The sequence below is a fragment of the Rhodoferax sediminis genome, assembly GCF_006970865.1.
Taxonomy (GTDB): Bacteria; Pseudomonadota; Gammaproteobacteria; order Burkholderiales; family Burkholderiaceae_C; genus Rhodoferax_A; species Rhodoferax_A sediminis.
This window is the reverse complement of record NZ_CP035503.1, coordinates 3,089,724-3,147,394: the sequence shown is the minus strand read 5'-3', so window position 1 is coordinate 3,147,394 and position 57,671 is coordinate 3,089,724. Positions and strand designations below refer to the sequence as shown.

At 62.4% G+C, this 57,671-nt stretch carries 48 protein-coding genes and 1 pseudogene (2 of these 49 cut by a window edge); 32 read left to right on the top strand and 17 right to left on the bottom strand.

Annotation, left to right across the window (positions count from 1 at the left end; genetic code table 11):
- The 16 genes from EUB48_RS15195 to EUB48_RS15120 form a co-directional block, all read left to right on the top strand.
- On the top strand, window positions 1-860 hold the 3' portion of the coding sequence (locus EUB48_RS15195) for an ABC transporter substrate-binding protein (protein ID WP_244618216.1). It extends 130 nt beyond the left edge of the window; only the last 860 of its 990 coding nucleotides appear in the window; its start codon lies beyond the left edge, outside the window; the stop codon is at window positions 858-860.
- A complete protein-coding gene (locus EUB48_RS15190) occupies window positions 857-1,657 on the top strand; it encodes an ABC transporter permease (protein ID WP_142819928.1) in 801 nt (266 codons plus the stop codon). The genes EUB48_RS15195 and EUB48_RS15190 overlap by 4 nt, the downstream gene beginning before the upstream one ends.
- 233 nt (window positions 1,658-1,890) lie before the next feature.
- Complete coding sequence (locus EUB48_RS15185) at window positions 1,891-3,138, top strand: MFS transporter (RefSeq protein ID WP_244618215.1); 1,248 nt, start codon at window positions 1,891-1,893, stop codon at window positions 3,136-3,138.
- A gap of 120 nt (window positions 3,139-3,258) precedes the next feature.
- A complete protein-coding gene (locus EUB48_RS15180; RefSeq protein ID WP_142819927.1) occupies window positions 3,259-4,710 on the top strand; it encodes an NAD-dependent succinate-semialdehyde dehydrogenase in 1,452 nt (483 codons plus the stop codon).
- Between the two features lie 27 nt (window positions 4,711-4,737).
- On the top strand, window positions 4,738-6,189 hold the full coding sequence (locus tag EUB48_RS15175) for a Rieske 2Fe-2S domain-containing protein (RefSeq protein WP_142819926.1): 1,452 nt from the start codon (window positions 4,738-4,740) through the stop codon (window positions 6,187-6,189).
- 17 nt (window positions 6,190-6,206) lie between these two features.
- Window positions 6,207-7,157 carry a PDR/VanB family oxidoreductase gene (locus EUB48_RS15170; RefSeq protein WP_142819925.1) on the top strand — a complete coding sequence of 317 codons (951 nt, stop codon included), beginning with the start codon at window positions 6,207-6,209 and terminating at the stop codon, window positions 7,155-7,157.
- Between the two features lie 12 nt (window positions 7,158-7,169).
- The gene (locus EUB48_RS15165; protein WP_142819924.1) at window positions 7,170-8,780 is read left to right on the top strand and encodes a GMC family oxidoreductase; all 1,611 of its coding nucleotides are present in this window, start codon (window positions 7,170-7,172) and stop codon (window positions 8,778-8,780) included.
- Window positions 8,777-9,568 (top strand): GntR family transcriptional regulator, encoded by a 792-nt coding sequence (locus EUB48_RS15160; protein WP_142819923.1) that lies wholly within the window; start codon window positions 8,777-8,779, stop codon window positions 9,566-9,568. Before EUB48_RS15165 ends, EUB48_RS15160 begins: the two co-directional genes overlap by 4 nt.
- A 44-nt stretch (window positions 9,569-9,612) precedes the next feature.
- A complete protein-coding gene (locus EUB48_RS15155) occupies window positions 9,613-11,067 on the top strand; it encodes a sulfatase family protein (protein WP_142819922.1) in 1,455 nt (484 codons plus the stop codon).
- A gap of 49 nt (window positions 11,068-11,116) precedes the next feature.
- The gene (locus tag EUB48_RS15150; RefSeq protein WP_142819921.1) at window positions 11,117-12,358 is read left to right on the top strand and encodes an aconitase X; all 1,242 of its coding nucleotides are present in this window, start codon (window positions 11,117-11,119) and stop codon (window positions 12,356-12,358) included.
- Complete coding sequence (locus EUB48_RS15145; protein ID WP_142819920.1) at window positions 12,355-12,840, top strand: aconitase X swivel domain-containing protein; 486 nt, start codon at window positions 12,355-12,357, stop codon at window positions 12,838-12,840. Before EUB48_RS15150 ends, EUB48_RS15145 begins: the two co-directional genes overlap by 4 nt.
- Window positions 12,841-12,862: 22 nt before the next feature.
- Window positions 12,863-13,837: a Bug family tripartite tricarboxylate transporter substrate binding protein gene (locus EUB48_RS15140; protein WP_142819919.1), complete on the top strand. Its 975-nt coding sequence runs from the start codon at window positions 12,863-12,865 to the stop codon at window positions 13,835-13,837.
- 34 nt (window positions 13,838-13,871) lie between these two features.
- Window positions 13,872-15,371: an FAD-linked oxidase C-terminal domain-containing protein gene (locus tag EUB48_RS15135; protein WP_142819918.1), complete on the top strand. Its 1,500-nt coding sequence runs from the start codon at window positions 13,872-13,874 to the stop codon at window positions 15,369-15,371.
- 12 nt (window positions 15,372-15,383) lie between these two features.
- Window positions 15,384-16,478: a glycolate oxidase subunit GlcE gene (gene glcE / locus EUB48_RS15130; RefSeq protein ID WP_142819917.1), complete on the top strand. Its 1,095-nt coding sequence runs from the start codon at window positions 15,384-15,386 to the stop codon at window positions 16,476-16,478.
- A 2-nt stretch (window positions 16,479-16,480) separates the two neighbouring features.
- The gene (gene glcF, locus EUB48_RS15125) at window positions 16,481-17,731 is read left to right on the top strand and encodes a glycolate oxidase subunit GlcF (RefSeq protein WP_142819916.1); all 1,251 of its coding nucleotides are present in this window, start codon (window positions 16,481-16,483) and stop codon (window positions 17,729-17,731) included.
- Window positions 17,715-18,989, top strand: coding sequence for an MFS transporter (locus tag EUB48_RS15120; protein ID WP_168226752.1), 1,275 nt, complete (start codon window positions 17,715-17,717; stop codon window positions 18,987-18,989). Before glcF ends, EUB48_RS15120 begins: the two co-directional genes overlap by 17 nt.
- A 45-nt stretch (window positions 18,990-19,034) precedes the next feature.
- Here the strand turns inward: EUB48_RS15120 and EUB48_RS15115 are convergent, their stop codons facing one another.
- The 3 genes from EUB48_RS15115 to EUB48_RS15105 are packed head-to-tail and all read right to left on the bottom strand — an operon-like array spanning window position 19,035 to window position 21,793.
- Window positions 19,035-20,654 (bottom strand): GMC family oxidoreductase, encoded by a 1,620-nt coding sequence (locus tag EUB48_RS15115; RefSeq protein WP_142819914.1) that lies wholly within the window; start codon window positions 20,652-20,654, stop codon window positions 19,035-19,037.
- A 4-nt stretch (window positions 20,655-20,658) separates the two neighbouring features.
- Window positions 20,659-21,252 (bottom strand): thiamine pyrophosphate-dependent enzyme, encoded by a 594-nt coding sequence (locus EUB48_RS15110; protein WP_142819913.1) that lies wholly within the window; start codon window positions 21,250-21,252, stop codon window positions 20,659-20,661.
- Window positions 21,253-21,262: 10 nt separating this feature from the next.
- On the bottom strand, window positions 21,263-21,793 hold the full coding sequence (locus EUB48_RS15105) for a thiamine pyrophosphate-binding protein (protein WP_142819912.1): 531 nt from the start codon (window positions 21,791-21,793) through the stop codon (window positions 21,263-21,265).
- Between the two features lie 65 nt (window positions 21,794-21,858).
- On the opposite strand from EUB48_RS15105, the gene EUB48_RS15100 reads away from it, so the two are divergent.
- From EUB48_RS15100 to EUB48_RS21740, 4 genes are all read left to right on the top strand, one after another.
- Window positions 21,859-22,572, top strand: a complete 714-nt coding sequence (locus EUB48_RS15100) for a Crp/Fnr family transcriptional regulator (RefSeq protein WP_142819911.1) — start codon at window positions 21,859-21,861, stop codon at window positions 22,570-22,572.
- A 160-nt stretch (window positions 22,573-22,732) separates the two neighbouring features.
- On the top strand, window positions 22,733-23,776 hold the full coding sequence (locus tag EUB48_RS15095; RefSeq protein WP_244618214.1) for an ABC transporter substrate-binding protein: 1,044 nt from the start codon (window positions 22,733-22,735) through the stop codon (window positions 23,774-23,776).
- Between the two features lie 343 nt (window positions 23,777-24,119).
- Window positions 24,120-24,545, top strand: a complete 426-nt coding sequence (locus EUB48_RS15090) for a helix-turn-helix domain-containing protein (protein ID WP_168226751.1) — start codon at window positions 24,120-24,122, stop codon at window positions 24,543-24,545.
- 332 nt (window positions 24,546-24,877) lie between these two features.
- Entirely contained in the window at window positions 24,878-25,336 is a 459-nt protein-coding gene (locus EUB48_RS21740) for a hypothetical protein (protein ID WP_338052448.1), read from the top strand.
- 116 nt (window positions 25,337-25,452) lie between these two features.
- Here EUB48_RS21740 and EUB48_RS15080 read toward each other — a convergent pair whose 3' ends face one another.
- The 7 genes from EUB48_RS15080 to EUB48_RS15050 form a co-directional block, all read right to left on the bottom strand.
- Complete coding sequence (locus tag EUB48_RS15080) at window positions 25,453-26,970, bottom strand: AMP-binding protein (RefSeq protein WP_142819908.1); 1,518 nt, start codon at window positions 26,968-26,970, stop codon at window positions 25,453-25,455.
- Window positions 26,967-28,427 carry an acylating sulfoacetaldehyde dehydrogenase gene (gene sauS, locus EUB48_RS15075; protein WP_142819907.1) on the bottom strand — a complete coding sequence of 487 codons (1,461 nt, stop codon included), beginning with the start codon at window positions 28,425-28,427 and terminating at the stop codon, window positions 26,967-26,969. The genes EUB48_RS15080 and sauS overlap by 4 nt, the downstream gene beginning before the upstream one ends.
- Window positions 28,428-28,509: 82 nt before the next feature.
- The gene (locus EUB48_RS15070) at window positions 28,510-29,799 is read right to left on the bottom strand and encodes an MFS transporter (protein ID WP_142819906.1); all 1,290 of its coding nucleotides are present in this window, start codon (window positions 29,797-29,799) and stop codon (window positions 28,510-28,512) included.
- 327 nt (window positions 29,800-30,126) lie between these two features.
- Window positions 30,127-30,939, bottom strand: a complete 813-nt coding sequence (locus EUB48_RS15065) for an IclR family transcriptional regulator (RefSeq protein WP_142819905.1) — start codon at window positions 30,937-30,939, stop codon at window positions 30,127-30,129.
- A gap of 127 nt (window positions 30,940-31,066) precedes the next feature.
- Window positions 31,067-32,788, bottom strand: a complete 1,722-nt coding sequence (locus EUB48_RS15060; RefSeq protein ID WP_142819904.1) for a cobaltochelatase CobT-related protein — start codon at window positions 32,786-32,788, stop codon at window positions 31,067-31,069.
- Window positions 32,789-32,792: 4 nt separating this feature from the next.
- Window positions 32,793-33,773: an AAA family ATPase gene (locus EUB48_RS15055; RefSeq protein WP_142819903.1), complete on the bottom strand. Its 981-nt coding sequence runs from the start codon at window positions 33,771-33,773 to the stop codon at window positions 32,793-32,795.
- A 13-nt stretch (window positions 33,774-33,786) separates the two neighbouring features.
- A complete protein-coding gene (locus EUB48_RS15050; protein ID WP_142819902.1) occupies window positions 33,787-34,581 on the bottom strand; it encodes an IclR family transcriptional regulator in 795 nt (264 codons plus the stop codon).
- Window positions 34,582-34,748: 167 nt separating this feature from the next.
- On the opposite strand from EUB48_RS15050, the gene xsc reads away from it, so the two are divergent.
- From xsc to EUB48_RS14990, 12 genes and pseudogenes are all read left to right on the top strand, one after another.
- On the top strand, window positions 34,749-36,575 hold the full coding sequence (xsc, locus tag EUB48_RS15045) for a sulfoacetaldehyde acetyltransferase (RefSeq protein WP_142819901.1): 1,827 nt from the start codon (window positions 34,749-34,751) through the stop codon (window positions 36,573-36,575).
- 184 nt (window positions 36,576-36,759) lie between these two features.
- Window positions 36,760-38,187, top strand: coding sequence for an amino acid permease (locus EUB48_RS15040; protein WP_142819900.1), 1,428 nt, complete (start codon window positions 36,760-36,762; stop codon window positions 38,185-38,187).
- Window positions 38,168-39,196: a bifunctional enoyl-CoA hydratase/phosphate acetyltransferase gene (locus EUB48_RS15035; RefSeq protein WP_338052400.1), complete on the top strand. Its 1,029-nt coding sequence runs from the start codon at window positions 38,168-38,170 to the stop codon at window positions 39,194-39,196. Before EUB48_RS15040 ends, EUB48_RS15035 begins: the two co-directional genes overlap by 20 nt.
- Before the next feature lie 94 nt (window positions 39,197-39,290).
- Complete coding sequence (locus EUB48_RS15030) at window positions 39,291-42,152, top strand: molybdopterin oxidoreductase family protein (protein ID WP_142821325.1); 2,862 nt, start codon at window positions 39,291-39,293, stop codon at window positions 42,150-42,152.
- Window positions 42,149-42,922, top strand: coding sequence for a 4Fe-4S dicluster domain-containing protein (locus EUB48_RS15025; protein WP_142819898.1), 774 nt, complete (start codon window positions 42,149-42,151; stop codon window positions 42,920-42,922). Before EUB48_RS15030 ends, EUB48_RS15025 begins: the two co-directional genes overlap by 4 nt.
- Window positions 42,919-43,841 (top strand): annotated as a pseudogene (locus EUB48_RS15020) (dimethyl sulfoxide reductase anchor subunit family protein). Before EUB48_RS15025 ends, EUB48_RS15020 begins: the two are co-directional and overlap by 4 nt.
- Window positions 43,842-44,152: 311 nt before the next feature.
- The gene (locus tag EUB48_RS15015) at window positions 44,153-45,232 is read left to right on the top strand and encodes a LuxE/PaaK family acyltransferase (protein ID WP_142819897.1); all 1,080 of its coding nucleotides are present in this window, start codon (window positions 44,153-44,155) and stop codon (window positions 45,230-45,232) included.
- Complete coding sequence (locus EUB48_RS15010) at window positions 45,229-46,683, top strand: acyl-CoA reductase (RefSeq protein WP_420821417.1); 1,455 nt, start codon at window positions 45,229-45,231, stop codon at window positions 46,681-46,683. The genes EUB48_RS15015 and EUB48_RS15010 overlap by 4 nt, the downstream gene beginning before the upstream one ends.
- Before the next feature lie 9 nt (window positions 46,684-46,692).
- Window positions 46,693-47,439 (top strand): ABC transporter ATP-binding protein, encoded by a 747-nt coding sequence (locus EUB48_RS15005; protein WP_142819896.1) that lies wholly within the window; start codon window positions 46,693-46,695, stop codon window positions 47,437-47,439.
- A 2-nt stretch (window positions 47,440-47,441) separates the two neighbouring features.
- Entirely contained in the window at window positions 47,442-48,215 is a 774-nt protein-coding gene (locus tag EUB48_RS15000) for an ABC transporter permease (RefSeq protein ID WP_420821455.1), read from the top strand.
- Window positions 48,216-48,219: 4 nt separating this feature from the next.
- Window positions 48,220-49,218: an ABC transporter substrate-binding protein gene (locus EUB48_RS14995; RefSeq protein WP_142819894.1), complete on the top strand. Its 999-nt coding sequence runs from the start codon at window positions 48,220-48,222 to the stop codon at window positions 49,216-49,218.
- 14 nt (window positions 49,219-49,232) lie between these two features.
- Window positions 49,233-50,000, top strand: coding sequence for a 3-oxoacyl-ACP reductase (locus tag EUB48_RS14990; RefSeq protein ID WP_142819893.1), 768 nt, complete (start codon window positions 49,233-49,235; stop codon window positions 49,998-50,000).
- A gap of 31 nt (window positions 50,001-50,031) precedes the next feature.
- On the opposite strand, the gene EUB48_RS14985 is transcribed toward EUB48_RS14990, so the two are convergent.
- The 7 genes in view from EUB48_RS14985 to EUB48_RS14955 are tightly spaced (at most 27 nt apart) and all read right to left on the bottom strand, a layout consistent with a single transcriptional unit that may run on beyond the window.
- Entirely contained in the window at window positions 50,032-51,033 is a 1,002-nt protein-coding gene (locus EUB48_RS14985) for a CobW family GTP-binding protein (protein ID WP_142819892.1), read from the bottom strand.
- Window positions 51,033-52,691 (bottom strand): amidohydrolase, encoded by a 1,659-nt coding sequence (locus EUB48_RS14980; protein WP_142819891.1) that lies wholly within the window; start codon window positions 52,689-52,691, stop codon window positions 51,033-51,035. The genes EUB48_RS14985 and EUB48_RS14980 overlap by 1 nt, the downstream gene beginning before the upstream one ends.
- Window positions 52,692-52,715: 24 nt before the next feature.
- Window positions 52,716-53,777 (bottom strand): ABC transporter ATP-binding protein, encoded by a 1,062-nt coding sequence (locus EUB48_RS14975; protein WP_142821320.1) that lies wholly within the window; start codon window positions 53,775-53,777, stop codon window positions 52,716-52,718.
- 5 nt (window positions 53,778-53,782) lie between these two features.
- Entirely contained in the window at window positions 53,783-54,817 is a 1,035-nt protein-coding gene (locus tag EUB48_RS14970) for an ABC transporter ATP-binding protein (protein WP_142819890.1), read from the bottom strand.
- Window positions 54,817-55,719 carry an ABC transporter permease gene (locus EUB48_RS14965; protein ID WP_142819889.1) on the bottom strand — a complete coding sequence of 301 codons (903 nt, stop codon included), beginning with the start codon at window positions 55,717-55,719 and terminating at the stop codon, window positions 54,817-54,819. Before EUB48_RS14965 ends, EUB48_RS14970 begins: the two co-directional genes overlap by 1 nt.
- The gene (locus EUB48_RS14960) at window positions 55,716-56,690 is read right to left on the bottom strand and encodes an ABC transporter permease (protein ID WP_142819888.1); all 975 of its coding nucleotides are present in this window, start codon (window positions 56,688-56,690) and stop codon (window positions 55,716-55,718) included. The genes EUB48_RS14965 and EUB48_RS14960 overlap by 4 nt, the downstream gene beginning before the upstream one ends.
- A 27-nt stretch (window positions 56,691-56,717) precedes the next feature.
- Window positions 56,718-57,671, bottom strand: the 3' portion of a protein-coding gene (locus EUB48_RS14955; protein ID WP_142819887.1) for an ABC transporter substrate-binding protein. It continues 639 nt past the right edge of the window; 954 of the gene's 1,593 nt are visible here — the last part of the coding sequence; the start codon falls outside the window, past its right edge; its stop codon occupies window positions 56,718-56,720.

The window sequence follows — 57,671 nt, the reverse complement described above, 5'->3', positions numbered from 1 at the left end:
CGAATTTCTTTTTCTTTCCGTCGGGAGCGCCGCTCCTGGCCGGACTGAAGAGCGAGAGTCTGGATGTCATCACGACGGGCATGGCGACCGTCTTTGCCCTGGGCCAGAACATCCCCCTCAAGGTGATCTACTGGAGTCTTGACCACTCGGCGGCCGAAGGGCTGATCGTCGACCCCAAGAGCGGGATCAAGAGTTTCAAGGACATTGCCAAGGCCAAGGCCATCGCCGCACCCTCGGGCACCTGCGCGCAAGTTTCCATGGTCTTGATGGCGCAGAAGCTGGGGATGAAGTACAGCGACCTCAACGTCGTCAACATTGCTCCGCCGCTCTACAACAACGCATTCAAGAGCGGATCGGTCCAGGCCGGGATCGCCTGGTCGCCCTATTCGAGCGTGCTGCAGGCGGCGGGTTACCCGATTGTGAATTGGGCCGCCGACTACTCGCCCGATGGTGGCGTATGTCCCGGACTGACCAGCGTTCGCGCCAACTTTCTTACGCAGCACCCCGACGTGGGTTTGAAGCTGGTCCAGGTGCACGCAAAGGCGATGGACATGATTGCGAAAAACCCTGAGCTGGCGATCGATGCTCTGGTGAAATACCTGTCGGTTACGCGGGACGTGGCCAAGCATGTCGTCGACCAGGAGCTTTCACGCATCCCGACCCTGGAGCAGCAGGCCGATCCGAAATCTCCGTACTCGCTCTCGGCGAAGGGCGATGCCGGGCTTGCGCACAAGCTTCTCGTCGTCAGCCAGGCGCTTGCCTCCGTCGGCACGATCCCCGCACCCTTGAGCGCGAAGGTCCTCGCCGAGTCGATCGATCCGACACCGATCCAGCGCTACATGAAAGGAGAAGGCAAATGAACCACAGCATTGCAGTCGAAAGAGCAGGTCGGCAACCCGTCCCGTTGGTCGCCTATTCGATCGCGGCCGTCGTCTTCCTGTTCGCGTTATGGGCCGCAGTCACCATGTCCGGCCTGGTTGGTCCCGGACTTTTGCCGACGCCGCAGGCCATGGGCAACGAACTGGTCGGATTGGTGGAAAACGGGTACTCGGGAAAACCTCTGTGGGTGCACATAGAGGCTAGCCTTTTCCGTGCGCTGGCCGGGTTTGTGATCGGCGTGTTGATTGGCGTTCCGTTTGGATTGCTCAGTGGCTACAACAAGGTTGTCGGCGCCATGATGTCGCCTGTGATGGCCTTCATTCGGCCTATTCCACCGATCGCCTTCATTCCCATGGCCGTCCTGTATTTCGGACTCGGTGAAACAGGCAAGGTTGTGCTTATTGTCTTCACCGCGTTCAACTACTCGTTCGTCAGTGCGCACGCCGGCGCGGTTGCGGTCCCGATGTCCTACTATCGGGCGGCCGAGTCGATCGGCCTGACAAAGCTTCAGATATTCTGGCGCGTTGTGCTGCCCTCGGCCATTCCCCATATCTTCACCGGGCTGAAGGTGGCGATGGCGCTGAGCTGGGCTGTCGTCGTGGCGGCCGAACTCGTCGGTGCCCAGTCGGGCCTTGGCTTCATGATTTCTGACGCGGCGCAACTCTTTCGGATTCCGGTGGTCTTCATAGGCATCGTTTTGATCGGCCTTATTGGACTGGTGCTCAATTTTGCCCTGACCGCGACCGAGAACAAGATCGTTCATTGGAAGGGGAGGTAAGCGATGCGCGCCGCGCAGGGTGCGCATTCGTAATCATGGGTAAATCCTATGCAAAACCACTTGATTTTTGAACTATATAGGACTACAGTTCATGCATCGAATTCCGGATCACCTACGCATAGGAAATTGCATGAATGCCCAGGTAAACGCACTGTCTGCCTCACCATCCTCCGTCGGAGTTAAATATGTCGCGCAGTAGCAATTCCAATTTGCGGGGCTGGGTGGTGACCATCATGCTGGCACTGTTCATGATGATCAACTTCATGGACAAGGCGATCCTTGGTATCGTTGCCAAACCGCTGATGGCGGAACTGCACATCCAGCCGGCCGAATTCGGTCTGATTGCCAGTAGCTTCTTTCTGCTGTTCTCCATTTCGGCGATTGGCTTTGGTTTCATTGCCAACCGCGCGTCGTCCAAGGCCGTACTCCTGGTGCTGGCGGCAATTTGGGGGATATCCCAGTTTCCGCTCGCCTTTGTTGCTTCGGTCCCGCTGCTCTTTTTCTCTCGCATCATGCTCGGCGTGGGCGAGGGGCCTGCGTATCCGCTGGCCCTGCATGCCAGCTACAAGTGGTTCCCGAATGACCGGCGCAATCTGCCGTCGGCGATCATCTACCAGGGCGTGACCGTAGGCCTCCTGATTTCCGGTCCGGTGCTGACCTACATCCTGATTCGCCATAGCTGGCATGCGGCATTTATGTTCCTGGGCGTTGCCAGTCTCGTCTGGATGGTGGTGTGGTTCATTCTCGGCGCCGAGGGTCGGGTGACCAGCGACGATGACGCGGCGCGCGTCCACCTTGCGCACACTGCGCACGTGTCGTACCGGACCCTGCTGACGGACTGGACGTTCCTCGTCAATATGGCGTTGTACTGGACCACCTACTGGATCTTCGCAGTAATGTTCACGTGGATACCGTCGTACCTCAGCACGGTGCTGCACTACAGCACGGTCGAGACTGGCTGGATGTTCATGCTCTTTACAGGAATCAACATTCCGATCGTGCTTGGCGGTTCCTGGTTGTCACAGTTCCTGCTCAAGCGCGGGGTGGCTTCGGTGCGCGCACGAGGGTGGCTGAGCTGCGGCTTCGTGTTGCTCGGAGGTGTATTCATCTTGTTGTCGATCTATGCCGTGCAGCAGCCTCTGCTGAAAGTGATACTTCTGGCGATCGGCTTCAATCTTCCGCAGCTCTGCTTTGTCTTGAGTTCGACGATCGTGGCCGAGATCATTCCCGACAGCCAAAGGTCAGGGATGATGTCCGTCAATAGCGCCCTTGCTACCACCGGAGGCCTGATTGCGCCGGCACTGATGGGGGAGTTCATTCAAACCGCTGCCACGCCTGGAGCAGGCTACGACACCGGCTTTGTGGTTGCCGCCATCCTGGCCATCGCTGTGAGCGTGATCGGCTTCCTCGTTATCAATCCGGAAGCGAGCAAGCGTCGTTTTGCTGCGCGAGCCCTGCCCACCATGGTCAAGGCTACATGAGAAGGTCATGCTGCGCCGGCGAATAGCCGCAACGGTGACCACGGTTTTACCTTTTATCCCGACAAGTGAGGTGCAGATGAAGATCGCCAAGCCAAAGTGTGAATTGCCACAGGAGGTCGCATGAAAAGCATATACCCGAGCGAACTCGCATTGTTCGTTGGTGGCGAATGGCGTGGGGCCAAGGGGCGCAGCGTCACTGCGGTCATCAATCCGGCGAATGGGCAGCAGATCGGGCAATTGCCGGTCGCGACCGAAGCCGACATCGCCGACGCCTTGCGCTCAGTCGCAGGGGCCTTCCCGGCTTGGTCGCAGACCAGTGCCTGGGATCGCGATGTGATCCTCAAACGTGCCGCGGCGCTGATTGACGAACGTCGCGACACGCTGGCCACGATCTTGACGCTCGAGAACGGAAAACCGCTGGCCGACTCGCAGGGCGAACTGGACCGCGTTATCGAGGCCATCCTCTACTGCGCGGAAGAAGGAAAGCGCGCCTACGGACGCGTTTTTCCACCTCGGTCGCGCCTGCTGTCACAGATGACATTCAAGCGTCCAGTGGGGCCTGTCGCGGCCTTCGTTCCGTGGAACTTCCCCGCGTTTCTGGCCGCACGCAAGATCGCAGCGGCGCTGGCCGCCGGATGCACCGTCGTTCTCAAGCCGCCGGAGGAGACGCCCGCGATCTGCATCGAGTTGGTACGCGCCTTTGTCGATGCCGGCGTTCCGGCCGGCGCACTCAACGTGTTGTTTGGCGTGCCAGCACAAATCTCCGAGCGCCTGATTGCCTCGCCCGTGATCCGCAAGATCTCGTTCACCGGCTCGGTGGCCGTCGGCCGGTTGCTTGCCACCATGGCGTCGCAGCATCTGAAGCCGGTCACGATGGAGCTTGGAGGGCACGCGCCGGTGGTGGTGTTCGACGACGTCGACGTCGAGCGCGTCGCGCGCGCCTGCGTCGGCTTCAAGTTCCGCAACGCCGGCCAGGTCTGCATGTCGCCCAGCCGTTTCTACGTGCATGCGGGCATCGCGGCGAAATTCACCGAGTGCTTCGCCGCGATGGCCAAATCGCTGCGCGTCGGCGATGGCATGGCGTCCGATACTCAGATGGGTCCGCTGAACAACGAGCGGCGCCTGCGCGCAGCCCAGAGCTTCGTCGAAGACGCTCGTCAGCGGGGTGCCCGCATAGAGACCGGCGGGGAGCGGATTGGTCGCGAGGGCTATTTCTTCGCGCCAACGGTGCTGACTCAGGTCGCCGAGTCCTCGCGCATCCTGTCCGAGGAACCGTTCTGTCCGGTCGCGCCGATCATGCTGTTCGAATCGTTCGACGAGGTGATCGCGCGCGCCAACAGTGTCAATCTCGGCCTCTCCTCCTACGCGTTTACCAACCGGCTGGAGCGCGCCGCGGAATTTGCCGAACGCATCGAGGCCGCGTGGGTCGGCATCAACAACTTCACGCCGCAACTGGCCGATGTACCGATTGAAGGCGGCAAGGACAGCGGCCTCGGATCCGAAGGCGGCCCTGAAGGACTCGACGCCTATCTGCATACCCGTTTTGTCAGTCAATTGAACACCGCAGTTTGAAACACCCCACTCAGCCAGGAGATATCAATGAGTACCGCAAGCCCCAACACCAGTTCCTCTGCCAAAACCCAGCCGATCCGCTTCAACGGCTACAACAAGCGAGACGTTCCTGCCCACGACGCGGAACTTACGAGTTCCAACGCGGGCACGCCGATGGGTGAATACATGCGGCAGTTCTGGCAGCCGGTATGCCTGTCGGTGGAGCTGACCGACGTGCCGAAGGCGATCCGCATCATGGGTGAAGACCTGGTCGCGTTCCGCGACAAGAGCGGCGACGTCGGTGTGCTGCATCGCCACTGCTCTCATCGCGGCGCCTCGCTTGAATTCGGCGTGATCGCCGAGCACGGCATCCGCTGCTGCTACCACGGCTGGCACTATGCGGTTGACGGTGAGTTGCTCGACGCGCCGTGCGAGGCCGATGCCACGCGTCTCAAGCAGACGGTCTGCCATGGCGCCTATCCGGCGTTCGAGCGCGACGGCCTGGTGTTCGCCTATATGGGCCCACCCGACAAGAAGCCGCCGTTCCCCGAATACGATACCTATACCTTGCCCAAGGGCACGAAGATGGTGCCGTTCTCGAACATCTACCCCTGCAACTGGCTCCAGGTGTTCGAAAATATCATGGACCATATGCACACCGCCGTGCTGCACAACAAGATGGTGGTCGAAGGCGTCGACGCGGCGACCGCCGACGGCGTCTCGCTCGAGGGCTTCGGCGACATGCCGGTCATGCAATGGGAGGCCACGCGCAGTGGCAACGGCATTGTCTTCATCGCCGGCCGCCGCCTGCCGGATGACAAGGTCTGGGTGCGTATCACCGAGATGGTCTTCCCCAACTACCTGCAGATCGGCTCGCTCGTTCCCACTGCCGCTACCGAGCGCCATGGGACCTCGGGCTGCACGCGCTGGAACGTTCCGGTGGACGATACGCACATGATCATCTTCGGCTTTCGCCATTTCAACAGCGAGGTCGACCCGGCCGGCATCGGCTGTGAAGCCGACTGCGGCGTGGACAAGATTGACTTCCTGGTAGGACAAACCGGCAACCGCAGCTATGACGAAGGTCAGCGCGCACCCGGTGACTGGGAGGCACTCGTCAGCCAGCGACCCATCGCGATTCACGCGCTCGAGCATCCTGGCTCATCGGATATTGGGGTCTATATGTGTCGCAAGCTGCTGCGGGAGGCGGTGCGCGGCAAAACACCGCCGGACGCGCTGTATGAGCGGCTAACCGCCGCCGGAAGCTCGCTGCCGTTGTACGCGCAGGACTCGGTGTTGCACGTCCCTGAACTGCCTTCCGCGGAGGACCGCAAGCTGATTCTCAGCCTGGGCAAGCGTGTGTTCGAGATCATGCGCTCGGCCGACGATCTTCCCGCGGAGCAGCGCGATGCGCACGTGCGCCAGCAACTCGATGAACTCGACGGTGGCGCCAGCGCGCGCAGCGTCATGCGCCGCGAGATGCGCGGCGCAACGGCCTGAGGCACAAGGGGAAGGATATGTTGACGCTGCGCGTTCGTTCGACCACTTTCGAGGCCGAAGGCATTCTCTCCTTCGAGCTCGTCGACCCCGCTGGAGCCGAGCTCCCTGCGTTCGAGCCGGGCGCGCACATCGACGTCCATGTGCCCGGCGGCCTGACGCGGCGGTATTCGCTGTGCGATCCGCCGTGGCAGCGCTACCACTACCGTATTGCCGTGCTCGACGTGCCGGGTGGGCGGGGCGGCTCGCGTGCCATGCATGAGCATGTTCACGCCGGCGACCTGATCGAGGTTTCCGAGCCTCGCAACTTTTTCCCGCTCGCATCGGAATCCGGCCATGCCGTGCTGCTCGCGGGCGGCATTGGCATCACGCCGATCCTGGCCATGATGGAGCAACTCAAGCGGCTCGACCACAGCTTCGAGTTGCACTACTGTACCCAGACTCCCGAGCGCACTGCGTTTGCGGGCCGCATGGGGCAGGACACTGCCGCAGGCCGGGCACATCTGCACCACGATGGCGGCGACTGGCGCAAGGGACTGGACATGGCGAGCCTGCTGCGCGAATACCGACCCGGCACCCACCTGTATTTTTGCGGCCCGGCCGGGTTCATGAAGGCGGTGAAGGATGCCTCCGGGCACTGGCCGCCCGATACCGTGCATTTCGAATACTTCGGAGCCGATCCGGACGTCCCGACTCGGGCCATGCCGGCGAGCGGCTGTGATGTCGTACTCAAGCGTTCGGGGAACACGATCCACGTAGACCCGTCGCAGTCTATTTTGCAGGCGGTGCGCGACGCCGGCGTTGCCTGCGAATCGTCGTGCGAGGCCGGGATGTGCGGCACCTGCAAGGTGCGCTACCTCAGCGGCAGTCCCGAGCACACCGATTTCGTGCTGAGCGACGAAGAGCGCCGAGAGTTCGTCCTGATCTGCTGCGCCCGCGTAGCGGAAGGACCGTTGGTGCTCGATCTTTAGAACTAAAAAGGTTTGACTATGCGTAACTTTGACTACATCGTCGTCGGCGCCGGCTCGGCGGGCTGTGCTCTCGCGGGCCGTTTGGCGGAAGACGGTCGCACCAGCGTACTGCTGCTGGAGGCCGGTCCGAAGGACCGCAATATCTGGATCCACATCCCGATCGGCTACGGCAAGACGATGTTCGACCCGAAAAACAACTGGCAGTTCTACTCCGAGCCCGAACCCCACCTGAATGGTCGCAAGATTTATCAGCCGCGTGGGCGCACGCTCGGCGGCTCCAGCTCGATCAACGGGCTGGTCTACATCCGCGGCCAGGCCGAAGACTTCGACGCTTGGGCCGCGCTCGGCAACACCGGCTGGGGCTGGTCCGACATCCTTCCGTACTTCAAGCGCTCGGAACGCAACGAGCGCGGGGCCAGCGAATACCATGGGGGCGACGGCCCGTTGAGCGTGTCCAACATCCGCGGCAAGAACGAACTGGTCGAGGCCTTCATCAATGGCGCCGGCGAACTTGGTATTCCACGTACCGACGACTTCAACGGGGCGCACCAAGAGGGTGTGGGTTACTTCCAGCTCACCACCCGCAACGGTCTGCGCTGCTCGGCCGCCAAAGCCTACCTGCCTGCGGCGCGGGCGCGTGGCAACCTGGTCGTTGAAACCGATGCACACGCCACCGGCGTGATATTCGAGGGTAAGCGCGCCGTCGGCGTGCGCTATGTGCGCGGCGGCCAAGCGTTGGAGGCGCGGGCCAACTGCGAAGTCGTGTTGAGTGCCGGAGCGTTCCAGTCACCGCAATTGCTGCAGCTTTCAGGCATTGGTGATACAGACCATCTTCGCGCCCTCGGGATCCAGCCGGTCCATGACGCGCCGCAAGTCGGCAAGAACCTGCAGGATCACTTGCAGTCGCGGCTGATCTACAAATGCACCAAACCGATCACGACCAACGACGAGTTGCGAACGCTGTGGGGCACGGCGAAGATCGGCATGCGCTGGATCTTTCGCAAGGAGGGGCCGGTGGCGGCAGGCATTCAGCTCGGTGGCATGTTCGCCCGGGCGGTGCCGCAGGCCAGGACGCCGGACGTGCAATTCCATTTCGGAACCATCAGCGCTGACATGACGGCCGGCAAGCCGCATGATTTCTCGGGCTTCACAGTGTCGATGTGCAATCTGCGCCCGACGAGTCGCGGCGAAGTGAACGCCCGTTCCCGTGACGCGCGTGATGCGCCGGCAGCTCTTTTTAACTACCTGTCCACCAAGGAAGACGAAGACATGATGCTGGCTGGCTTTCGGCTGGCGCGCGGGGTTGCAGCCTCCAGGTCGATGTCCCCGTACATTGCCGAGGAATACCGGCCCGGACCAGGCGTGGCTTCGGACGAAGAGACTTTGGCCTTCGTGCGCGAGTACGCGACCACGATTTTCCACCCGGTCGGGACCTGCCGTATGGGGGACGATGCAACCTCGGTGGTCGATCCGCGGCTGAAGGTGCGTGGCGTGACGTGCCTGCGTGTGGTCGACGCGTCCATCATGCCGCTGCTGTTGTCCGGTAACACCAACGCAGGTGCCATGGTGATCGGCGAGAAAGCGGCCGATATGATGAAGGAAGACAGGAGAAAAACACCATGAACGCCGAAGCTCGCCACATTGAGGTTTTCGAAAACCTGTATCAGCAGGATCGCAGCGGGCTGCCCAAGTATCAGCGCTTGTGCAACGCAATGCTCGAAGCTATCAAGCGCGGACTGTGGCGCCCGGGCGACCGCCTGCCTGCCGAGGAGGAACTGACAGCGCTGACGCCGTTCAGCCTCGGCACTGTGCAGCGCGCGCTTCGTCAACTGGCGGAGCAGGGATTGGTGGTGCGCCAACATGGTCTGGGCAGCTTCGTCGCCGAAAGGCAGCGAGAATTGCACGACCCTTGGCACTGCCGCTTTGTCGCGGACGACGGCAAGACCTTGTTGCCGATTTACTCGAAGGCGACCCAGCGTGTCGTGGTCGATGAGACGGGGCCGTGGACACGCTATCTTGGCAACGAGAGCCGTGAGGTGATGCGGCTCGATCGCGTCATCAACGTCAACGACGAGTTCAAGATCTTCTCCCGCTTCTATGCCGACCGGTCGCTGCTAAAACGGCTGTGGGACATGCCAATGAAGCAGCTCCACGGCGCCAATTTCAAGCAGGTGATCGCCAGCCAATGCCTGCTACCGATCACCGAGATCACACATCTCGTGAGCATCGCCACTTTTGATGACGAGGCCTGCGACCACATCGAGGTGCCGCACGGGACATCCGGAATCTTCATGCGGGCGAACACACGTGCCGGACGCGACATCTGCGTGTATTACCAGGAATTTTTTATCGCCCCCAATTCGCGTGTGCTCCAGTTTCCGGAACACCCATCTTCATCGCCAGGCGCCTGACCACGTCGCTGCCTCCCTATTAAATGAAATGCACAGGAGTTGAAATGAAAACCAAACCGCAAAATCTCGTCATCATCATGTCGGACGAGCATTCGCCAAAAGCGCTTGGCTGCTACGGCCACGATATCGTCAAAACCCCCAACCTGGATGCGCTCGCGGCGCGCGGTACGCGCTTCTCACGTGCCTATTGCACCAGCCCGGTGTGCATTCCGGCGCGTGCGTCATTTGCCGTTGGCAAATACATCCATCAGGTTGGCTACTGGGATAACGCCGACCCTTACGACGGCCGTGTGCCCAGCTGGCATCACGTCCTGCGCGATCGCACCCACGACGTCGTTTCGATCGGTAAGTTGCATTTCGACTTGTCCTATGTGGACCATGGCTTCACGGAGGAAATCATCCCGATGCACGTCATCCAGGGTGGCGACTTAATGGGTCTGGTGCGCAGCGACTTGCCCGTTCGCAAGGGTGCCTACAAGATGGAGCGCTTCGCCGGTCCGGGCGAAAGCCAGTACACGTTCTACGACCGCGAGATCGTGTCGCGGGCTCAAATCTGGCTGCGCGAGGCGGCACAGCGCCAGAGCGACAAGCCATGGGTTCTGTTCGTGTCGTTGGTGTGCCCGCACTTCCCGCTGACGGCGCCGGCCGAACATTACTACCGCTACTACAACCAGAATCTGCCGATGCCCAAGCTTTACGAGAAGTCCGAACGGCCGAATTACCCGTCCCTGGTTGACTATCGCAACTCCTTCAATTACGACGACTACTTTGACAAAGAGACGGTCAAGAAGGCCATCGCTGGCTACTACGGCCTGTGCTCGTTCCTCGATGAGAACGTCGGCAAAGTAATGAATACTCTTGAGGACGCGGGCTTGGCCGATAACACCCGCATCATGTACACGGCCGACCATGGTGACAACATGGGCACGCGCGGCCTGTGGGGTAAATCAACAATGTTCGAAGAGGCCGCTGGGGTTCCGTTGATCATCGCCGGCACCGACATTCCGGCCGGCAACGTCATCGAAACGCCGGTCAGTCACGTCGATGTGTACCCCTTCGTCCTCGATGCGGTGGGTGAGCTGGATCCTCAGTTGCGCGAGGGCTTTCCGGGTACGTCTCTATTCGACATGGCAAAGGGAGAGCAGCCGGATCGCAACGTCATGGTCGAATACCACGGCATGGGTTCAACCACAGGCTCATTCATGATTCGGCACGGCCGCTACAAGTACATCCAATACGCGGGATATCCGGCCCAGTTGTTCGACCTTGAGGCGGATCCGGAGGAGCTCACGGATGTGTCGGCTCAGCCCGCATACGCCGCAGCGCTCAAGGAGTGTCGGCAGCGATTGTTGGCCATGTGCGACCCTGACGAAGTCGATCGCAGGGCCAAGGCTCGCCAGGCTGAGTTGTTGAATAAGTTCGGTGGGCGAGAAGCTGTGATTGCACGGGGCGACCTCGGCTTCTCGCCGGCTCCGGGCGCAGCGCACAACTTCGACTAAACGGAAATCAATCCATTCGAAAGACTGACCAAAAAAGGGGCTGGCACCGATGGACCTTTCAACGCTTGAGCAGGCGATGCTCGATGGCGATCACGGCGAGGCGCTGCAAACTGCCATTGCCTACCAGAAGAAGGTGGGTGAGTTCTGGGGCGCCCAGCGCTTCGTACCGGTCTCGAACGTCCACATGATGGGCGACATCGAGGTCATGGGCGACGGCGGCCTTGCTTGGTTGAAGGCGTTTGCCGCGCACGATACCCCCTGCAAGGTCAACGTGACCACCAATGCGCGCTGCATTGATTTCGCTCATTGTGATGCGCTTGGCCAGACCCCGGCCGAGGTCGGCAAGGAGCGTCAACTGATCCAGCAACTGCGCAAACTCGATGTGGTCACCACCGACACCTGCATTAACTATCAGACGGTGTACCAGCCCCATATGGGTGAGCATGTGGCGTGGGGTGACACCGGCACGGTGATCTACGCCAATTCGGTGCTCGGTGCCCGATCCAACTTCGAAGCCGGACCGGCGGCGCTGGCGGCCGCCATTACCGGTCGCACACCCGAATACGGTTTCCATCTCGACGCGCATCGCAAAGGCACATTCGCGGTGCGGATCGACGCCGAACTGGCTGACCTCGCAGACTGGGGGTTGCTGGGCAAGTTGGTTGGGCAGCCGCACCAGGACTACTATGCGGTGCCTGTGTTCCATGGTTACCACGGTTCGCCGAGCGCCGACGAACTCAAGCACCTTGGTGCGGCGCTGGCTAGTTACGGGTCGATGGGTATGTTTCATTTCGTCGGCGTCACGCCGGAAGCCCCGACCCTCGAGGCCGCGTTTCATGGCGGCGCACCCGGCGAAACATTGGTCATCGACAATGCCGCCCTGGAGCGCGCCTATGCCGGCTTCGGGCTGGGTGATGGTGACGCGCGGCTGGTGGTGTTCTCGGGGCCGCAGCAATCGTTGTTCGAGATGAAACGCCTGGCCGAGCTGTTCGAAGGTCGCCGTGTGCAGCCCGGATCGAGCTGCTTCGTTACCACCAATAGTGCGGTGCTTGCCCAAGCCCGGGGTATCGGTTACGCAGCAATCCTCGAGGCCGCGGGTGTCACGATTCTCGAAGGGGTGTGCTTTTATATTCTCCAGAATCTGTCGGCGATGCGTATCCAGAATGGCTGGACCAACATGGTCTCCAATTCCGCGAAGCTGGTGAACATCATCGGTGCGCATCGCTTCAACACCATCCTGCGCACCACGGCGCAATGCGTTGACGTCGCGTGCACCGGGAGACTTGCATGAGTGACACCACGATACGGGTGAACCGGGCGTACGGGCCGGTGGTTGAGGGCGAGGCCCTGGTTTCGACGGAAGGCTTCTCGCCGCGCTACGACCTGGATCGCTGGAGCGGCCTGATCACCAAGCCGGGCCATGCGCTTGAAGGCGAGAGCATCGTCGACAAGATCTGCTTTTTTCCGACCGCCAAGGGCGGCGTTGCGGCGGGGTGGGCCTACTACGACTTGAAGTGCAAGGGCCTGGCGCCCAAGGCCCTCGTGTTCGGCGTGACCAATCCGGTCATGGTGCAAGGGGCGATCTTCGCCGATATCGTGATCACCGAAGGCTGGGAGCCCGAGCCTGCGAGTGTCGTGCGCACCGGTGACTGGGTGCGGGTCGACGCCGGCCGGCGCGTGATCGAAGTGGTATCGCGTCAAGCCGATGCTGGGCATGCAGGCGCCGTGCCGCTGCCCGTGGACGCGAGGCCTCGCATTGAGCCCGGCGCGTAACAACGAATTCAAAAGGACTTCCATGAAAATCGCCCTGCTGGCCTCTTTGGCCCTGGCAACCCTCGCGTTGGCCCCGCCAACCCATAGCCAGACCTTTCCGGACAAGCCGATTCGCCTCATCGTTGCGTATCCGGCAGGCGGTGGCCTGGACTTCGTGGCCCGCACGCTTGCGAAAGGCCTGGCAGAGGCCCTGAAGCAGCCTGTCTTGGTGGAGAATCGCCCCGGCGCGAGTGGAGCGCTCGGGGCAGACATGGTCGCCCGGGCGCGCCCGGACGGCTATACCTTGCTGTTGGCATCGCCAGCGGAAGTGATCGTCGGCCCGGCGGCGGGGCAAAAGACGCCGTACAACGCCGAGACGGCCTTCGCACCGGTGGTGCTTGCGGGCGAGACGCCGCTCGTTGTGGTGGTGAACCCCTCCGTTCCCGCGAAAAACCTGTCCGAGCTAATGGCCTATGCGAAGACCCATCCCGGCAAGCTCAGCTATGCCACGCCGGGCACGGGCAGTTCCATGAACTTCGCGGGCGAAGCGCTCAACAAGGCTTTTGGCACGTCGATCGTGCAAATCCCGTACCGGGGCGCGGCGCCAGCCGTGGGTGATCTGCTCGGCAACCAGGTGTCAATGGCGATCGTGGGAATGCCGCCCATCATTGCGCAGGCAAAGGCGGGCAAGCTCAAGGTGCTTGCTGTGACGACGATCAAGCGCTCGTCGGCGATGCCGGACGTTCCTTCGGTGTCGGAGTCCCCCGGCATGAAGGACTACCGTTTTTCCAACTGGATGGGGGTGTTTGCCCCCGCCAAGACACCTACGGCCATCGTTGAGCGGCTCGGCAAGGAGATTGCGGTCATCGTGCGTGAGCCCGTCGTTCGGGAAAGCCTGCTTGATGGAGGAGTCGAGCCGTTGGGGCTGCGCGGCACCGAGTTCACCGACTTCCTTGCGGCCGAGCGTCGGCGGTACCAGGTGATTGCCAAGGAGCGCGGCATCCATTTCGAGAATTGATTTCATTTTCAGGTCAATAGCAACGGCGCACACCATGAACGCCCCCTCATCCCTCGAACCAGAGCTGCTACAAAAAGCAGAGCTGCAAGCCAAGATAGTAAAAGGGCTACAGGCCGTTTTGCCTGCGCATGCGCTGCTCTGGCAGGCGGAAGACACCACGCCTTACGAGTGCGACGGCCTGACCGCCTACCGTCAGCGCCCGCTGGCCGTGGCCCTGCCCGAAACCTATGAGCAGGTGCAGGCTGTGCTGCAGACTTGCCACGCGCTGGAGGTGCCGGTGGTGGCGCGCGGCGCCGGCACTGGCCTGTCGGGCGGCGCCATGCCGCACGCACTGGGCGTGACGCTGAGCCTGGCCAAGTTCAACAAGATCCTGAAGATCGACCCGGCCAGCCGTACCGCGCTGGTGCAGTGCGGCGTGCGCAACCTGGCCATCTCCGAGGCGGCGGCGCCGCACGGCCTGTACTACGCGCCCGACCCGTCGAGCCAGATTGCCTGCACCATCGGCGGCAACGTGGCCGAGAACTCGGGCGGCGTGCACTGCCTCAAGTACGGCCTGACGGTGCACAACGTGCTCAAGGTCAAGGGCTTCACCATCGAAGGCGAGGCCGTCGAGTTCGGCAGCGATGCGCTGGATGCCGCCGGGCTGGATCTGCTCGCGCTGGTGATCGGCTCGGAGGGCATGCTGGCCGTGACCACCGAGGTCACCGTCAAACTGATCCCCAAGCCGCTGCTGGCGCGCTGCATCATGGCCAGCTTCGACGACGTGCGCCGCGCGGGCGACGCCGTGGCCATGGTGATTGCGGCCGGCATCATTCCGGCCGGCCTGGAGATGATGGACAAGCCCATGACAGCGGCCGTGGAAGACTTCGTGCACGCCGGCTACGACCTGAATGCCGAGGCGATTTTGCTGTGCGAGAGCGACGGTACGCCCGAAGAAGTGGCAGAGGAGATCGCCCGCATGAGCGAGGTGCTGGAGCGCTGCGGCGCCACCGCCATCCAGGTCAGCCGGGACGAGGCCGAGCGCCTGAAATTCTGGAGCGGACGCAAGAACGCCTTCCCCGCCTCGGGGCGCATCAGTCCCGACTACATGTGCCTGGACTCCACCATCCCGCGCAAGCGCCTGGCCGACATCCTGCTGGCGATTCAGGAGATGGAAAAGAAATACGCCTTGCGCTGCTGCAACGTGTTCCACGCGGGCGACGGCAACCTGCATCCGCTGGTGCTGTTCGATGCCAACGACCCGGACGAGCTGCACCGCTGTGAGCTGTTCGGCGCCGACATTCTGGAGACCAGCGTGGCCATGGGCGGCACCGTGACGGGCGAGCATGGCGTGGGCGTGGAAAAACTCAACAGCATGTGCGTGCAGTTCACGGCCGCGGAGAACGAGCAGATGTTCGGCGTCAAGCGGGCCTTTGACCCTAAAGGGCTGCTGAATCCGGGCAAGGTCATTCCGACCCTGCAGCGCTGCGCCGAGTACGGCAAGATGGTGGTGCGCGGCGGCCAGATCGCGCATCCCGAACTGCCTCGCTTCTGAAGGGCCGCACACATGGAACCCGCCCTGCAACACATCGTGGAGCGCGTGCGCGCTGCCGCCGCCGGCGCCACGCCGCTGCGCATCCGCGGCAGCGGCAGCAAGGATTTCTACGGGCAGACATTGATCGGCGAGCTGCTCGACATGACACCGTTGACGGGCGTCACCAGCTACGAGCCGAGCGAGCTGGTGGTGACCGCGCGCGCCGGCACCCCACTGGCTGCGCTGGAAGCGGAGCTGGCCGAGCAGGGGCAGTGCCTGCCCTTCGAGCCGCCGTACTTTGGGGCCGGAGCGACCGTCGGCGGCATGGTGGGGGCCGGACTGAATGGCCCGGCGCGCGCGGCCGTGGGTGCGCTGCGCGACTACATGCTCGGCGTGACCCTTCTCGGCGGCCGGGGCGAGCTGCTGAGCTTTGGCGGCCAGGTCATGAAAAACGTGGCGGGCTACGACGTCAGCCGCCTGATGGCGGGCTCGCTCGGCACCCTGGGCGTCATCACCGAGGTGTCGCTCAAGGTGTTGCCGGTGGCACAGAGGCAAGCCACCTTGCGCTTCCAGCTCAATGAGGCCGCAGCACTCCAGCAGCTCAACCGCTGGGCCGCCCAGCCGCTCCCGGTCAACGCCAACTGCTGGCAGGTTGACGCCGGCCAGCCGTCCCTGTGGGTGCGCCTGCGCGGGGCCGTGGCGGCGGTCGAAGCGGGCTGCTCCAGCATGGGCGGCGAGCGCCTGGACCCCGCCACGGCGGCCGCGGGCTGGGCCGCGCTGCGCGAGCAGACCCTGTCGTTTTTCACGCGGCAGGGCGACGAATGCCTGTGGCGCATGAGCGTGCCCGACAGCGCCCCGCCGCTAGACGTTGGTGAGTGCCTGATCGAATGGGGCGGCGCCCAGCGCTGGCTCAAGGCCCCGGCCGCGCAGGCCCCGCGGCTGCGCGCGGCGGCTGCGGCCGTGGGCGGTCACGCTACGCTTTTTATAGCGGACAGCGAAGAGTCGGCGGTGGCTACAGCCGTTTTTTCTCCCTTGAAGCCGCCTTTGGACAGAATCCACCGCGCCTTGAGGCAGCAATTCGATCCCGCCGGGATTTTCAACCGTGGGCGAATGTTCGCCGAGTTCTGAGCATGCAGACCCACCTCGCCCCCGAATACCAGAACACGCCCGAAGGCCTGGAGGCCGAGGCCATCCTGCGCAAGTGCGTGCACTGCGGCTTTTGCACCGCCACCTGCCCGACCTACCAGCTGTTGGGCGACGAGCTCGACGGCCCGCGCGGGCGCATCTACCTGATGAAGCAGGTGCTCGAGGGCGCCACCCCGACGCGCAAGACGCAGTTGCACCTGGACCGCTGCCTGACCTGCCGCAACTGCGAAACCACCTGCCCCTCGGGCGTGGAATACGGGCACCTGGTGGACATTGGCCGCAACCTCGTCGAAGCGCGCGTCGAGCGCCCGGCCACCGAGAAGGCCGTGCGCTGGCTGCTCAAGGAAGGCCTGACATCTCCCCTGTTTGCGCCGGCCATGAAGCTCGGCCAGCTGGTGCGCCCGCTGCTGCCCGCCGCATTGAAGAACAAGGTGCCCGCGCCGGCCGGCGCCCGCGCCAGGGTCTGGCCCAGCCGCGAGCATGCGCGCAAGGTGCTGCTGCTGGCCGGTTGCGTGCAACCGGCCATGCTGCCCAACATCAACAGCGCCACCGCGCGCGTGCTCGATGCCGCCGGCATCCAGACCGTGGTGGCCGCCGGCGCCGGCTGCTGCGGCGCGCTGCGCACGCACCTGAACGATCCCGCGGGCGGGCAGGCCGACATGCGCCGCAACATCGACGCCTGGTGGCCCATGGTGCAGGCCGGCCAGGTCGAGGCCATCGTGATGAACGCGTCCGGCTGCGGCGTGACGGTCAAGGAATACGGCCACGCGCTGGCGCACGACCCGGTCTATGCGGACAAGGCCGCGCGCATCAGCGCCCTCACGCGCGACCTGAGCGAGCTGCTGCCCGAGCTGGTGCCGCAGTTGCAGGGCCGGGTGCGCGTGAGCGATGCGGCGCGCCAGCTCGCGTTCCATCCGCCCTGCACGCTGCAGCACGGCCAGCAGCTGCGCGGCGGGGTCGAGACGCACCTGAAGGCGCTGGGCTTCGAGGTTGGGGTCGCCGCCGAGAGCCACCTGTGCTGCGGCTCGGCCGGCACCTACTCGGTGCTGCAGCCCGAGCTCGCGTACCAGCTGCGCGACCGCAAGCTGGGGCACCTCGCGGCGCTGGCGCCGCAATGCATAGTCTCGGCCAACATCGGCTGCATCCAGCATCTGCAGACGGGCACCACCACGCCCGTGAAGCATTGGGTCGAGGTGCTCGATGAGGCGCTGGCGGCGCATGAAGTGGCTGCCTGAATTGGACATGGCGCGCCGTATCGAGCCCGGCCGACCGGCCGGCGGTATTATGGCTGTGGCGCCATGTGCCATGGATCGCGGTGTTGAATGTGCCTACAGCTGGTGGCTGGCCGCGCTGGTGCTGGTGATCTCGTCGATCAGCTTCGGCGCCGTGTCGGCCGTTCCGGTGCTGCTCAAGCCACTGGCCCGCGAATGGAACACCGGGGCGGCCAGCATCGCCTGGGTGCACATGTCGACCCTGGTCGGCGCGGGCTTGGGAAGCCTGGTTCTTGGGCGGATGATGGATCGCTGGGGCTTCTTCCCGATCGCACTGACCGCCTCCGTCGCCACTGCCTGTGGCCTGTTTCTCGCGTCGCGCGCCAGCGGCATCCTCACCCTGCATCTGGCATGTGGCGTACTTATCGGCGGCGTGGGGCAGGGCGCGTTCTTCAGCCCGCTCACGGCCGCCCTGAGCCGATGGTTCGACCGCCATCGCGCGTTGGCAATGGCGATCGGGACCAGCGGCCAAGGCGTCGGCGGCTTTTTCATTCCGCCGCTGCTGCGGCTCGGTGCCGATCGCATCGGCTGGCGCACCACCCTGGAGCTCTACGCGGGCGTCGCACTGGCGCTGCTGGTGCCTTGCGCGCTAGCCTTTCGACGCGCACCGCCGGTGACGATCGCAGCTGCATCGGCGCCGGCTGCGGAGCAACGCAACGGCGAGCATTGGCACCGGTTCTGGACGCTGGGCCTGGCGCTGGCGCTGACCAGCCTGGCGACCTTCGTCGTCATCGGTCACGTTGTCGCGTTTGGCGAGGAGCGTGGCTTCGCGCCCGTAGTTGCTGCCTCCCTGATGTCGGGGCTGCTTGGCGCTACGCTGTTCTCGCGCCTGCTCGCGGGATGGCTGGCGCGGCATTGGGGAGGCTTTCGCGTGTTGCTGGTGGCGTCGGCGATCCATCTCACCGGCATCGGCCTGCTTGCGGTGTCGCAGGGGTACCCGGCACTGGTGGCGGCGAGCGCACTGATTGGCCTCGGCTTCGGCGGCTACTTGCCGATCTATGCATTGCTTGCCAGCGACATGTTCCCGGCGTCCGAGTCGGGGCGGCGCATCGCGGAGATGTACTTCTTCGCTTTCGTCGCGGCCGGCTTGGGCAGCGGTGGTGGTGGGTGGATGCACGATGTCAGCGGTGGCTACGCGATGACGTTCCGCTGCGCCGCGCTGATGGCCTGCGCGGGGATGCTGATCCTGGTCGCAAAGCGAAAGCGGTTCGACGTGCCTTGAACGGGCGCGACCACCTTACCCGGCCTGAGCAACGCGAGGTTCAGGTCAAGAAGTCTTGCCGATCAGATCCGCCGCCTTCTCTCCGATCATGATCGACGCGGCGTTGGTGTTCGATGAGGGCATGGTCGGCATGATGGAAGAATCGACGACGCGCAGCCCGGCGAGCCCACGCACCAACAAGCTGGCATCGACCACTGCCAGAGCGTCGTCACCCATCCGGCAGGTACCGACCGGGTGGAACGAAGTCTGACCTGACTGCCTGATGTAGGCGAGCAGGTCGGCGTCCGATTCGACGTCGGCGCCCGGTCGGGTCTCGCGCTCTATATAGCGCGTCATGCCGGGCCGGTGCACGACCGAGCGCGTCAGGCGCAGCGCCTCGAGCATGACCTGCTGATCAGCCTCCTCGGTGATGTAGCGCGGGTCGATCTTTGGGGCGGCATGTACGTCGGTGGTGGTGGTGTGTACGTACCCGCGCGATGCTGGCCGCAACTGGAAGAAGCCAACCGAAAAGCCCGGGTGACTGTCCAGGCCGCTGCCGGCGCCACGGTCCGAAACTTCGAAGCGATCCTTGCCGCTCAGATGTTGCAGTTGGATCTTCACCTCCGGGCGCGTTTGCGCTGGTGATGTCTTCGCCAATGCATGCACGGTGTGCGAGGGCGTGGCCATGAATCCGCGACGTGTCGCCAGGTATTTGGCCCCCATCCAGGCCTGGCGCAGCGGCCGGCCGACGATTTCGTTCAATGTGATGGGGCGGGTGCAGGCCAGCGTGATGCGCGACTGCAGATGGTCCACCAGGTTCTCGCCGACGCCAGGCAGATGGTGCACGACCGGCACGCCCAGCCGCTGCAACAGCGCCGCATCGCCCACACCGGACAGCTCCAGCAGTTGGGGCGTTTTCAAAGGTCCCGCAGACAGGATGACCTCGCGCGCCGCATACGCCTGCACAATGCGGCCGCCCTGTTCGTACTCGATGCCGACCGCCCGGCGCCCGTCGAACAGCACGCGCCGTGCCAGGGCCCCGGTTTCGAGCGAAACGCGCGGGTTGCGCAGACCTTGCAGGTAGCCTGTGGCCGTGCTGCTGCGCCGGCCCCGCAGGGTCGACAGTTGCAGGTAGCTTACGCCTTCGTAGGCGCGCCCGTTGTAGTCTGCCGTACGCGGGATGCCGGCTTGCTCGCATGCCGAGATGAAGGCATCCGACAGCTCGTCCGGCGTCGCCGACAAGGGCGTGACCGCGATCGGTCCGGAGCGGCCACGGGTCTGGTCGTTGCCGACGAGGGTGGACTCCAGTCGCTTGAAATAGGGCAGCACGTCGTTCCAGCCCCACCCGGTGTTGCCGAGGTCGCGCCAGTGATCGAACTCGGCCGGGTCTCCGCGCACGAAGATCATGCCGTTCACCGAGCTGGAGCCGCCAGGCAGCCGGCCGCGCGGCCAGTAGACGGTCCGGCCGGCCAGTGTCGGCTGCGGCTCGGTGTTGAATGGCCAGACGTAGACAGGATTGCCGACGATACGGGCGATGCCGATGGGCACCTTGACCCAGAAATCGTTTTCACGCGGGGGGCCGGCTTCGAGCAGCAGCACGTCGGCGCCGCCTTCGCTCAAACGGGTTGCCAGCGCAGCGCCTGACGAGCCTGCGCCGACCACGATGTAATCGAATTGTCGTGTCATGGTGTTACTTCCTCAAGAGCCAGTTGGCGAGTTTGGATGCTTCGTCGCCCATGCGCGTGAACTGCAGGTCAGCCCAGTCCTGTTGCGGATGGTCCGGGCCAAAGACGGGTGCATCGGACTCAACGACCAACTCCACGAGTGTCGGCCCCGGCTCCGCGAGGAGGCCGGGCAGGGCCTCGCTGAAGACCTCCAGGTCATCATGGCGGTGCACGCGTCGGTAGCCAGCCGCTTCGGCCATCTGCGTGAAATCGAGATGCGAATCACCTGCCAGCGGCAAGTTGGACAAACCGGTGAACTGGGTGCCGTTGTGGATCACGAAATGGTAGAAGTTGCGCGGCTGCTGTCCAGCCACCGTGACCAGACTGCCGAGCTGCATCAGCAGGCTGGCGTCGCCATCGACCACGATCACCTTGTGAGCGGACTGGGCCAGCGCGATGCCGAGCCCGATGCTGGGCGCGCCACCCATCAGCGGTACCGAGTTGATACGCGGCTGGCCGGCACCGAGCCGGTCGAATGCGTTCATCGCGCCCATAGTGGCCACCAGTACGGCGTCGTGGCGCGCGCGACTGATCGCGTCGCAGGCAGAAAGGATGTTCATGGGGTTTCCTTCAGTTCCAGCCAGTGGGAGCGCCTACCAGCAGTGCCGCGGGGCGCTTGTGTTCGAGCGCGAAGGCGAACGCCTCGTCGACGAAACGCAGATCCTGTTCTCGCTCAAGGCGCCAATGGGACACACTCATGGCGTCGAGCAGCGGTTCGAGATAGCGCACCATGCTGCGGCGCGATTGGCCGGGGTCCAGGCCGAAATTGGCGAACTCGCGTCCGAATTGGCCAATCAGAAAAACGATCGGAATTTTGGCATCCAGGCCGATGGCTCGCAGCGAATTGACGCAGGCGAACAGTCCTTGATTCTGAATGGCCACAATCGGATTCCTGCCACCAATGCGCAGCCCCGCCGACACCGACAGTGCCTGGTCCTCGTTGCAGCAGGTGACCTGGTGGATGCCTGCCACGCCCTGCTCGATACGCGTGTGCAGCGCCAGCTGGACCCAGTCGGGGACGGTTATAAAATAGTCGACGCCATTGCGTCGCAGCGCCTCGAGGTAACTTGAGGCAGGAATGTGAAACGTGGTGTCGTTCATCGCGGTTTCGTGTCGTTGATGCGAGGCAATTCTGGGCAGTAGTGGTGAAAATATCTGTCTAAAACATGCCAAAAACAGTCCGACCTACTTACCGCCCGCTCGCGAGAGCCCTGCTGGGCCGTGACCCATGGTTCAGTCATTTCGATGGCGCCACGCTCGACCGCTTCGTGAAGGAGGGAGATCTGCGCCAGCTCGCGAGTGGCGAGGTGCTGTGCCGGCGCGGGGAAGCCATCGGCTCGCTCTGCGTCGTGATCGAAGGCGTGCTTGATGTGAGCCACAGCGCCGAGTCCGGCAAGCGTCACGTGTGGAGCTACCTCGGGCCGGGGCAGGTCATGAACCTGATCCCGATTCTTGACGATCAGCTCTCGATTCACGATGTCTGCGCGCACGGTGACTCGACCCTGCTGCTGATTCCCAAGGAGAGCTTTCTGGCAGCCGTGACCGGGCAACCGGACATCGCCCGGCTGCTGCTGCGCCTGCTGTGCCTGCGCTCGCGCGTGCTCTACGAACATGCGGCCGACAACGCGCTTCTTTCGTTGCGCGCTCGCTGCGCACGCATGCTGCTTTCCCTGATGGCCGTGCATGGGTTGCCGCGCCCCAGCGGCGTGGCGATCTCGCTCAAGCTGTCGCAGGACGAATTCGCCGACATGCTCGGGCGCACGCGGCAAAGCGTCAACCGGGAGCTGAAACAGCTAGAACGCGAAAACATCATCTCCATGAGCTACTCCCATTTCGTCGTTCGCGACGAGCAGGCCCTGAGCGCCATCGTCGGCGAGTGACCGGCGGCCCGGCGGCCGATATGCGTGGTGTGTCGGATTTTTGACAGATTTGGCCGACCTCCCCATAGGACACTGACCCGGCAAGCGTTTGATCTGGCGCGGCGCGCCGCCGTTTGACCCGGATTCAATGGGATATGAACCACCAAGCAGGAGACGAATGATGTTGTGGCTGAAGAAAATCACGAAAATTTGGACAAGCGCCGCAGCGATTGCGGCGATTTTCTGTCTCGGCACTGTTGGGGCGGCCCATGCGCAGGAGCCGTTGAAGTTCAACTATGGCGTACCGAAGGCCGACTACTACATCGTGTATGTTGCCAAGGACCTCGGGTTGTTTCAGAAGCATGGGTTGGAGCCCAACTTCTTCTTCTTCACCACAGGTGCCCCCTTGCTCGCCGGATTGAAGAGCAAGAGCCTCGATGTGTTTACGACGGGCCTCGCCTCTGCATTTGCGCTCGGACAGGACATCCCCGTGAAGCTTCTTTTTTGGTCACTGGATGATGCCCCGGGCGAGGGTTTGGTAGTCAGTGCCAAGTCGGGCATTGCCAGCTACAAGGATCTGGCCAAGGCCAAGGCTATCGGTGTACCGTCGGGCACCTGCGCGCAGGTCGCTCTCGGCCTGATGGCTCGCAAGGCCGGCGTCAAATACAGCGACCTGAAGACGGTCAACATCGCGCCGGCCCTTTACGCAAACGCTTTCGCGAGTGGTTCCATCGATGCGGGGGTTACCTGGGCGCCGTATCCGCAAGCGCTGGCCGAGAGTGGGCACAAGATTGTCAACTACGACTCTGACTATGATGGCATCTGCCCGGTGCTGACCGGCGCGCGAACCGAGTTCCTGAAGCAGCATCCTGACGTTGGACTCAAGCTCGTGCAGATCACTGCCGAGGCGCGGGCAACGATCGAAAAGAATCCCCAACTGGCAGTTGATGCACTCGTCAAGTATTTGTCGGTTACGCCGACGGTGGCAAAGGCCACCTACGATCGCCTTTGTTGCTCCCGCCACCCGACTTTCGCGCAACAGGTCGATCCGGGTTCTCCTTATTCCCTGGTCTCGGGGAGCGGCGGCCTGGTCGACAAACTGCACACGGCCACACAGATACTCGCCGACGTCGGCAGCATCCCTGCGCCACTGGCTAAGGAGGCGATCGCCGCGGCGATAGATGCATCCTATGTGCGGCAGTTCGTCGAAGCGCAAAAGAAGTAAGCGGGAACGAGGGTCTGCGAGTCGTCCGCGCCGTGCCGTGCTAATCGTCGCTTGAATCGTTCGACTGCCAGTGTGATGACCACGTTGCGGCCGAGTGGCTCGAAGTGACCCGGCGGCGAGACCGTCGCGTTCCCCCCGATGTGTCAATCAGGACCACGGTCGAGGCATTAGCGTAGTGCGCCCAAAGTTATAGAACTTATTCGTTCCGGCATACCCCAACCGTTCAGGAGGCTGGAGCGATGCGAGTTGCCGAAACGATTGAGCTTGATCTCACGACCGAGCGCGAGTTGCGCGCGCTCTCCAAGCGCCGGCGATCGAAGCCAGACTCCAACAACGCGCTCGCGTGATCCTGCTGGCGGCCCAAGGCTGGCAGAACAAGGACATCGCTGCACAGGTTGATCTGGATCGTCGCCAAGTCGCGCTGTGGCGCCAGCGTTTCCTGGGCGGGGGGATCGACGCGCTGCGCCAGGACGCGCCGCGTTCGGGGCGCACACTCACGCTTACCCCCCGAAGTGCACTCGCGCATTCTTCAGGTGACGCTGCACCCAAGCCCGTGGCGGGCACGCACTGGAGCACGCGCACGCTCGCCGAACATCTGGGCTTGAGCGCCACCACCATCCGGCGGGTGTGGCGGCGCAACGGCGTCAAGCCACACCTGCAGCGCAGCTTCAAGCGCGAGGCTTTAAACTGCAATCGGTGGGGTCAATATTGGATGGCAGGCCGGGGTCAAGTTTGGATGGAAATCAACAGGCCGCTTCAAGTCGTGTAGATGACGTCTCCGCCCAACTCAACGGACCCCCGTTTTCATACCCGGATGCGACAAAGATTTGGTGGGATTCGGTGAATCGGCGCGGGACGACGAAAGTCGCCGCGGACCGCGTCAATGCTGGATTTGTGGCACTTCCTGATACGTTATGATGGTGTCCGCCCGTAGCCGTCCACTCCGCCAGTCAAGAGAAAAGCCGTTGTAAGTCGTTGATTTACAGCGGCTTTTTCAATTTCGCGCTACCCGTTCTGCGCAACGTCGGGCAGCCGGTGTGGCCCGGAAGAATCCTCTGGGCCGGCATTTCGGCGCTGTTTCGAGGGTCGTTGTCCACTGACATGGAGCATCGACATGAAAACATCGAACGCACGGGTGTTCGACATCTGGCTCTTGTTGCCAGAGCCCCCGCATCTTTTCCATCGTATATGCACCCGAATCCGACCGCACGGGTCGTTGTGATCGGCCCCCCCCCCCCCCCCCCCGCCTGCATGGCGCAATGGAGTCGGTGGCCGATCACAACTCGATCATCGCGAGGCGGTCGGCTTCGCGGTCTGCGGCTGGCTCGGCAAAAGGACACCGTCACGGACAAGATCGATTACATCGATGCGCACGACACCAGTACGCCGGTCGGCGATACCCGGGAACTCGAAGCCCTGCGCATCGTGTTCGGCCGGCGTGCATGCGGCCATTTATTCCTTGTTGATGATGCAGGAAAAGTTCCTCAGTGCGTCGGCCAACATCACTCAACTCGATCCGGGCGCCGAGGGTATTCCCATCGTGCGCGAACGCCAGGATAACGTCACGTTGAATACGATCATGTCGAACAGTTTCGGTTTTGGTGGAACCAACGCCACTTTGGTCTTCCAGCGCTACAACGGCTAGCGCCTGCTGGCCCTCGTCTTTCTCGATTGCATCAGCCAGGTAACTCCAGCAGCTTCAGGCGCTGCACTTTCCCCGACGGGCCTCGTGGCAATTTGCCGACGAAGCGCAGCACCTTCGGTGTCTTGAAGCGTCCGAGGTGCAGGGCGCAGAAATCGCGCAACTGGTCTTCGCTGCACACCGCGCCCTCGCGGAGCACCACGCACACCATAATCTCCTGGCCATAGTGCTTGTCGGGAATACCGACCGCTGCGGCCTCGAGCACGGCTGGGTGGGCCAGCAGCGCCTCGTCAATCTCGCGCGGCGCGATGTTCTCGCCGCCCTTGATGATCAACTCCTTGATGCGGCCGGTGACGAAGAAAAAGCCGTCGGCATCAACATGCCCGAGGTCGCCGGTGCGAAGCCACCCGTCAGGGGTGAAGCTTGCGCGCGTGGCCTCGATATTCTTGTAATAACCCCGCATCACGTTCGGGCCGCGGATGACGAGTTCGCCGGTAGCACCGATGGGCACCGGCGTGAGGTTCGCGTCGACGACCCCCGCCTCGCAGCCGGAGGCCCGGCCGACCGAGCCGAGCTTGCGTCGCGAGCTGTCCAATGGATTCGAAAATGATGGCGCGGCGGTTTCGGTCAAACCCATCGTTTCGATGATCCCGATACCGAACTTGTCCTCGAATGCGCGGTGGTGTTCGGGCGCGAGCGCAGCCGATGCCGAGCGGCAAAAGCGGATGAGCGCGGTTTGGGCGCGCACGGGCGTCTCGCCTTCGAGCAGGTACGAGATCATCGTTGGCACAACATTGATCCAGGTGCATCGCGTCGCCGACGCCTGGGCCCAGAAGCGCGCAGCCGAGAACTTCGGCGGTACCGCGAGGCTGCCGCCCGTGGCGAGGGGCGCCAGCATCGTCACCGCGAAGGCGTTGATATGGTACAGCGGCAGCACCGCGAGCACGCGATCGTCGTGGGTGAGCGCATGCTCGGCGCCGATGGCCTGTGCGTTCGCGGCCAGGTTGGCTTGCGTCAGCATCACGCCCTTGGGCACGCCGGTTGTGCCAGAGGTATACATCAGCAAGGCCACGGTGTCGGGTGCGGGCGGGGCGCCCCCAGCGTCGAGTTCTGCAATGTCGCTTGGTGTCCTGGTGTTCGGGTCGCAAACCATCACTGTTACCGGGCGCTCGATGGTGGTGAGCAGATTGCGCACCCGCTGCTCCCACTCAGGTGCGACGCACACCACGCTACAGTCCGAATGCGTCAACACATAGCGCATCTGCTCGGGCTGGGACAGCAGGTTTACCGGGTTGACAGTGAAGCCGCCGTGCATTGCGCCGAGCAGTAGTTGAATGGTCTGCAAGCCATTGGGCATGACCAGCGACACCGTGTCGCCCAACTGCGCGCCGTGGGCTTTCAGCAGCGCGGTGACGTGGCGGCAGGAGTGCGCAAGTTCACCGAAGTGGAGGGTTTGCCCGGTCTCGGTGGCCAGCGCGAACACGGCGTGTGGGCGCGTGCGCGCCTGGTGTTCGACAAGGTCCCGAACAGTGGTCAGTGCCGGGTCGCTCATGGCGCGCCAAACTGGTCAAAGAATTCGCCAAAAATCTCATGCTCGCTCGGCATGCGTTCAGGGATCGGGCGAGAGACCCGCGTGATGTTCAGGTAGTGGCGATAGTTCATGTTGTCGGAGAAATTGTTCTTGCCCCAGGTGCCGCAACCCATCGAGAGCGAGAAGGGCAGGCCATTGTCGAAGCTGCCACCGGTCGCGATGCAATGCGCCTGGTCGACAATCACGCGTGAGACCGGCAGCGTGAGCCCCAGCTGCAGTGCGCGCTCGGGCCGGGCGCTGTGCAGTCCGACCGAGTGGCCCGCGCCTTCGTAGGCATAGATGCGGTCCACGATGAGCGCCGCTTCATCGAAGTCGCGCGCGGCGTAGATCGCCAGCACAGGGCTCAGCTTCTCGCCGGAAAACGGATGGTCGTGGCCGACACCGTCTTCGGCCACCATGAGGATGCGCGGGTTGCGCTGCGCGATCGCCAGCCACGCGTCGCGCCCGGCCGCATCGAGCGTGGCAGCGCGCTCCGCGATCACCCGCGCCGACTTGCCGATCACCGCGGCCGACAGCTTGCCCTCGGGCCACATCAGCGCCTGCAGCGTCGCCTTCTGCGCCGCGTCAAGCAGCACTGCGCCGCGCGCCTCGAGCGCGGCGAGCAGCGCAGCGCGCACCGCATCGACGACCACCAGACTGTTCTCGGACGAGCAACTGGTGGCGTTGTCGAAGGTCTTGGAGCGAACGATGCGCTCGGCGGCCAGCGTCACGTCGGCCGTTTCATCAACGATGCCGGCCACGTTGCCGGCACCCACGCCAAAGGCGGGTGTGCCGCTCGCATAGGCTGCGCGCACATTGGCCTGCGAGCCTGTGGCTACCACCAAATCGCACAGCCGCATCAGTTCGGCCGTGGCCTGCTTGTTGACCGGCGCGGGCAGCAGCTGCACCAGGTCGCGCGGTGCGCCGATGCGGTCGAGCTGCGCATGGATGAATTCGATCAGCCGCGCGGCCGTGGACCAGCCCTTGGGCGAGGGTGCGACGATCACTGCGTTGCGGCCTTTGAGCGCGTTGATGATCTTGTTGGCCGGCGTTGCGCCCGGGTTGGTCGAGGGCGTGATGGCGCACACCACGCCCACCGGCCGCGCGATCTCGACCAGACCGCGCGCCGGATCTTCGGCGATCACGCCGACCGAGCGCGCGCCGCGCAGGTCGCGCAGCAGTCCGAAGGTCTTGCGGTGGTTCTTGCGCACCTTGTCCTCGACGTTGCCCACGCCGGTATCGGCAACTGCCATCTCGGCGAGTTCGCGGTTGCGTGCCGGTTCGATAATCGCCCAGCCCGCGGCGACGACCGCCAGGTCGACCTGCGCCTGGGACCAGGTCTCAAAGATGCGCTGCGCCGCACGGGCACGCGCGACCAGGGCAGCGATCGGTGTCTGCGCTGTGGACAAATTATTTTGGCCCTCGTGGTGTTGTTCCATTTTTAGTTACCTCATGATGTGGTTGAGTGTGCTCTCTTGATTCGGTGCTCGCCGACGCGAGCTGTTACCGGCGTCGTGACACTCACCGGACGGGGATCGCGATTTTGGGCACCACGGGAGGGTCGCCCACCTTGCGCGTTGGGTCGATGAACAACGAGCCGATGATGCCGATAACGAGCAGGATCGCAGAGACTGCGAACGGAACCTGGTAGCTGCCGGTGGTCTGGATCAGGAAGCCGAAGACGATAGGCGAAATCATACCTGCCACGCCGAAACCGGTGTTCATCATGCCGCCAGCCGTGCCGGCATAGGCGCCGGCAATGTCCATCGGCAAGCTCCACAATACTGCGTTAGTCAATTCCAGGAAGAAAAACGACGCCGAGAGCAGGGCGACTGCCATCATTGGGTCCTTTGTTCCGACCACCGGCAGGATGAAAACCAGCGAACCGCCGAGGCCGAGCACCAGCATCGCGCGGCGGGCGATCTTCAGGTTGCCGGTGCGCTTGTAGATTGCGTCGGAGACGACTCCACCCAGCGTGTCGCCGACCACACCTGCAAGCAGCGGCAGCGAAGCGAAGATCGCGAGGTGCTTCAGGTCGAAGCCTCGTGCGTCCTTCAGATAGGAAGGCAACCAGGTCAGGAATACCCACAGCGACCAGCCATAGCAGAAATCGACGAAGGTGACCAGCCACATCTTGCGAATCATTTCAGCCCAAGGCGTCTTGCCTTTGGATGTGGACTTCATCCGTGCAGTGTCAACGCCGATTTCCTTCAACTCGGCCTGGGTAACCCATTTGTGCTCGCTCGGCGTGTTGCGAAAGAACCAGACATAAAGCGCAGTCCAGAGCAGGCTGACTGCGCCGAGTGCGATGAACGACTCGCGCCAGCCGTACAGCGCGACGATGCCGATCACGATCGGCGGGGTCACCGCGCCGCCCAGGCGCGCGAAGCTGTGGGTGATGCCCTGTGCGAATCCGCGCTCGGTGGCCGGCAGCCAGAACGTGAATGCACGTGTGGCGGTCGGGAACGCGCCGCCTTCGCCTATGCCCAGCACGAAGCGAAAGACCAAGAGAGAGGTCAAGCTCCATGCGAAGCCGCAAAGGAGGGTCGCGATCGCCCAGATGATGCTGAGTACGGCCAGCACGAGACGTGGGCCGAATTTGTCGGCGCACCAGCCGCCAACGATTTGCAGCGCGGCATAGGGAAATGCGAACGCGGAGAAGACGACACCGAGTTCGGTCGGCGTCAGGCCGAACTCCTTGCTGATGAAGGGCGCGGCCACCGAAATGTTGACGCGATCGATGTAGGCGATGAAATACAGCAGGCACATGATCGCCAGTATCAAATGCCGGACCTTGAACATTCGCTTCATGCAGTCTCCTTGGGGTTGTGGGATGCCGGGTTTGGCATTGTCATTATTGTTCTATTTAATAGAACAACGTATGTTTATATGGAACAAAGATTAAAACGAGTTCTAACGTGACTCAATGGGGAGTTACCCGTAGCTCTCGTTAACAAATGTAAAAGGGAGAGCCGTGGCTGCGGGGCTTCGATGGCAGCCTGGATACGATGAGTGGGTGTGCTTTTGCCCGCCCGCTGCTCCGGGACAGCCGTCGCCAACGCAGGTTGGCGCGATGGGGCGCTGCATCGGCCATCGCAATCAGGCTGGGCCCGAGCGCGCCAACGGGTGCCTATCGCCTCAAGCCACTTCGTCGTCTGTCTGGTTGGCGGAGGCCGGCAAGCGTACCGGGGCGCCGCGCTTGCTTCGATAACCCAGCGTGGTGCTGGCATCGCGGGCACAGGCCATGAGTTGCTCGGCAAAAGCGCGAGCCTGGGTGTGTGCAAAGCGAATCGACGGCACGCTCATGCCGACAGCGACGACGGCTTGGTCGCGCGCGTCGAATATCGGCACGCCCAGGCCGCACACGCCACGGCGCCATTCTTCGCGGTTCTCGGCGTAGCCGCGCGTGCGCGTGCGCTGCAGATCAGCGTGCAGCGCGTCGATATCGGTGAGGCTGTTCGGCGTGTGCGCTACCAGGGCGCCGAGCAGCTGCTGCAGCGCGGGCACGTCGAGCTGCGCCGCGGCAAGCAAGGCCTTGCCCGAGGCCGCGCAATACGCTGGTGCCCTCCCACCGATGCGTGAGTAAGCCGCAACCGGCAGCGGACTGTCGAACTTGTCGAGATAGACTATTTCGGCGCCTTCCAGCGTCGCGAGATGAATGGTTTCGCCGGTCGCACGCGCGAGCGCCGCAAGATGCGGTCGCACCAGGGTCTTGATGTCGGCGGCATCGCTGATCAGCGTACCGAGCTCGAACAGCCGCAGGCTGGCCCGATAGGCGCTGGTAGTGCCATCCTGCACAGCCCAGCCGCACTCAACCAGCGTTTGCAAGGTGCGGTGTGCGTTGCTGCGCGCCAAACCGAAGGCCTGCGCAACATCGGTCACGCGGCAGTCACGCTGTTGCCGCGCCAGCCATTCGATCACGGCCAAGCCTTTGGCGAGAGTGGAGTCCATGAGGTTTCGCGAGCGTTGCTGGATTGTTTCAGAAATTGGATCAGCGTTTTAGTATATGGGACACACTTTGAGTGTCCCGACGCATCTTGTCAAGCGGTGGCCGCGCCGGCTCGACCGGCGCGGCGGCTCAGCGCCTTCCGTGCCCAGCGATCAGATCGATCAGCTCGCGGAAAACCTGGTTGCCCGTCGATCCTGCCAGGTCGAGCACATGGCTGCGACTGTAGTAGGGGCTCAAGTCGAGGCCGACCCCCACACCGAGGATCTCAATCTGGCGGGTGGATTCGACGCTCTGCACCACGTCGCGCAAATGGTGATCGAGGTAGTGCGCGTCATTCGCCAGGTTGGTTGCGCTGTCCATCGGCGAGCCGTCGGAAATCACCAGCAGCAGCTTGCGGTCTTCCCCGCGCCCCGCCAGCCGTCGGCAAGCCCAAGCTACGGCCTCGCCGTCGATACCTTCCCGGAACAGGTCGCCCTTGAGCAGGGCTGCGATAGCGGGCCGGGCGCGCTGCCACCGCGTTTCCGCATCCTTGAACACCACGTGGCAAACCTCGTTGAGCCTGCCCGGGTGCTGGGGGCGGCCGGCGCGAACCCAGTCGCGCTGCGCCAGACCACCGTTCCAGGCGCCGGTCGTGAAGCCGAGCACCTCGGTGGCCACGCCGGCCTGTTCGAGCGCGCGCACAAATACGTCGATGAACATTGCAACCGATTCGATATGCGCTCTCATCGAGCCCGAACAATCGATCAGGAAACTCAGCACACAGTTCGCGGTCGGCTCGATGTGCTCGGTGCGAAATAGCCGCCGCTCGGTAGGCGAGGCGACCAGCAGGGCCAGACGCCGGCCGTCAATGTAGCCTTCGTCCTGGTCGCCGTCCCAGCCGTCGCGGGCCGGTACGGCGAGCAGCGCGCGCAACTCGCGTGCCAGCCGTGCGATGTTGATGCCCTGGCCGGCGATGCGGGCATCGAGTCGAGCGCGAAAGTCTTTCAGCAATTCCGGGCGCACCAGCGTGGCGGCAAGGCATTCGCGGTCATAGGCGGTGGTAAAGACGCGGTAGCCGTCGTCGGCTGCTTCAAGCACGCGGCTGCGACCGGAAACCGCAGTCTCCACGCCTTCGGTCAGCTCGCTGTCGGTGTCCATGACAAGGCTGAACGCGGTGCGCACGTTGTCATCGTCGTCGTCAGCGAATGGCACGGCACCCTCGTCACTGGCTGAACGCAGCATCTCGCCAACGGCGCGGGCAATGCCCAGCGCGTGCACCGCATAGGCGCCCTGCGTCGTGCGCGTGCGGCGCAGGCCGGCAAGGTCGTGTCCGAGCAGCGGGCCGAGTGCGCCACGCGTCGCCTCCATCAGGTCTTCGGTCGCATCAAGCACCCGCTCACCGGTGACGCGTGAACGGCAAATCTGCGCCACTGTGTAAAGCAAAATGCCGCGCGCGCTGTCGGTCAGGCCGGAATGGTGAAACGCGAGCGACCAGGCCTCGAAACGGTGCCGCAGATTGTGTGCAACGCCGGGCATGTCGGCTGGCGCGAGGGCCTCGACGCGAATCTGTTCAAGCAGATCGAACACCAGTCGCTCGACCGGATCGGACGGGCACAGGCTTCGATGCAGCGCGGCGTCGCTTTTCGAAAGGCGCAGTGCCAAGCCGTCCGCAGCGCCACGGAACGAGCCGAAATCATCGGTGTCCAGCGAAGGATGCAGATGCGGCGCAAATAGGGGCAGTGCACGTCGCCCGCGGTGAAGGCGGCGTGCGCGAAAGTGCAAATCAGCCTCGCCGCTCAAGGCGCGGATTGTGGCGGCGCAGAGCTCTTCCACGCGCTGCTGGTGGCGTACCCTGGCTTGGGTTTCGCTCATCGCCTCAAGAGTCCTTGTGGGTGATCTGGTAGGACTCGTCGAGTTCGCGATCGAAGCAGCGCTGGAAGTACTCGCCGACCACCGGTCGTTCGGCCTCGTCACATTTGTTGACGAACGAGAGGCGGAATGCCACGGCCGGATCGTGAAATATCTCGATATTCTCGGCCCAGGTGATCACGGTGCGTGGTGACATCAGGGTCGACAGGTCGCCGGCCGCGAAACCCTTGCGGGTCAGGTCGGCAACGGCGACCATCGCCTGCACGAGCGAAGTGCCCGCCGCGCTCACGAGCGATGGCACGCGCGCCTGCACGATCGCCACTTCCTCGTCACGCGGCAGGTAGTTGAGAGACGCGACAATGTTCCAGCGGTCAATTTGCGCATGGTTGAGGCGTTGCGCACCATGGTACAGACCGTTCAGATTACCGAGTCCCACCGTGTTGGCGGTTGCGAACAGGCGAAAGTGCGGGTGCGGCCGGATCACTTTATTCTGGTCCATCAGCGTGAACTTGCCGTCGCGCTCCAGGATGCGCTGGATCACGAACATCACGTCTGGCCGGCCGGCGTCGTACTCGTCGAAGATCAGCGCAACCGGGCGCTGCAGGGCCCAAGGCACGATGCCTTCCTGGAATTCGGTGATCTGCTGGCCGTCGCGCAGCACGACCGCATCCTTGCCGACCAGGTCGAGCCGACTGATGTGGCCGTCAAGGTTAACGCGAACACAGGGCCAGTTCAGCCGTGCGGCCACTTGCTCAATGTGCGTGGACTTTCCCGTGCCATGCAGACCTTGCACCATGACGCGCCGGTCGCGCGTAAAGCCGGCGAGGATTGCGAGGGTCACGGCTGGGTTGAAGCGATAGACCGTGTCGATGTCGGGCACGTGATCGTCGCGCTCGCTGAATGCGGGCACCGTCAGGTCGGAGTCGATGCCGAAAACCTCCCGTACGGAGAGCAGAAGGTCGGGCTGGAGAGCAGCAGTATCAGTCATGGAAGCTTTCGGTTCATGTGCCCGCATCGATGCGGCTCAGCGCCAATGCAGCGCCCTTGAGCGCCGGCAACCATTGCTTGGCCTTTTCGACGCTTGCCCGAATGGTCGGCGCCTGGATTGCGACGCACAGATTCGACGGTCCGCTGTCGCGCGGCACGAGAACGGCAATGCACATCAGGCCGGGAAGAAACTCTCCCTCGTCGAGCGCATAGCCGTCCTTGCGTGCACGCAGGATGTCGCGTTCGAGACGGTCCAGGTCGGTGTTGGTTCCGGCGGTGTATTTTTCGAGCGGCGCGTGCGCCAGCAGACGCCGGCGCTGGGCCGCGCTCATCTGCGTCAGCAGGATTTTCCCACTGGCCGAGCAGTGAACCGGCACGCGCGAACCCGCGCGCAGGAAAAAGCGCAACGGTGCCGCAGTTTCGACCCGATCGAGGTAGATCACTTCGTCGCCCGACAGCGACGTGATGTTGCAGCTTTCACCAACCTCTTCGACCAGTTTTTTCAGTACCGTGTGGCGTGCGCCGCGGTGGCTGTCGTTCAACAACAGGTTCTCCGCCAAGCGCCGCAGCCGGGTACCGATGCCATAGTGACGGTTATCGCTCTCGCGCTGCAATAGCTCGGCGGATTCGAGTTGCTGCAACATCCGATGCAGCGTGGCCTTGGGCAGGCCGGTTTCTTCGACAAGGCTCTGCAGCGAGTGATGCTGATCTCTGGCAGCGATCACTTCGAGCAGCGCGAACAGCCGCATCGTTGGCGTGTCGCCGTTCACTTCTGCTGCATCGGGTATGGCACTCTGGACGATTTTCATGAGGGTACTAATATAGTCAAATTCCGGAAATTAGTACATGGCGTATCGATTTGTAAATTATTGTTGACCAAATGAAGGCTCACATTTATAGTTCGATTGTACGAAAAACGGAACTTGCTGTTCCGGAATCTATTTTTTTACCCGCACTCGCAAGGAGACATTGCATCATGAGTCAAAAACCAGCCGCTTCCGCAACCGCTCGAACTGTCGTTAGCGGTGTGCAAAAGATGACCCCTTCCGAGGCCTTTGTCGAGACTATGGTCGCCAATGGCGTGACCGACATGTTTGGCATCATGGGTTCGGCCTTCATGGATGCGATGGATATCTTCGCGCCCGCCGGTATCCGTTTGATCCCGGTCGTGCACGAACAAGGTGCTGCCCACATGGCTGACGGCTACGCCCGCGTGTCGGGCCGCCACGGCGTGACCATCGGCCAAAATGGCCCAGGCATCAGCAACTGCGTGACCGCCATTGCCGCCGCTTACTGGGCACACAGCCCGGTCGTCATCATTACCCCCGAGACCGGCACCACCGGCATCGGCCTGGGTGGTTTCCAGGAAGCCAACCAGCTGCCCATGTTCGAGGAGTTCACCAGGTACCAGGGCCATGTGACGCATCCCAAGCGCATGGCTGAATACACGGCACGCTGCTTTGACCGCGCCATGTCCGACAACGGCCCGACCCAGCTCAACATTCCCCGCGACTACTTCTACGGCGAGATCGAGTGCGAGATTCCCAAGCCAATGCGCGTTGACCGTGGCGCTGGCGGCGAAGAAACGCTGTCCGCCGCGGCCGAACTGCTGGCCACGGCCAAGTTCCCGGTCATTCTGGCCGGTGGCGGCGTGGTGATGGGCAACGCGGTGGAGGAGTGCAAGGCTCTGGCCGAGCGCTTGGGCGCGCCCGTGGTCACCGGCTACCTGCGCAATGACGCTTTTCCCGCCAGCCACCCGCTGTGGGCCGGCCCGCTGGGCTACCAGGGCTCCAAGGCTGCAATGAAGCTGATCGCCCAGGCTGACGTGGTGGTGGCGCTGGGTTCGCGCATGGGCCCCTTCGGCACGCTGCCGCAGCACGGCATGGACTACTGGCCCAAGAACGCCAAGATCATCCAGGTCGAGGCCGATCACACCAACCTGGGCCTGGTCAAGAAGATCACGGTCGGCATCTGCGGCGACGCCAAGGCTACCGCCGCTGAACTGACGCGCCGTCTGGTCGGCAAGACCCTGGCCTGCGATGCCACTAAGGAAGCGCGCGCCAAGACCGTCCAGGCCGAAAAAGACGCCTGGGAAAAGGAGCTGAACGAGTGGACGCACGAAAAAGACGCGTTCAGCCTCGACATGATCGAAGAGAACGCTAAGGAAAAGACCTTCAACGGTGGCGAGTACCTGCATCCCCGCCAGGTTCTGCGCGAACTCGAAAAAGCGATGCCGCCGCGCGCCATGGTGTCCACCGACATCGGTAACATCAACTCGGTGGCCAACAGCTACCTGCGTTTTGAAGAGCCGCGCAGCTTCTTTGCCCCGATGAGCTTCGGCAACTGCGGCTACGCGCTGCCGACCATGATCGGTGCCAAGCTGGCCGCGATGGACCGTCCTGCCATTGCCTACGCCGGGGACGGCGCCTGGGCCATGAGCATGGTTGAAATCCTGACCGCTGTGCGCCACAACATCCCGGTCACCGCCGTGGTCTTTCACAACCGCCAGTGGGGTGCCGAGAAGAAGAACCAGGTTGACTTCTACAACCGCCGCTTCGTGGCCGCCGAGTTGGAGAACGAAAGCTGGTCCGGCATGGCCAAGGCCATGGGCGCCGAAGCCATCATCGTGGATCACCTGGAAGACGTCGGCCCGGCGCTCAAGAAGGCCGTTGACATGCAGATGAACGAAGGCAAGACTTGTGTGATCGAGATCATGTGCACACGCGAGTTGGGTGACCCGTTCCGCCGCGACGCGCTGGCCAAGCCGGTGCGCCTGCTTGAGAAGTACAAGGACTACGTCTGACAACCCGAACGGGGAAGCCCTGAAATGGGTTCGGTCTTATCTTGGGGCGCTGGTGCATTCGCGCGCGAGCACCCGCCCCTGGATAGGTGCTGTGCGGGCGGGCGTGTACGCCTCCTGCACGGAGTGACGGCCCCTATGAGGCATGGGCGTTCGAGCACTCATTACGTTCAGCGAGAGCAATAAAATGACAAGCGAATCCCGCGGTTCAAGCGGTCTCCAGCATAGTCTGAAGCAGCGCCACATGACCATGATCGCTCTGGGTGGCGTGATCGGTGCCGGTCTGTTTGTGGGTAGCGGTGTAGTGGTCCAGCAGGCTGGCCCTGCTGCCGTCATCTCGTTTCTGATTACCGGCGTGTTGGTGGTGCTGGTGATGCGCATGCTTGGCGAAATGGCCGTGGCGCTGCCGACCGTTGGATCCTTTTATGAGTACGCCCGGCTGGCCTGGAGCGACCGGCCGGCTGTGGGCGAACTGGCTGGTTTCCTGACCGGCTGGATGTACTGGTACTTTTGGGTCATTGTCGTCGCACTCGAGGCGGTCGCGGGCGCCACTATCGTGCAATTTTGGCTCCCTGACGTGCCGGGTTGGGTCATCAGCCTGACGCTGCTGGTTTTGCTGACCCTGACGAATCTGATTTCCGTGAAGTCGTTCGGCGAGTTCGAATTCTGGTTTGCGTCAATCAAGGTTGCGGCGATCGTTGTGTTCCTGTTTCTGGGGGGGTTATACGTACTCGGCCTGTGGCCAGGCGTCTCGGCCAGCGTGGCCAACCTCACCGCGGACGGCGGCTTCGCTCCGCACGGTATCGTGCCGGTGCTGACTGGCGCGGTCGCGGCCACCGGGTTTTATTTCGGTGCGGAGATTGTGACGATCGCGGCGGCCGAGACGGCGGAGCCGGAAAAGGCAGTTGCGCAGGCCACCAATTCCGTGATCACTCGTGTGCTGGTGTTCTACGTTGGCTCGATATTCCTTGTCGTTTGCCTGGTGCCCTGGAACTCGATCGGCATGAAGACCCCGTATGTCAGTGCGCTCAACGTCATAGGTATCAAGGCGGCGGCGGAAATCATGAACGCCGTCATCCTGACCGCCGTGCTGTCGGCGCTGAACTCGGGGCTGTATGCCTCTTCAAGGATGTTGTTCGCCCTGACCAGGCGCGGCGACGCGCCGCGCGGCTTGGCCAAGCTGAGCCGTAACGGGGTACCTATCCGTGCGATCCTGATCGGCACACTGTTCGGCTACGTGGCTGTGATCATGTCGTACGTTTCGCCGGACAAGGTGTTTGCGTTTCTGGTCAACTCCTACGGTACGGTTGCGATATTTGTCTATATCCTGATTGCAGTCTCGCAGCTGCGCCTGCGCTCGCGGCTCGAGCGCGAGGATCCCGCACGGCTGCGGGTGCGCATGTGGTGCTATCCGTATCTGACATACGTGGCGATCTTCGCAATGGTGGCGATTGTCGTGGCGATGTGGTTCATCCCCGATCAGCGAACGCCATTGCTGCTGGGGGTGATCAGTCTGGGCATTCTCGTGCTGGCGTACGGGGCGCGAATGGTTTGGGGCAAGAGTCCTCAGATAGCCACTATCGCGCAAGAGCCTCATGGCTACCAGGAACTCTAGGCTCGTCACGGTGAACCCCGTCATGAATGAACATGCATCCCCTGATCTGCGCAGCGCTGCCGCTACACACCCCCGATTGCACGAGTTGGTTGAGCGCGCACGGCAGCGGGCTGGCACTCAGGCACCGGCTGTGGGTTTGGTATACCCGTGCGACGCACTTGCGCTGGGTGCGGCCGCGCAGATTGCTGCAGCCGGCATTGCCCGGCCGGTGCTGATTGGCCCCGCCGGGCCAATCGCCCGCGCGGCCAGCGCCGCTGGCGTGGACGTGGCGCAATTCGAACTCATTGATACGGCTGACGCTGGTCCCGAAGCGGCGTTGCGCGCGACCATGCTGGCGCGTGAGGGTGTGATTGGCGCACTGATGAAGGGCTCGTTGCATACCGACGAGTTGATGTCAGCGGTCGTGAACAAGCATTCCGGACTGCGCGGCAATACGCGCATCAGCCATGCGTTCGTGTTTGACTTGCCACGCTATCCAAAGCTGCTCGCGCTCGCCGACTGCGTTGTCAATATCGCCCCCAACCTGCACACCAAGCGCGACATCATCGGCAACGCAATCGCGCTGTTGCAACGACTCGGCGTCGCGCATCCTAAAGTCGCCATCGTCGCGGCGGTCGAAACCGTGAACCCGGCGATTCCGGCCACCGTGGACGCCCGGGCGCTGGTCGAGATGGCGCGGCAGGGTGCGTGGCCGGGTGCGATCGTGGAAGGCCCGTTTGGTTTCGACAATGCCATATCCGCCGATGCGGCGCGCATCAAGAAAATCAACTCCCAGGTCAGCGGCGATGCGGATCTGTTGCTGATGCCAGATCTGAATGCCGGCAATATGCTGTACAAAAGCTTCAATTACATCGGCGGTGGTGACTGCGCTGGCTTGGTGCTCGGGGCCAAAGTGCCGATAGTGTTGACTTCGCGTGCCGATTCGCTGCACTCGCGGATTGCATCGGTGGCGTTGGCGGTGCTCGCGTCAATCCCGTTGGATACCCCACTCGAGCCGCCAAGGAGCTGATGTGTTCAAGTTTCTCTCTAGCGAACCGCTACACAACCCGCTCGCATCGCCGACGCCGACGGCAAACACCGAGATCAAGACCACCACCTGCTACATGTGCGCCTGCCGCTGCGGCATTCGCGTGCATTTGCGCGATGGCGAGGTGCGCTATATCGACGGCAACCCGAACCACCCGTTGAACCAGGGCGTGATCTGCGCGAAAGGGTCGTCGGGCATCATGAAGCAATACTCGCCCGCGCGACTGACGCAGCCGCTGCGGCGCAAGCCGGATGCCGAGCGGGGGACGGCGGCGTTCGAGCCCATCTCATGGGATGAGGCATTTGACATCCTGGAAAAACGTCTCGCGCACATTCGGGCCACCGACCCCAAGCGCTTCGCGCTTTTCACCGGACGCGACCAGATGCAGGCGCTGACAGGCCTCTTCGCCAAGCAGTTCGGCACGCCGAACTACGCGGCGCATGGCGGCTTCTGTTCGTCCAATATGGCGGCCGGCATGATCTATACGATTGGCGGGTCATTCTGGGAATTCGGCGGCCCCGATCTCGACAGCGCCAAGTTGTTCGTGATGATCGGCACCGCCGAGGATCACCACTCGAACCCACTCAAGATTGCCCTGTCGAAGTTCAAGCGTGCGGGCGGCCGGTTTGTGTCGATCAACCCGGTGCGCACGGGTTACTCGGCGATTGCCGACGAGTGGGTGCCGATTCGTCCAGGCACCGATGGTGCCCTCTTTATGGCACTGATTCACGAACTGATCGCCAAAGGTCTCTACGATCAGCCGTTCATCGCACGCTATTCAAATGCAGGGGAACTGGTCAACGCGGATGCGGCCAGTGACGTTTTCGGCCTGTTCGTGCAGGACGATGCCAGTCCGGTGGGCAATGTGCTCTACCCGCAAAACAAGATGTGGTGGGATCGTCATACCGGGCGACCGGTCAAGACCCACACACGCGGCGCCGACCCATGCCTGACGGGCGAATTCACGCTACCCGGTGGGACACCCGTCAAGCCCGCATTTCAGTTGCTGCAGGAACAGGTTCAAAGCTGCACGCCGGAATGGGCGGAAGGTATTACCGGCATTCCCGCTGCCACCATTCGGCGCCTTGCGCTCGAAATGGGCGTTGCCGCCCGGGACCACAAGATCGAATTGCCCATACGCTGGACCGACGCCTGGGGCGAGACCCATGACACCGTTACCGGCAACCCGGTGGCGTTTCACGCGATGCGCGGCCTTGCGGCGCATTCGAATGGTTTCCAGACGATTCGCGCACTGGCGGTTCTGATGTCGCTGCTCGGCACCATCGACCGGCCCGGCGGCTTTCGCCATAAGGCGCCCTACCCGCGTGCGGTGCCGCCCTCGGCCAAACCGCCGAACAGTCCGGACCAGGTTCAACCGAACACTCCGCTGCCGGTGGGGCCGCTAGGCTGGCCGGCGGCGCCGGAAGACTTGTTCATTGACGCCGATGGCGGCCCACTGCGTATCGACAAGGCGTTTTCATGGGAATACCCGCTCGCGGTACACGGGTTGATGCACAGCGTCATCACCAATGCATGGCGCGGCGACCCTTACCCGATCGACACGTTGATGATCTTCATGGCAAACATGGCGTGGAACTCCTCGATGAACACCGTGGAAGTTCGCCAGATGCTGAACGACAAGCACGATAACGGTCCTGATAAGGGTGAGTACAAAATCCCGTTCATCGTCGTGTGCGACGCATTCCAGTCGGAAATGACGGCATTCGCGGATCTAATCCTGCCCGACACGACCTATCTCGAACGGCACGACGCGATGTCCGTGCTGGATCGGCCGATTTCCGAATTCGATGGTCCCGTCGATTCGGTGCGCGTGCCGGTTGTGCCGCGTACCGGCGAATGCAAGCCGTTTCAGGAGGTGCTGATTGAACTGGCCGGCCGCCTGAAATTCCCGGCTTTTACCGCCGCCGACGGCACGCGCAAGTTCAAGGACTATCCCGATTTCATCGTCAACTTTCAGACCGCCCCGGATTCCGGTACGGGCTTCCTCATCGGCTGGCGCGGCAAGAACGGAGACAAGGCGCTCGTTGGCGAGCCGAACCCGAACCAGTGGGAACAGTATGCGAAGAACAATTGCGTGTTCCATTACACGCTGGATGAATCGCTGCAGTACATGCGCAACTGCAATGGCCCCTACCTGCAATGGGCGCAGGACAACGGGATGCGCAAGTTCAAGGAGCCGATCGTTATCCAGCTGTATTCGGACGTCATGCAGAAATTTCGTCTCGCCGCACAAGGCAAGACACGCGGACGCCAGCCGCCCGAGCATCTGCGCGAACGGATCGCCCGTCATTTCGACCCACTGCCATTCTGGTACGAGCCGCTTGAGCACGACGTGACCGAGATGAAGAAATATCCGCTTGCGGCGATTACCCAGCGGCCGATGGCGATGTACCACTCCTGGGATTCGCAAAACGCCTGGTTGCGCCAGATCCACGCCGAGAACTACCTGTTCGTGAATCCGGGTATGGCCGCTGCTGCGGGTATCGAGGACGGCGCCTGGATCTACGTCGAGTCGCAGTGGGGCAGGGTTCGGTGCATGGCCCGTTACAGCGAAGCGGTCGAGCCCGGCACCGTGTGGACCTGGAACGCGATTGGCAAGGCTGCGGGCGCGTGGAACCTGGGCCCTGACGCGAACGAATCTCAGCGCGGCTTCCTGCTGAACCACCTGATCTCCGACGAGTTGCCGGCCGCGCATGGGCGCGTGTCGAACTCCGATCCGATCACCGGGCAGGCGGCGTGGTACGACGTGCGGGTGCGGGTCTATCCCGCCGAGGCAGAGGCCCGCACGACGTTGCCGCAGTTCGATGCGATGCCCGTGTTACCCGGCACGACCAGTGTTGTGAAGCGCGTGTTCCAGGCATATTTTGCGGGGCAGGGCGAATTCAAGGCTCGGCTGAAGGGAGTGAAAAAATCATGATCCACTGGCTTCAAGATTTGATCAAGCGCAATGCCGTCGCCGAAGCCCCGGCACGCGTCGTTACGGCACCACCAAAGGCTGCGACCAGAGTACGTGCCGAGCCGGGCGAGACGCTGGCCAAGCAGCTCGCACTGGTGATCGACCTGAACGTCTGCGTGGGCTGCCACGCCTGCGTGACCTCGTGCAAGCAATGGAACACCTCGGGATCGGCCGGCCCATTGGTCGATGAGCACGCCTACGGCGCCGACCCGACCGGCACCTTCTTTAACCGGGTGCAAACCTACGAGGCCGGCAGCTTCCCCGGCACCGAGACGATCCACTTCCCGAAGAGCTGCCTGCACTGCGAAGACCCGCCCTGTGTGCCGGTATGCCCCACCGGTGCGAGCTACAAGCGCAAGGAAGACGGCATCGTACTGGTCGACTATGACAAATGCATCGGCTGCAAATATTGCGCCTGGGCTTGTCCGTATGGTGCGCGCGAGATCGACGAAGAGCGCCAGGTGATGACCAAGTGCACCTTGTGCGTCGACCGCATCTACGACGAGCGCCTGCCCAAGGAAGACCGCAGGCCCGCCTGCGTGATGGCCTGCCCGACCGGCGCGCGTCTGTTCGGCGATGTGAAGGATCCGAACTCCGACGTGTCGATTGCAATCCGCGAGCGCGGTGGCTATTCGCTGATGCCGGAATGGGAGACGAACCCGGCGAACCAGTACCTGCCGCGACGCATTACCGAGGTTGCGGGCGACACCCGCGCGAAGGGCGAGCCATGAAGCCGGCGTTCTCGGTAGTGGTTTTCACGACGATCGCCGGCGCCGCGCAGGGGCTGGTCGTGACGCTCGCACTTGCGCTGCTCGCGGGCCTGCCACTGCCGCAAGGTTTCATGAGTCTCGCGCTGATCGTCGCGGTGGTGATGCTGCTGATCGGCCTGGGCGCCTCCTTCGGCCACTTGGGTCGACCTGAGCGCGCTTGGCGCGCGGCGATGATGTGGCGCACCTCGTGGCTATCGCGCGAGGTAATTGTGCTGCCGGCCTTTATCGGCATCAATGTGTTGTGGTGGCTGGCGCTGCGCAGCGGAATCGACACGCCCCTACTACCCTTGATCGCTATCCTCTTCGCCGCGCTGCTGTGGTACTGCACCGCAATGATATACGCCTGCCTGCGCTTCATCGAGGAGTGGGCGCAGCCTCTGACTCTGGTGAACTTTGTGCTGATCGGCTTGTCGTCTGGCCTCGTGCTGACGTGCGCACTCGGCTCGCTCGCGGGCGAAGTGCGCCTGGTACAGCTGGCGGGCCCGTGCGCGCTGGCCGTGACGCTGGCGGCTTGGGCCACGCGCATGCTGTCGCTGCGTCACAACGCCACGCTCAAACACAAGTCAACCCTGCAGTCGGCCACCGGCATCAAGTCCGGGAACATCGTGCAGAAATCGATGGGCATGTCCGCCGGTTCATTCAACACGCGAGAGTTCTTTCACGGCCGTACGTTGTTGGCGCTGAAGCAAGTGAAACTGCTCTTCATCATGCTGGGCTTCGTGCTGCCGGCTGCGTTGGCGCTGTGGGGCCTGGCTGGGGGGGCACACTGGCTTGGGCGCTCGCGGTGCTGGTGCAGGCGCCTGGACTGCTGGCCGAGCGCTGGTTTTTCTTCGCGCAAGCCAAGCACCCACAGAACCTGTACTACCAGGTTGTTTCCTGAGGCGTGATTGGAATCGGCAGTGTTGATTCGCGATTCCGCTAGAATTCCAACTGCTCCGGGGTGCAGTCTTGTCGGTGGCGACAAGGGTGGCTGAGATGGTCAGAACCAAACCCGCGAACTTGAATCGGATCATGCCGACGTAAGAAGAGCTGCCTTGGGATGCGCCATAAGCGTCCGCCGCATCTTTCGGAGTAAATTTGCAATCAGGCAACCGAAAGAGTGATGACAGTGAATGCGTTCGACAACTTCTTGTTCCAGTCTGGGCATACTCCGGCTAAAAGGCAACTGCTTATTTCGCAGGCAGGCTCAAAATGACCCAAGGTGCCGTGATCGACGGCCTGCTGGCTTATATGGCCACAGATCATTCGCCAGAGGATGAGTTTGATCAGCAAGCATTGAAGTTGTTTGCTTATCAGTATCAACATAATCGCCCTTTTCAGCGTTTCTGCCAGCAACGAGGCAAGACCGTACGCACTGTAAAAAGCTGGCGGGATATCCCTGCAGTTCCCATCAACGGATTCAAGGAGCTGACCTTGAGCTGTATTCCTGCGAGTGATGCAGAGCGCGTCTTCATGACCAGCGGCACGACGCAAGGCGATGTCAAGGGAAAACATCACCATCCCACCCTGTCGGTCTACGATTACTCGATGACGAAAAATTTCAGGCAAAGGTTCATGCAAGGCCGCGAAAGGATCCGCATGGGTGTTCTCTTCCCAACGGAAACGCTGCTGCCGAATTCGTCTCTGGCGCACTATCTGGCGCTCGCAGTCAAGGAGTTCGGCGCGCAGGAGAGTCACTATTTTTTGGCGCGAGAGGGGCTGGACATCGTGCGCCTCATCGCCGAATTGGAGCGAGCTGAGCGTGTCGCGGAGCCCTATGCCCTGTTGGGGGCGAGTTATAGCTTCGTACACCTTTTGGATGAACTGCACAAATTGGGAAAATCCTTTGTTTTGCCGCAGGGCAGCAAGGTATTGGATACGGGTGGATTCAAGGGACTGTCGCGTGAACTTTCCATGGAGGATTTCTATGCGCAGCTTTCCTCTGTGCTGGGCATCGAAAGACGCCAATGCATCAATATGTATGGCATGACCGAACTCAGCACGCAGTTTTACGACTCGGGCAATGCGGCTCTTCCAGCTGTCAAGACTGGCCCTCACTGGATCAGATCCAGGGTGGTGGATCCCTTGAGTGGAAAAGAGGTGCCGCGTGGTGAGCGCGGGATTCTGGCCCATTGCGATCTGGCCAACTTCAATTCGGTCACCACCATTCTGACCGAGGACGTGGGTGTCGCAGTGAACTCGGGCTTTCTGTTGCTGGGGCGCGCGCAAGGCAGCGCGGCCAAGGGATGCTCACTTGCCGTAGAAGAATTTCTGCAAGCGGCTTTAGGATGATGCCGATCCGCGAGATTGCCGGCTACCTTCCGGGCCTCAGGGCAGAGGAGGTGCAATGGCAGACGCTCACCTTCGGCAGCAGGGGCCAGCCCCTTGAAGTTGCCGTGCCCGTTCTAGGCGATGACCAAGCCATCGCGTTGATAGCAAGGGTCAAACAAGCGAGCCGTTCGTACCTGAAGTCGCTGACGGTGGCCCAGATCGTATCGATTGTGGATCAGGCGATAGCGCGGCTGCTGGATCCAAAGGACCCCTATCGCCAAAAGGCCGATACCTTGTTGCCCCTTGTGACGGGGTACGACCCTGAAATGGTTCGCCTTGGCTTGACCGGTTATTTGAAAACATTCCGCCGACCTCAGTTGCAGCGCTTTGTAGTCGAGGATTTCGGTAATCCGCAATTGCTCGATGAGTTTCAGCCGCGCCCGAAAGGCGGCTTCTCCAAGGCCTTTGGTGTCGATCTGGCGGTCCACGTGTGGGCGGGCAATGTGCCCGGCCTGTCATTGTGGAGCCTGATCTCCGGATTGCTGGTGAAGTCGGGCACGATTGGCAAGGTCGCGAGTACGGAGCCTCTTTTTGCTGGGTGGTTTGCACAACTGCTGGTGGACTTGGACCCCCTGCTGGCCAATTGCTTTGCGGTGGTGTGGTGGAAGGGGGGTGACGAAGCGCGAGAAAAGCATTTCTTCCAGCAAGCCGACCTGGTGCTCGCTTACGGCGGAAGCGCATCGCTGGAACAGGTCCGCCGTCAGGTACCCATCACCACACGGTTTTTACCCTATGGCCACAAACTCAGTCTGGGCATGATCTCAAGGAGAGCACTGGATGCCAGCAAGGCCTCGAAGACCGCACAGCAGGCCGCCTACGACGTGATGCGGTACGACCAGCAGGGCTGTTACTCGCCCCATGTGTTCTATGTGGAGCGGGGAGGAAAAATAACCCCTGAGGCGTTTTCGCGCTATCTCGCCAATGAACTCTCGTGTTTTGAGCGCAAGTTTCCGCGGCGCGCCCTGAGTCTGGATGAAGCCGCAAGCGTTGCCGACTGGCGTCAACGTGAAGAACTTAAGAGTCTCTCGCAACCGGGGCCGGATGTGGTGGGTGATGGACCCTGGACAGTCGTCTACAACGACACTGTGCAGGAACTGACGCCGAGTGGGTTGAACCGGACGATCAGGGTGATGGCTGTCGACCAATTGGCGCAAGTCATTCCCCTGATCGCACGCCACCGACCATTTTTGCAAACGGTCGGTTTGGCGGCTGCGCCACGTGAACTTTTTGAACTGGCAGAATTATTGGGACGAGTTGGCGTTACCCGCATCAGCGCGGTGGGGCAAATGACGGCTCCAGAGGCTGGCTGGCACCACGACGGACGCCCTGGTTTGCTGGACCTCACCTACACAGTCGACGTCGAGGCATCGGCAGAGGCCGCTTCGGAAACCTTTGCACCGTATGTTGACTAGGAATCCGGTATGAGCTTCCTGGAGATGCGCCACGTGAGCTATACCTACCGGGGACAGATGAAAGTTGTCCATCAGGTTGACTGGAACATCGAGCGAGGAGAGTTCCATTGTCTGGTGGGTCGCAGTGGCTGTGGAAAAACCACGCTGCTGAAGCTGGCCGCTGGTCTCTTGTTGCCGGATTCCGGGTTGATCACGCTGGATGGGAAAAGCCTTTTGAAGCCAGGCAGCCAGTTGGGTTTTGTTTTCCAGTCGCCGACCTTGCTCGAGTGGAAAAAGGTAATTGACAATGTTCTTTTGCCGATTGCGCTTCAGCGCAATCCCCTAATCCAGGACCGGGTGAGAGCCGAGAAGTTGCTTGAACTCGTGGGTCTGTCCGACTGCTGCGCACGCTATCCAACCGAATTGTCGGGGGGGCAGCAGAGCCGGGTCGCTATTGCACGAGCCCTTCTCCTGGAGCCGGCGCTCTTGTTGCTGGATGAGCCCTTCGCTGCCCTTGATGCGATCACCCGGGAGGAGCTGCAGGATGACTTCCTGAAAATCTGCCACCTGGGTCAAACGACAGTGTTCTTTGTGACGCACGACATCGGCGAAGCCGTTTATCTGGCGGATCGGGTTGCCGTGATGGCGCAAGGGCAGATCAGCGAAGACCTGCCAGTCGATTTGCCCCGGCCTCGCAGACGAGATGTGCGTTATGGCGCCCAGTTCAACGCCCTGTGTTCTCAGGTGCGCCAGGCCATGGACGACGTCACTGCATGAAGATGAGCCGCGCCAACACGAGCCGTATTTGTGCCTGGGCGCTTTTCATCAGCCTGATAGTGGGATGGGAGTTGTTTTCTCGCCTGTCGAACATGTCGGCGCTGGTGCTGCCGGCCCCGTCTGCGGTGGTGCATGCGCTTTGGAGCGGCGTCAAGACGGGTTATTACTGGCCGCATCTGGTGCAGACGGGCACCGAACTGGTTCTGGGCCTGACGATTGGTTGTGTGGTCGGGTTCCTGTGTGGGGTTGTGATGGGTGAGTCCGAATTTTTGCGGTCTCTTCTATTTCCCTATGTGATCGTCAGCCAGGTGGTCCCCAAATTGGCATTGGCGCCACTCTTTATCGTCTGGTTTGGATTTGGCATGAAATCGACCGTGGTCATCACGGCGCTGATCTGCTTTTTCCCGCTGATGGAAAACACGCTAACCAGTTTGCAACAGGTTGATCCTCAAAAACACGAGCTATTCCGGATGTTGGGAGCGACACGCCTGCAAACCCTGCTGCGTTTGAAGATCCCCTCGGGATTGCCGGGCATCATGGCGGGATTCCGGGTGGCCGTCGTGCTGGCCCTCGTGGGCGCGGTCGTCGGGGAATTCATTGGTGGCAGCAAAGGTTTGGGGGCGTTGATCATTGCTTCTCAGGGCATGATGGATACCCCCCTCATGTTCGCCGTGCTCTTGATCATTACTGTGTTGGGACTATTGGTTTATCAGATGGCGATTGCGATTGAACGGCTATTGCTGTCGCCGCATCTTAAATATAGAGAAAAGGAATAAAGAAATGAAACGGTCCGTCACACGATTCATGCTTGCTTTTGTCGTTACGACGCTGGTTTCTCTGGGCGCGACCAGCGTCAGCCATGCCGATGAAGTGGACAAGATCACCGTCGCCGGCTGGAGTCAGCCCATTACAGAAATCACCAATCTGCTGGTTGAGCAAGACAAGGGGTTCTTCAAGGCCAGGGGGCTTGATCTGACCTATGTACCGGGTGCGGGAGGAGGCGATGCCATTCGAAACATGTTGACGGGGCAGGCAACGGTGGCCTTTACCGATCCGGGTTCATTTTTTGCCGCCCTGGACAAGGGTGAAAAATTGCGTGCGATTTACGACATCTATCCACAAAACGTCTTCAATGTGGTCTCGCTCAAGAGCCGCAACATCACCAAACCCGCAGACCTGAAGGGCAAGAAAATTGGTGTCTACAGCCTGTCAAGCGGAACTCGCCAAAACCTGCTGGTGCTGCTGCATCAAGCTGGTTTGACCGAGACAGATGTCACGATCGTGGTCACAGGTCTGCTGAATTTTGCCCCCCTGATTCAAGGTCAAGTGGATGCGACTGCTGCGACAGATACCGGTTTGCTCGTAGGCAAACAAAAGGGGTTGGGCGACGTCAATGTCATCGAAGTCCGGAACTATCTGAATATTCCCAGCGACATCTTTGTGGTCACTGAAGACACGTACCAAAACAAGAAAGATCTCTTAAAACGTTTTCTTGCAGCGTACCGCGACAGTGCTGCCTGGATGATCAAGAACCCCGACGAGGCAGCTGCGCTGGCCGTCAAACGTGCGATCGATGGCAAGAACCAGGCGATCAACCGCGAAGTGATCCAGTTGCGCAACCTGTCGAGCGTGTCAGCCGCGACAAACCTCCGCGGCCTGGGCTCCTTTGACATGGCAGTTTTGCAGAAAGCTGCCAACACCTATCAGAAACTGGGTTTGATTCAACGCGACATCAAGGTGTCCGACGTCGTTCGGCAAGACCTGTTGCCGCAGAAATAGGGACGACCGGCGCCATGGAATTCAAGGGCAAAACCATTCTTGTGACGGGCGCCGGCCGGGGTATTGGCGCTGCGATTGCGCGGGCTTTTGCCCAGGAGGGCGCCACGGTTGTTGTCAATTATCTGCAAGATGCGGCCGCGGCCACGACCGTGGTCGATGCTTGCAAACAGATGGGCGGCGATGCCTGGGCCATTCAGGCCGACGTCACGTCCGAGCCTGCGGTGCGCAGCATGGTGGAGCAGGTGCTCGTCGAGACGGGGAAAATTGATGTGCTGGTCAACAATGCTTTCGCGGCCTACAGCTTTGATCCGGATCAGCGGACCATGTTTTGGGAACTGGCATGGGCCGACTATCAACGCCAGCTGGATGGCGCGCTGCGCTCGACCTACAACGTCTGCCAAGCCGTCCTTCCCCATTTCAGAAAACGCGGCCAGGGGAGCATCATCAACATGGTGAGCGATCTGGTTGAACGCCCCTCCGTGCCCTATCACGATTACACGACTGCCAAATCTGCACTGATTGGGTTCGGCCGCAACCTGGCGGCCGAGCTTGGCCCCTTGGGAATTCGCGTCAACAGTGTGGCGCCCGGACTGGTCTATCCCACGGCAGCGAGCCGTCAGACTAAGGAGGAGGTCAAAGACATGATCACGGCCCAGACGCCTTTGCGCCGGATTGCCACGCCCGAGGATGTGGCCGGTCCTGTCTTGTTTCTGGCATCGGATTGGAGCCGCTTCATGACTGGGCAAACCCTGTTTGTCGATGGTGGGCTGGTTATGAAGTGATCCGCGGGAATGACCGCGGCGGCGCAGTGCTTCAGCCGGGCGCGTCGAACAGTGCCGACAGCGCCGCCATCGGCAGCCGCCCGCGCAAGCCAATCGCCACCAGCGCCGGGCCCGCTGCGGGAGCGGGGACCGTGCGCAGCGTGCCGTGGCGGCCGGCGAACTGCAGCTCCGACCATGTGCTGTCGCTGTCCTGCGTCCCGGTGCGCAGCACGCCTTTCAGCCGCAGGATGCCGGGCGGCGGTTCGGTCAGCCAGGCGCGCAGCGCCGTGCTCGAGAACACCCGCGCGGGGCGGCACGACCAGGTGTCGAACAACGCGCCATGGGCCGGGTCATCATGCTCGTGTTCGTGCGCACCATCGGCGTGCCCGTGCGGATCACGGTGCGCTGGCTCAGATGCCGGCGCCAGCTGCATGTCGGGCAGCGCCAGGCCGCTGAGCATCGGCAGCGGCACCTGCGCCTGGGTGGTCTCGAACTGCGGCGTGGCGCCGGCGACCGAGGCGATCCAGTCACGCACGCGGGCGCGCTCGTCATCCGCCGCGCGGTCGCAGTGATTGACGACGATCAGGTCGGCCGCCTTCAGCTGACGCTCCAGCGTGTCGGCCAGCAAGGGGGCGCGCGACTGCGCCAGCGCGGCGCTCGCATCCACCAGCACGATCACGCCGTCCAGGCTGAGCCCGGGGTCGACTAGTGCCACTTGCGCGATCCGCCATGGGTCGGAGACGCCGCTGGCTTCGATCACGACCGCGTCGAACGGCATCGGCGACTCGATCACGGCGATCAGCGCCGCCGTCAGGTCGTCGCCGATCGAACAGCAGACGCAACCATTGGTCAGTGCGAAAGTGTCGCCGGCACTCGAAGCTACCAACTCGGCGTCGATGTTGAGCGCGCCGAAATCGTTGACCAGCACCGCCAGGCGGCGACCTTGCGACTGGCACAGCAGCCGGTTCAGCAGTGTCGTCTTGCCGGCGCCGAGAAAGCCGCCGACGACGGTCAGCGGCAATCGCGGTCGGGCCGCTGGCGGCACGGCTGTCATCATTTTCCGGGCGTACTGCCCGGCAATTCCAGCACACGGCCGCCAAGTACCGTACCGGCAATGCGCAGATCCTTGAGTGCCTCGGGAACCACGGCCAGCGGGTCTTCATCGAGCACGCAGAAGTCGGCGAATTTGCGTACTTCGATCGAACCGATGCGATCGTCCAACCCGAGCGTGAACGCGGCGCCGAGTGTGATTGCCTGCAACGCGTCCGCCACGCTGATGCGCTCGCTCGCTCCGAGGACACGACTTGATGATGTGAGCCGGTTGACCGCGCACCACGCCGTGAAGAGCGGCCCGAGTGGCGTGATCGGCGCGTCGGAGTGGATCGCCAGCGGCACGCCGTGTTCCAGCGCGGTGGCGCATGCATCCATGCGCTCGGCACGATCCGGACCCATCGTCAGCGCGTGGTGTGCATCTCCCCAGTAGTAGATATGGTTGGCGAACAGATTAGCGCAAATGCCCAGGCGCGCCATGCGACGGAACTGCGCGGCGTCGGCCATCTGGCAATGCTGCAGCGTGTGGCGGTGGTCGGCGCGCGGATGTGTTGCCAGAGCCTCCTCGATGCCGTCAATCGCGAGCTCGGTGGCCTCGTCGCCATTGGTGTGGATATGCAACTGGAAGCCGGCAGCATGGAAGTGCGCGATCGTCGCTTTCAGTTCAGCCGGTGGCTGGATCCAGATGCCGTTGTCGTGACCATTGAAATAGCCAGGCCAGCGCACGCGTGCGGTAAAACCCTGAATCGAGCCGTCGGTGACGATTTTGACCAGGCCAAAGTGCAGCTTGTCGGTATTCGTGGCGACGCGACTGCGCACGCGTGCAGCGCCCGCTTCGCGCGACGTCGAACCGTCGAGCCCGATGTAGGCAGGCACCAGCCGTACCGGGAAATCGGCTTCTGCAGTGACTTTTTGCAGCACCTCTACGTTGTTGTCTGACAGATCGTTGACCAGGTCGGTCGCGGTTGTCACGCCGGCGAGCTGCGCGACCTGGCCGAACAATCTCAAGCCTTGTTCAGTGGTGCCGGCGATCCGGAAAATGTTGCCAGTCAGGCGCGCGATCGGGAACATCGCGGCAAACTCCTGTAGTTCGCCAGTGGGTTCACCGTTGTCGAACCGTGCGATACCTTCCACCTCGGTTTCGCGCGTGATGCCAACGGCGGCCATTGCCGCGGAGTTCACGTTCATCAGGTGCTGACTCGCGTGCAGAATCACGACCGGACGCGTTGCCGAAACGCGATCGAGGTGATGCACCGTCATACGCTCTGCGCCGAAGAAGATTGGATCGAACCCCCATGCGAGCAGCGGCTTGGCCGGGTCGTCGATCTGCGCCTCGAGTTCGATGAGTCTCGCGACGACCTCGTCGAAGTTATGGCAGCCGGACCAGACCTTGCCATCCGGTGCGGTGCGGGCATGAAAGCCGACAAAAGGAAATAGCCAAAGACCTCCGGCCATTAGATGTGAATGGCCTTCGACAAGTCCGGGCATCAGTACCTTGTCGGCGAAGCGTTCGTCGAGCGTGTACGCGCCCCAGGCCTGCATGCGTTCGAGGTCACCGACCGCGAGGATGCGCCCGTCGCGCACGGCCACGTGCGTAGCCTCGGGCTGCATTGGGTTCATGGTGATGATCTTGCGGGCCGAATAAACAGTCGTGTGGGTCATGATGGTGTCGGGGAAAACTAGTAATCAGGCTGTCGGCATCTGAAGTGGCGCTCGCGGCAGTCCGTCGACGATGTCGACACGCCGACAGCGCACCCAGTGGCCCGGTACCACTTCACGTAGCGGGGGCAGTTCGGCCACGCAGGCCGGCTCAGCCATCGGACAACGGCCGGCGAAGCGGCAGCCAGCTGGGGGGTTGATCGGGCTCGGCGGGTCGCCGCTGAGCTTGATTCTCTGGGCGGCGTGCTTGCGCCCGCCATGGACCGTGGGCACCGCGGACATCAGCGCCACGCTGTACGGGTGCAGTGGGTTCGCGAAGAAGGCCTTGCGCGGCCCGCGCTCGACGATCTGGCCCAGGTACATGACTGCGATGTCGTCGCAGATGTGCTCAACCACCGCCATGTCATGAGAGATGAAAAGGTAGGTCAAACCGAGCTCGCGCTGCAGCCTTGCCAGCAAGTTCAGGATTTGGGCGCGGATTGCGATGTCCAGCGCGGACACGGGCTCATCGCAGACGACCAGTTCGGGATTGGTGGCCAACGCCCTTGCGATGTTGATGCGCTGGCGCTGTCCACCCGAGAACTGGTGTGGAAACAGGTGCTGCTGCTCAGGCCGCAGACCAACCGCTTTGAATAGTTCAGCGACTCGCTCGGTGCGCTGTGCCGGCGTGCCTACTTGCATCAGGTCAAGTGGGGCGCGCACTGCGGCGCCGGCGCGCTCGCGCGGGTTCAGCGACGAGAATGGGTCCTGGAAAATGATCTGCAGCCGCGTGCGCGCCTGGCGCAGCGCTTCGCCTTCAAGCGCGCCGAGGTCGGTGTCGCCAAGCTGGATGTGGCCGGACGTGACCGGTGACAGGCGCATCACCGCGAGCGCTGTGGTGGTCTTGCCGGAGCCCGATTCGCCGACGATCGCCAGCGTCGTGCCGCGCGTGACATCGAAGGAGACGCCATCGACGGCCTTGACCACCTCGGGCGGCTGAAACCATCCCGATTTGGCGCGCGGAAAGTGCACGTGCAGGTCGCGCACTGACAGGAGCGTATTCGACGAGGCCAAAGCAGTAGGCGCTACTTGTTCAATAGGGCTTGCCATCGTCCTCATGCGGCCACCATCTGGTCTTGCGCATGCAGCCAGCAGGCCGCACGGTGGGTGCCATCGCCCGTTGCGAGCGCGCCGTGCTCGCCGGTCGCAAACATCGGGGGCACCTGTTCTGCGCAGCGTGCCATGGCATGGGGGCAGCGCTCGCGAAACGCGCAGCCGCTGCCCAGCTCCCAGATGGAGGGCACGACGCCCCTAATTTCGGCGAGTTCGGCACGCTCGTGCTGGAGGCTGCTGCCGAGCTCGGGCAGGCAATCGATCAGGCCCTGGGTATAGGGATGACCCGGGTGCGACAGCACCTGCTCCGTGGTCCCCTGTTCGATCACACGGCCCGCGTACATCACCATCACCCGATCGGCCATTTCGGCAACAGCGCCCATGTCATGTGTGATCAGCAGGATGGCCGTGCCTTTTTCGCGTTGCAGGTCGCGCAGCAGGTCGAAGATCTGAGCCTGCACCGTGACGTCGAGCGCCGTGGTCGGCTCGTCAGCGATCAGGATATCGGGCCGGCAGGCCAACGCCATCGCGATCATCACGCGCTGGCGCATGCCACCCGACAGCTGGTGCGGATACTCGTCGACCCGCCGCTCGGGCGCAGGGATGCCGACCTGCTGCAGCATCTCGATCGTACGTGCGCGCGCCGCGGCGGCGTCGAGCCCCGCGTGCAATCGCAAGGACTCCCCAATCTGATCGCCGACTTTGAACACCGGGTTCAGCGACGTCATGGGCTCCTGGAAAATCATCGAAATCCGGTTGCCGCGAACTTTATGCATGCGAGCTTCGTCCGCTTGCACCAGATCCTCACCCTGAAAAAGCACGCGCCCGCCGCTGATTCGCCCGGGTGGCGACGGGATCAGGCGCAGCAATGCGAGCGCCGTCATGCTTTTGCCGCAGCCCGATTCGCCGACAACGCACAATGTTTCGCCGCCGCGGATCTGAAAGTCGACGCCGTTAAGCACGAGGGCCTTGCCCCGACGCGTCTTGAATTCCACGCGCAGGTCTTCGACCTGAAGCAGTGGTGCAGTGGTGCTCATTAGCGCTCCCTCAGTTTCGGATTGAGAGCATCGTTCAGGCCATCACCGATCAGGCTGATGGCCAATACGGTGACGAAAATCGCTGCACCTGGAAAGGTCACGGCCCACCAGCACGACAACACATACTGGCGGCTCGAGCCAATCATCAGGCCCCAGCTCATCTCGTTCGGGTCGCCCAAGCCCAGGAACGACAGACCTGCTGCAAACAGGATCGCGGCACCAATCGCCAGGGCCGCCGAGACAATCAATGGTGGAAGCGCATTGGGCAGAATCACCTTCCAGATGATGCGCGAGTTGCGCGCGCCGATGGCACGTTCGGCACGTACGAACTCAAGGCCGCGGTACTTGAGGAACTCGGCGCGGGTCAGGCGTGCGGTGCCGGTCCAGCTGACGATGCCGATGGCGATCGTAACCGTCACCAGTGTCGGAGAAAACAGTGTCACTACCACCATCGCGAACAACAACGCCGGCAGTACCTGGAAAAACTCGGTGATACGCATCAGCACGGCGTCGACTTTTCCGCCGTAATAGCCCGAGAACGCGCCGAGCGTGATACCGATCACGACGGAGAGCAGTGCCGCGAATGCACCGATCAGCAAGGTCGCGCGGCCGCCGTAGATCAGCGTCGTGAGCACATCGCGACCCAGGTAGTCGCTTCCCAGCCAGGCGTCAGCGGTAAAGGGTGGCGTGAGCGGGGCCGCGCGGATCTCGAACGGGTCAGCAGGGTAGAGCCAGGGCCCGGCGATCGATACAACGAGCACGAAGAGGAACAGCACGATACCGACGATCGCCGACGGATTGCGCACGAACATGCGCAGTGCCTCGACGGTAGGATGTTCGACTTTGGGGACTGCCTGCTCGGGCGCGGCGCCGGCCGAAGCCGTCAACGGAGGGGTATTCATGATGTCTTGATCCGCGGGTCGATCAGCCGATAACACAGATCGGTCAAAAGGTTCATGACGACGACGACGATCGATGAGAACAACAACAAACCGAGGATGGTCGGGTAGTCGCGCCGAAGCACCGAGTCAAACGCGAGCCGGCCCAAACCAGGCCAGTTGAACACGGTCTCAACCAGAATCGCACCGGAAAGCACGTTGCCGAACTGCAACCCGAGTACCGTGACTACCGGGATCAGTGCATTGCGCAGTGCGTGCTTGTACAGCACGACTCGTTCGGCCAGGCCCTTGGCGCGGGCGGTGCGAATGAAGTCGGAACCGAGAACGTCCAGCATCGACGAGCGCGCCAGTCGGCTGTATTGCGCCAGGTAGACCAAGGCGAGCGTCGCCATGGGTAGGACCAGGTGGTAAAGCACATCCAACACGTCCTGGAAACCGCCGCCGCTCGAATCGATTGAGCGCATGCCGGAGACCGGCAGGATCGGAAAGACCGATGCGAAGAGGATCACCAGCATGATCCCTGTCCAGAACACCGGCGCCGCGAAGCCGACCATCGACAGCACTGTGATGAACTGCGAGAGAACCCCGTTCGGCTTGCGCGATGACAGCACCCCGAGTGCCGTGCCGAATATGAATGCACAGACCACAGAAGAGAGTACCAGCAGCAGTGTGGCCGGCACCCGCTCGAGGATCATCTGCGAGACCGGAAGATTGAAGAAGTATGAGTAGCCGAGATCCCCGTGAATCACTTTGCCAAGATAGACGCCCAGCTGCACCGGAAGCGACTTGTCCAGGCCGTACTGCGTGCGCAGCTGCGCCATCAGCTCGGTCGACATACCGCCGCTGGCGCCGGCGATGGTTTCCACCGGGTCGCCAGGGGCGGCGTGCACCAGCACGAAATTCAGCACCACGACCGCAAGCACCAGGGCCAGCGCCTGGAGCAGGCGTACGACAACGTAGCTAGCAGTCTTCATAATCGATGGACCAGGAACGAAGCCACCCTACTTGATGTAGACATTGTCATAGGGCGAAAGAGGGCCCCAGATCGTCATGGGTACGTTGCCGACCTTGCGGTTCGTCACCGTATGGTAGGGCAGCACGTTGATGAACTCGATAGGCAACTCGTCCGTGACGATCTTCTGAAACGTTGCGTAGTAGGCCTTGCGTTTGACCGGATCGAGGGTCTGGCCGGCCGTGTTCAGCAGCTCATCGACTTTGGGGTTGTTGTATGACTGGGTGTTGGTCCAGACGATGGGCTTGATGTTGGTTGACAGGTAGGTGCGGGCCACGCCAATGACCGGATCGCCCCAGTTGTACACCAGGTCCATCGACATGTCGAAGTCGTGTGTCGCCATGCGTTTGGCCCAGGCAGGAAAGTCGGCCGAGGTGCGCACCTCGACCGCAATACCTACTTTCTTGAGCTGGCCGCGCACATACTCGGCCACGGTCTTTTGCTGGTCATCGACGCCCGGCAGGTAGTCGATCGTCAATTTGAAGCGCTCGCCATTCGCATCCACCTTGTAGCCGGCGGCATCGAGCATGGCGGCAGCCTTCTTCAGGTCGAAGGGATATCGCACCAAGTCGGTCACCGCAAACGGGCTGCTCGGCACGATCGGCCCATCGGACACCTGGGCGAAGCCGCCCATCAGGGCCTTGGTGATGAAGTTCTTGTCGATCGAGGTCGCGATCGCCTTGCGCACGCGCACGTCGGAGAGCGGCTTCTTCGCGGTGTTGAACGCGAGCCAGTTCAGCGCGCCGATGCCTTCGTAGCCCTTGGGCGTGAGCGAGAACTGCTTGTCGTTGGCCAGGCGCCGCAGGTCGGTTGGCACGCTGACGAAGGGCATCATGTTGATATCGCCGCGCTCCAGGTTCAGCATCAGGCTGGACTGGTCGGGCGAGATGGTGATGATGACCTTGTCGAGGTACGGCTTGCCGGGCAGGAAGAATTTGTCGAA

Bases quoted from the DNA above. Each gene is read 5' to 3' on its own strand.
- EUB48_RS15150 (WP_142819921.1), top strand. From the start codon at position 11,117: ATGGACCTTTCAACGCTTGAGCAGGCGATGCTCGATGGCGATCACGGC.
- EUB48_RS15175 (WP_142819926.1), top strand. From the start codon at position 4,738: ATGAGTACCGCAAGCCCCAACACCAGTTCCTCTGCCAAAACCCAGCCG.
- EUB48_RS14965 (WP_142819889.1), bottom strand. From the start codon at position 55,719: ATGAATACCCCTCCGTTGACGGCTTCGGCCGGCGCCGCGCCCGAGCAG.
- xsc (WP_142819901.1), top strand. From the start codon at position 34,749: ATGAGTCAAAAACCAGCCGCTTCCGCAACCGCTCGAACTGTCGTTAGC.
- EUB48_RS15000 (WP_420821455.1), top strand. From the start codon at position 47,442: ATGAGCCGCGCCAACACGAGCCGTATTTGTGCCTGGGCGCTTTTCATC.
- EUB48_RS15080 (WP_142819908.1), bottom strand. From the start codon at position 26,970: ATGAGCGACCCGGCACTGACCACTGTTCGGGACCTTGTCGAACACCAG.
- EUB48_RS15035 (WP_338052400.1), top strand. From the start codon at position 38,168: ATGGCTACCAGGAACTCTAGGCTCGTCACGGTGAACCCCGTCATGAAT.
- EUB48_RS15100 (WP_142819911.1), top strand. From the start codon at position 21,859: ATGCCAAAAACAGTCCGACCTACTTACCGCCCGCTCGCGAGAGCCCTG.
- EUB48_RS15145 (WP_142819920.1), top strand. From the start codon at position 12,355: ATGAGTGACACCACGATACGGGTGAACCGGGCGTACGGGCCGGTGGTT.
- EUB48_RS15140 (WP_142819919.1), top strand. From the start codon at position 12,863: ATGAAAATCGCCCTGCTGGCCTCTTTGGCCCTGGCAACCCTCGCGTTG.
- EUB48_RS15015 (WP_142819897.1), top strand. From the start codon at position 44,153: ATGACCCAAGGTGCCGTGATCGACGGCCTGCTGGCTTATATGGCCACA.
- EUB48_RS15010 (WP_420821417.1), top strand. From the start codon at position 45,229: ATGATGCCGATCCGCGAGATTGCCGGCTACCTTCCGGGCCTCAGGGCA.
- EUB48_RS15055 (WP_142819903.1), bottom strand. From the start codon at position 33,773: ATGACTGATACTGCTGCTCTCCAGCCCGACCTTCTGCTCTCCGTACGG.
- EUB48_RS14985 (WP_142819892.1), bottom strand. From the start codon at position 51,033: ATGACAGCCGTGCCGCCAGCGGCCCGACCGCGATTGCCGCTGACCGTC.
- EUB48_RS15105 (WP_142819912.1), bottom strand. From the start codon at position 21,793: ATGAACGACACCACGTTTCACATTCCTGCCTCAAGTTACCTCGAGGCG.
- EUB48_RS14990 (WP_142819893.1), top strand. From the start codon at position 49,233: ATGGAATTCAAGGGCAAAACCATTCTTGTGACGGGCGCCGGCCGGGGT.
- EUB48_RS15115 (WP_142819914.1), bottom strand. From the start codon at position 20,654: ATGACACGACAATTCGATTACATCGTGGTCGGCGCAGGCTCGTCAGGC.
- EUB48_RS15025 (WP_142819898.1), top strand. From the start codon at position 42,149: ATGATCCACTGGCTTCAAGATTTGATCAAGCGCAATGCCGTCGCCGAA.
- EUB48_RS15070 (WP_142819906.1), bottom strand. From the start codon at position 29,799: ATGAAGCGAATGTTCAAGGTCCGGCATTTGATACTGGCGATCATGTGC.
- EUB48_RS15030 (WP_142821325.1), top strand. From the start codon at position 39,291: ATGTGCGCCTGCCGCTGCGGCATTCGCGTGCATTTGCGCGATGGCGAG.
- EUB48_RS15180 (WP_142819927.1), top strand. From the start codon at position 3,259: ATGAAAAGCATATACCCGAGCGAACTCGCATTGTTCGTTGGTGGCGAA.
- EUB48_RS15065 (WP_142819905.1), bottom strand. From the start codon at position 30,939: ATGGACTCCACTCTCGCCAAAGGCTTGGCCGTGATCGAATGGCTGGCG.
- EUB48_RS15060 (WP_142819904.1), bottom strand. From the start codon at position 32,788: ATGAGCGAAACCCAAGCCAGGGTACGCCACCAGCAGCGCGTGGAAGAG.
- EUB48_RS15155 (WP_142819922.1), top strand. From the start codon at position 9,613: ATGAAAACCAAACCGCAAAATCTCGTCATCATCATGTCGGACGAGCAT.
- EUB48_RS15095 (WP_244618214.1), top strand. From the start codon at position 22,733: ATGTTGTGGCTGAAGAAAATCACGAAAATTTGGACAAGCGCCGCAGCG.
- EUB48_RS15120 (WP_168226752.1), top strand. From the start codon at position 17,715: ATGAAGTGGCTGCCTGAATTGGACATGGCGCGCCGTATCGAGCCCGGC.
- EUB48_RS15170 (WP_142819925.1), top strand. From the start codon at position 6,207: ATGTTGACGCTGCGCGTTCGTTCGACCACTTTCGAGGCCGAAGGCATT.
- glcF (WP_142819916.1), top strand. From the start codon at position 16,481: ATGCAGACCCACCTCGCCCCCGAATACCAGAACACGCCCGAAGGCCTG.
- EUB48_RS15160 (WP_142819923.1), top strand. From the start codon at position 8,777: ATGAACGCCGAAGCTCGCCACATTGAGGTTTTCGAAAACCTGTATCAG.
- EUB48_RS14980 (WP_142819891.1), bottom strand. From the start codon at position 52,691: ATGACCCACACGACTGTTTATTCGGCCCGCAAGATCATCACCATGAAC.
- EUB48_RS15190 (WP_142819928.1), top strand. From the start codon at position 857: ATGAACCACAGCATTGCAGTCGAAAGAGCAGGTCGGCAACCCGTCCCG.
- EUB48_RS21740 (WP_338052448.1), top strand. From the start codon at position 24,878: ATGGAGCATCGACATGAAAACATCGAACGCACGGGTGTTCGACATCTG.
- EUB48_RS14995 (WP_142819894.1), top strand. From the start codon at position 48,220: ATGAAACGGTCCGTCACACGATTCATGCTTGCTTTTGTCGTTACGACG.
- glcE (WP_142819917.1), top strand. From the start codon at position 15,384: ATGGAACCCGCCCTGCAACACATCGTGGAGCGCGTGCGCGCTGCCGCC.
- EUB48_RS15185 (WP_244618215.1), top strand. From the start codon at position 1,891: ATGCTGGCACTGTTCATGATGATCAACTTCATGGACAAGGCGATCCTT.
- EUB48_RS15040 (WP_142819900.1), top strand. From the start codon at position 36,760: ATGACAAGCGAATCCCGCGGTTCAAGCGGTCTCCAGCATAGTCTGAAG.
- EUB48_RS14960 (WP_142819888.1), bottom strand. From the start codon at position 56,690: ATGAAGACTGCTAGCTACGTTGTCGTACGCCTGCTCCAGGCGCTGGCC.
- EUB48_RS14975 (WP_142821320.1), bottom strand. From the start codon at position 53,777: ATGGCAAGCCCTATTGAACAAGTAGCGCCTACTGCTTTGGCCTCGTCG.
- EUB48_RS14970 (WP_142819890.1), bottom strand. From the start codon at position 54,817: ATGAGCACCACTGCACCACTGCTTCAGGTCGAAGACCTGCGCGTGGAA.
- EUB48_RS15005 (WP_142819896.1), top strand. From the start codon at position 46,693: ATGAGCTTCCTGGAGATGCGCCACGTGAGCTATACCTACCGGGGACAG.
- sauS (WP_142819907.1), bottom strand. From the start codon at position 28,427: ATGGAACAACACCACGAGGGCCAAAATAATTTGTCCACAGCGCAGACA.
- EUB48_RS15050 (WP_142819902.1), bottom strand. From the start codon at position 34,581: ATGAAAATCGTCCAGAGTGCCATACCCGATGCAGCAGAAGTGAACGGC.
- EUB48_RS15135 (WP_142819918.1), top strand. From the start codon at position 13,872: ATGAACGCCCCCTCATCCCTCGAACCAGAGCTGCTACAAAAAGCAGAG.
- EUB48_RS15110 (WP_142819913.1), bottom strand. From the start codon at position 21,252: ATGAACATCCTTTCTGCCTGCGACGCGATCAGTCGCGCGCGCCACGAC.